This is a genomic window from Alteromonas sp. CyTr2, assembly GCF_947311905.1.
In the GTDB taxonomy this organism is placed as follows: Bacteria; Pseudomonadota; Gammaproteobacteria; order Enterobacterales; family Alteromonadaceae; genus Alteromonas; species Alteromonas macleodii.
Genome location: NZ_CAMZMZ010000018.1, coordinates 1 through 57671, shown reverse-complemented (window position 1 = coordinate 57671; position 57671 = coordinate 1). Strand labels below are relative to the sequence as shown.

General features: G+C 45.3%; 54 protein-coding genes and 2 tRNA genes (1 of these 56 running past the window's edge). 36 read left to right on the top strand and 20 right to left on the bottom strand.

Annotated elements, in window-relative coordinates; genetic code table 11:
- The 10 genes from QME20_RS11265 to QME20_RS11220 form a co-directional block, all read right to left on the bottom strand.
- Nucleotides 1-283: the 5' portion of an ABC transporter ATP-binding protein gene (locus tag QME20_RS11265; RefSeq protein ID WP_281715944.1), read on the bottom strand. It extends 440 nt beyond the left edge of the window; only the first 283 of its 723 coding nucleotides appear in the window; it begins with the start codon at nucleotides 281-283; its stop codon lies off the left edge, out of view.
- A gap of 345 nt (nucleotides 284-628) precedes the next feature.
- Nucleotides 629-1330 carry a VC0807 family protein gene (locus QME20_RS11260; RefSeq protein ID WP_014950200.1) on the bottom strand — a complete coding sequence of 234 codons (702 nt, stop codon included), beginning with the start codon at nucleotides 1328-1330 and terminating at the stop codon, nucleotides 629-631.
- A gap of 46 nt (nucleotides 1331-1376) precedes the next feature.
- Nucleotides 1377-1916 carry a rhomboid family intramembrane serine protease gene (locus QME20_RS11255; protein WP_014950199.1) on the bottom strand — a complete coding sequence of 180 codons (540 nt, stop codon included), beginning with the start codon at nucleotides 1914-1916 and terminating at the stop codon, nucleotides 1377-1379.
- A gap of 19 nt (nucleotides 1917-1935) precedes the next feature.
- Nucleotides 1936-3102 carry a glutathionylspermidine synthase family protein gene (locus QME20_RS11250; RefSeq protein WP_156078626.1) on the bottom strand — a complete coding sequence of 389 codons (1167 nt, stop codon included), beginning with the start codon at nucleotides 3100-3102 and terminating at the stop codon, nucleotides 1936-1938.
- 2 nt (nucleotides 3103-3104) lie between these two features.
- Entirely contained in the window at nucleotides 3105-3773 is a 669-nt protein-coding gene (locus tag QME20_RS11245) for a DUF1190 family protein (protein WP_014977050.1), read from the bottom strand.
- 10 nt (nucleotides 3774-3783) lie between these two features.
- On the bottom strand, nucleotides 3784-4200 hold the full coding sequence (locus QME20_RS11240; RefSeq protein WP_014950196.1) for a DUF350 domain-containing protein: 417 nt from the start codon (nucleotides 4198-4200) through the stop codon (nucleotides 3784-3786).
- 16 nt (nucleotides 4201-4216) lie between these two features.
- Complete coding sequence (locus QME20_RS11235) at nucleotides 4217-4861, bottom strand: YjfK family protein (protein WP_014979843.1); 645 nt, start codon at nucleotides 4859-4861, stop codon at nucleotides 4217-4219.
- Between the two features lie 11 nt (nucleotides 4862-4872).
- The gene (locus tag QME20_RS11230; protein ID WP_281715943.1) at nucleotides 4873-5928 is read right to left on the bottom strand and encodes a potassium channel family protein; all 1056 of its coding nucleotides are present in this window, start codon (nucleotides 5926-5928) and stop codon (nucleotides 4873-4875) included.
- 148 nt (nucleotides 5929-6076) lie between these two features.
- On the bottom strand, nucleotides 6077-6757 hold the full coding sequence (locus QME20_RS11225; RefSeq protein ID WP_014950193.1) for a PspA/IM30 family protein: 681 nt from the start codon (nucleotides 6755-6757) through the stop codon (nucleotides 6077-6079).
- Nucleotides 6758-6780: 23 nt separating this feature from the next.
- Nucleotides 6781-7170 carry a DUF2170 family protein gene (locus QME20_RS11220; RefSeq protein ID WP_014950192.1) on the bottom strand — a complete coding sequence of 130 codons (390 nt, stop codon included), beginning with the start codon at nucleotides 7168-7170 and terminating at the stop codon, nucleotides 6781-6783.
- Nucleotides 7171-7438: 268 nt separating this feature from the next.
- Between QME20_RS11220 and QME20_RS11215 the strand changes: the two genes are divergently transcribed.
- The 6 genes from QME20_RS11215 to secF all read left to right on the top strand — a co-directional run bounded on the left by QME20_RS11215 (nucleotide 7439) and on the right by secF (nucleotide 13691).
- Nucleotides 7439-7714: a DUF6471 domain-containing protein gene (locus QME20_RS11215; protein ID WP_014950191.1), complete on the top strand. Its 276-nt coding sequence runs from the start codon at nucleotides 7439-7441 to the stop codon at nucleotides 7712-7714.
- A gap of 434 nt (nucleotides 7715-8148) precedes the next feature.
- Entirely contained in the window at nucleotides 8149-9195 is a 1047-nt protein-coding gene (gene queA / locus QME20_RS11210) for a tRNA preQ1(34) S-adenosylmethionine ribosyltransferase-isomerase QueA (RefSeq protein WP_281715942.1), read from the top strand.
- 172 nt (nucleotides 9196-9367) lie between these two features.
- Entirely contained in the window at nucleotides 9368-10480 is a 1113-nt protein-coding gene (tgt, locus tag QME20_RS11205; RefSeq protein ID WP_014950189.1) for a tRNA guanosine(34) transglycosylase Tgt, read from the top strand.
- Nucleotides 10481-10504: 24 nt separating this feature from the next.
- Nucleotides 10505-10840, top strand: a complete 336-nt coding sequence (gene yajC / locus QME20_RS11200) for a preprotein translocase subunit YajC (protein WP_014999069.1) — start codon at nucleotides 10505-10507, stop codon at nucleotides 10838-10840.
- A gap of 55 nt (nucleotides 10841-10895) precedes the next feature.
- Nucleotides 10896-12740: a protein translocase subunit SecD gene (secD, locus tag QME20_RS11195; protein WP_281715941.1), complete on the top strand. Its 1845-nt coding sequence runs from the start codon at nucleotides 10896-10898 to the stop codon at nucleotides 12738-12740.
- A gap of 9 nt (nucleotides 12741-12749) precedes the next feature.
- Nucleotides 12750-13691, top strand: a complete 942-nt coding sequence (gene secF, locus QME20_RS11190; protein ID WP_281715940.1) for a protein translocase subunit SecF — start codon at nucleotides 12750-12752, stop codon at nucleotides 13689-13691.
- Between the two features lie 74 nt (nucleotides 13692-13765).
- Here the strand turns inward: secF and QME20_RS11185 are convergent, their stop codons facing one another.
- On the bottom strand, nucleotides 13766-14662 hold the full coding sequence (locus QME20_RS11185) for a LytTR family DNA-binding domain-containing protein (protein ID WP_049588008.1): 897 nt from the start codon (nucleotides 14660-14662) through the stop codon (nucleotides 13766-13768).
- Between the two features lie 109 nt (nucleotides 14663-14771).
- Between QME20_RS11185 and QME20_RS11180 the strand changes: the two genes are divergently transcribed.
- Nucleotides 14772-16085: an acyltransferase family protein gene (locus tag QME20_RS11180; protein WP_281715939.1), complete on the top strand. Its 1314-nt coding sequence runs from the start codon at nucleotides 14772-14774 to the stop codon at nucleotides 16083-16085.
- Nucleotides 16086-16258: 173 nt separating this feature from the next.
- On the opposite strand, the gene suhB is transcribed toward QME20_RS11180, so the two are convergent.
- Complete coding sequence (suhB, locus tag QME20_RS11175; protein WP_014950183.1) at nucleotides 16259-17035, bottom strand: inositol-1-monophosphatase; 777 nt, start codon at nucleotides 17033-17035, stop codon at nucleotides 16259-16261.
- Nucleotides 17036-17290: 255 nt separating this feature from the next.
- On the opposite strand from suhB, the gene trmJ reads away from it, so the two are divergent.
- From trmJ to QME20_RS11060, 23 genes are all read left to right on the top strand, one after another.
- Entirely contained in the window at nucleotides 17291-18055 is a 765-nt protein-coding gene (gene trmJ / locus QME20_RS11170; protein WP_014950182.1) for a tRNA (cytosine(32)/uridine(32)-2'-O)-methyltransferase TrmJ, read from the top strand.
- A 5-nt stretch (nucleotides 18056-18060) separates the two neighbouring features.
- Nucleotides 18061-18885, top strand: coding sequence for a serine O-acetyltransferase (cysE, locus tag QME20_RS11165; protein ID WP_187446146.1), 825 nt, complete (start codon nucleotides 18061-18063; stop codon nucleotides 18883-18885).
- Between the two features lie 168 nt (nucleotides 18886-19053).
- Nucleotides 19054-20508, top strand: coding sequence for an NAD(P)/FAD-dependent oxidoreductase (locus tag QME20_RS11160; RefSeq protein WP_075177053.1), 1455 nt, complete (start codon nucleotides 19054-19056; stop codon nucleotides 20506-20508).
- Nucleotides 20509-20557: 49 nt separating this feature from the next.
- Nucleotides 20558-21469, top strand: coding sequence for an alpha/beta hydrolase (locus QME20_RS11155; RefSeq protein WP_281715938.1), 912 nt, complete (start codon nucleotides 20558-20560; stop codon nucleotides 21467-21469).
- Between the two features lie 257 nt (nucleotides 21470-21726).
- Nucleotides 21727-22212 carry a Fe-S cluster assembly transcriptional regulator IscR gene (gene iscR / locus QME20_RS11150; RefSeq protein ID WP_014950178.1) on the top strand — a complete coding sequence of 162 codons (486 nt, stop codon included), beginning with the start codon at nucleotides 21727-21729 and terminating at the stop codon, nucleotides 22210-22212.
- Nucleotides 22213-22230: 18 nt separating this feature from the next.
- Nucleotides 22231-23397: an IscS subfamily cysteine desulfurase gene (locus QME20_RS11145; protein WP_281715937.1), complete on the top strand. Its 1167-nt coding sequence runs from the start codon at nucleotides 22231-22233 to the stop codon at nucleotides 23395-23397.
- Nucleotides 23398-23891: 494 nt separating this feature from the next.
- The gene (sufB, locus tag QME20_RS11140; protein ID WP_014979832.1) at nucleotides 23892-25328 is read left to right on the top strand and encodes a Fe-S cluster assembly protein SufB; all 1437 of its coding nucleotides are present in this window, start codon (nucleotides 23892-23894) and stop codon (nucleotides 25326-25328) included.
- Between the two features lie 3 nt (nucleotides 25329-25331).
- Nucleotides 25332-26093 (top strand): Fe-S cluster assembly ATPase SufC, encoded by a 762-nt coding sequence (gene sufC, locus QME20_RS11135; RefSeq protein ID WP_014979831.1) that lies wholly within the window; start codon nucleotides 25332-25334, stop codon nucleotides 26091-26093.
- Nucleotides 26090-27346, top strand: coding sequence for a Fe-S cluster assembly protein SufD (gene sufD / locus QME20_RS11130; protein WP_014979830.1), 1257 nt, complete (start codon nucleotides 26090-26092; stop codon nucleotides 27344-27346). Before sufC ends, sufD begins: the two co-directional genes overlap by 4 nt.
- On the top strand, nucleotides 27343-28560 hold the full coding sequence (locus QME20_RS11125) for a cysteine desulfurase (protein WP_131138144.1): 1218 nt from the start codon (nucleotides 27343-27345) through the stop codon (nucleotides 28558-28560). Before sufD ends, QME20_RS11125 begins: the two co-directional genes overlap by 4 nt.
- Nucleotides 28561-28569: 9 nt before the next feature.
- Nucleotides 28570-28926 carry an iron-sulfur cluster assembly accessory protein gene (locus QME20_RS11120; RefSeq protein WP_014950172.1) on the top strand — a complete coding sequence of 119 codons (357 nt, stop codon included), beginning with the start codon at nucleotides 28570-28572 and terminating at the stop codon, nucleotides 28924-28926.
- Nucleotides 28927-28976: 50 nt separating this feature from the next.
- Nucleotides 28977-29510, top strand: a complete 534-nt coding sequence (gene sufT / locus QME20_RS11115) for a putative Fe-S cluster assembly protein SufT (RefSeq protein ID WP_014977033.1) — start codon at nucleotides 28977-28979, stop codon at nucleotides 29508-29510.
- 59 nt (nucleotides 29511-29569) lie between these two features.
- Nucleotides 29570-29980, top strand: coding sequence for a SufE family protein (locus QME20_RS11110; protein WP_014950170.1), 411 nt, complete (start codon nucleotides 29570-29572; stop codon nucleotides 29978-29980).
- A 271-nt stretch (nucleotides 29981-30251) separates the two neighbouring features.
- The gene (ndk, locus tag QME20_RS11105; protein ID WP_012519000.1) at nucleotides 30252-30683 is read left to right on the top strand and encodes a nucleoside-diphosphate kinase; all 432 of its coding nucleotides are present in this window, start codon (nucleotides 30252-30254) and stop codon (nucleotides 30681-30683) included.
- A gap of 314 nt (nucleotides 30684-30997) precedes the next feature.
- Entirely contained in the window at nucleotides 30998-32116 is a 1119-nt protein-coding gene (locus tag QME20_RS11100) for a bifunctional tRNA (adenosine(37)-C2)-methyltransferase TrmG/ribosomal RNA large subunit methyltransferase RlmN (protein WP_014977032.1), read from the top strand.
- 24 nt (nucleotides 32117-32140) lie between these two features.
- Nucleotides 32141-33331, top strand: coding sequence for a type IV pilus biogenesis/stability protein PilW (gene pilW, locus QME20_RS11095; RefSeq protein ID WP_281715936.1), 1191 nt, complete (start codon nucleotides 32141-32143; stop codon nucleotides 33329-33331).
- Nucleotides 33332-33337: 6 nt separating this feature from the next.
- Nucleotides 33338-34375: a RodZ domain-containing protein gene (locus QME20_RS11090; RefSeq protein WP_281715935.1), complete on the top strand. Its 1038-nt coding sequence runs from the start codon at nucleotides 33338-33340 to the stop codon at nucleotides 34373-34375.
- 8 nt (nucleotides 34376-34383) lie between these two features.
- Nucleotides 34384-35502, top strand: a complete 1119-nt coding sequence (gene ispG, locus QME20_RS11085) for a flavodoxin-dependent (E)-4-hydroxy-3-methylbut-2-enyl-diphosphate synthase (protein WP_014950167.1) — start codon at nucleotides 34384-34386, stop codon at nucleotides 35500-35502.
- A gap of 82 nt (nucleotides 35503-35584) precedes the next feature.
- The gene (hisS, locus tag QME20_RS11080) at nucleotides 35585-36868 is read left to right on the top strand and encodes a histidine--tRNA ligase (protein WP_075177060.1); all 1284 of its coding nucleotides are present in this window, start codon (nucleotides 35585-35587) and stop codon (nucleotides 36866-36868) included.
- 12 nt (nucleotides 36869-36880) lie between these two features.
- The gene (locus tag QME20_RS11075) at nucleotides 36881-37501 is read left to right on the top strand and encodes a tetratricopeptide repeat protein (RefSeq protein ID WP_281715957.1); all 621 of its coding nucleotides are present in this window, start codon (nucleotides 36881-36883) and stop codon (nucleotides 37499-37501) included.
- Between the two features lie 44 nt (nucleotides 37502-37545).
- A complete protein-coding gene (gene bamB, locus QME20_RS11070; protein WP_014950164.1) occupies nucleotides 37546-38805 on the top strand; it encodes an outer membrane protein assembly factor BamB in 1260 nt (419 codons plus the stop codon).
- A 289-nt stretch (nucleotides 38806-39094) separates the two neighbouring features.
- On the top strand, nucleotides 39095-40540 hold the full coding sequence (gene der, locus QME20_RS11065; protein ID WP_014979823.1) for a ribosome biogenesis GTPase Der: 1446 nt from the start codon (nucleotides 39095-39097) through the stop codon (nucleotides 40538-40540).
- A gap of 419 nt (nucleotides 40541-40959) precedes the next feature.
- A complete protein-coding gene (locus QME20_RS11060; protein WP_014950162.1) occupies nucleotides 40960-41685 on the top strand; it encodes a choice-of-anchor E domain-containing protein in 726 nt (241 codons plus the stop codon).
- A gap of 299 nt (nucleotides 41686-41984) precedes the next feature.
- Here QME20_RS11060 and QME20_RS11055 read toward each other — a convergent pair whose 3' ends face one another.
- Together QME20_RS11055 and xseA are read right to left on the bottom strand one after the other, a co-directional pair.
- Nucleotides 41985-43142, bottom strand: a complete 1158-nt coding sequence (locus tag QME20_RS11055; protein WP_049588931.1) for a hypothetical protein — start codon at nucleotides 43140-43142, stop codon at nucleotides 41985-41987.
- Nucleotides 43143-43157: 15 nt separating this feature from the next.
- Nucleotides 43158-44510, bottom strand: a complete 1353-nt coding sequence (gene xseA / locus QME20_RS11050) for an exodeoxyribonuclease VII large subunit (protein ID WP_049588930.1) — start codon at nucleotides 44508-44510, stop codon at nucleotides 43158-43160.
- A 100-nt stretch (nucleotides 44511-44610) separates the two neighbouring features.
- Here xseA and guaB point away from each other — a divergent pair, with 100 nt between their 5' ends.
- The 4 genes from guaB (at nucleotide 44611) to QME20_RS11030 (ending at nucleotide 50575) form a co-directional block, all read left to right on the top strand.
- Nucleotides 44611-46080, top strand: a complete 1470-nt coding sequence (gene guaB / locus QME20_RS11045; RefSeq protein WP_014950158.1) for an IMP dehydrogenase — start codon at nucleotides 44611-44613, stop codon at nucleotides 46078-46080.
- 70 nt (nucleotides 46081-46150) lie between these two features.
- Nucleotides 46151-47728, top strand: a complete 1578-nt coding sequence (gene guaA, locus QME20_RS11040; protein WP_281715934.1) for a glutamine-hydrolyzing GMP synthase — start codon at nucleotides 46151-46153, stop codon at nucleotides 47726-47728.
- Nucleotides 47729-47940: 212 nt separating this feature from the next.
- Complete coding sequence (locus QME20_RS11035) at nucleotides 47941-49563, top strand: methyl-accepting chemotaxis protein (protein ID WP_281715933.1); 1623 nt, start codon at nucleotides 47941-47943, stop codon at nucleotides 49561-49563.
- A 109-nt stretch (nucleotides 49564-49672) separates the two neighbouring features.
- Complete coding sequence (locus QME20_RS11030) at nucleotides 49673-50575, top strand: histone deacetylase (protein WP_014979818.1); 903 nt, start codon at nucleotides 49673-49675, stop codon at nucleotides 50573-50575.
- An 82-nt stretch (nucleotides 50576-50657) separates the two neighbouring features.
- On the opposite strand, the gene QME20_RS11025 is transcribed toward QME20_RS11030, so the two are convergent.
- The 6 genes from QME20_RS11025 to folD all read right to left on the bottom strand — a co-directional run bounded on the left by QME20_RS11025 (nucleotide 50658) and on the right by folD (nucleotide 56988).
- The gene (locus tag QME20_RS11025) at nucleotides 50658-51674 is read right to left on the bottom strand and encodes a phospholipase A (RefSeq protein ID WP_281715932.1); all 1017 of its coding nucleotides are present in this window, start codon (nucleotides 51672-51674) and stop codon (nucleotides 50658-50660) included.
- 35 nt (nucleotides 51675-51709) lie between these two features.
- Nucleotides 51710-52552 carry an MBL fold metallo-hydrolase gene (locus QME20_RS11020; protein WP_014950153.1) on the bottom strand — a complete coding sequence of 281 codons (843 nt, stop codon included), beginning with the start codon at nucleotides 52550-52552 and terminating at the stop codon, nucleotides 51710-51712.
- Between the two features lie 37 nt (nucleotides 52553-52589).
- Nucleotides 52590-54308: a proline--tRNA ligase gene (locus QME20_RS11015; RefSeq protein ID WP_281715931.1), complete on the bottom strand. Its 1719-nt coding sequence runs from the start codon at nucleotides 54306-54308 to the stop codon at nucleotides 52590-52592.
- Nucleotides 54309-54490: 182 nt separating this feature from the next.
- Nucleotides 54491-55210, bottom strand: a complete 720-nt coding sequence (gene tsaA, locus QME20_RS11010) for a tRNA (N6-threonylcarbamoyladenosine(37)-N6)-methyltransferase TrmO (RefSeq protein WP_281715930.1) — start codon at nucleotides 55208-55210, stop codon at nucleotides 54491-54493.
- A 238-nt stretch (nucleotides 55211-55448) separates the two neighbouring features.
- Complete coding sequence (locus QME20_RS11005) at nucleotides 55449-56027, bottom strand: DUF1415 domain-containing protein (RefSeq protein WP_281715929.1); 579 nt, start codon at nucleotides 56025-56027, stop codon at nucleotides 55449-55451.
- 106 nt (nucleotides 56028-56133) lie between these two features.
- Nucleotides 56134-56988, bottom strand: coding sequence for a bifunctional methylenetetrahydrofolate dehydrogenase/methenyltetrahydrofolate cyclohydrolase FolD (gene folD / locus QME20_RS11000; protein WP_014950149.1), 855 nt, complete (start codon nucleotides 56986-56988; stop codon nucleotides 56134-56136).
- A 345-nt stretch (nucleotides 56989-57333) separates the two neighbouring features.
- On the opposite strand from folD, the gene QME20_RS10995 reads away from it, so the two are divergent.
- Nucleotides 57334-57410: transfer RNA gene (locus QME20_RS10995), tRNA-Pro, on the top strand.
- 24 nt (nucleotides 57411-57434) lie between these two features.
- Nucleotides 57435-57511: transfer RNA gene (locus QME20_RS10990), tRNA-Arg, on the top strand.
- Nucleotides 57512-57671: the final 160 nt, after the last annotated feature.

Below are 57671 nucleotides of genomic sequence, written 5' to 3'. Positions count from 1 at the left end.
GAAACACAATACCTAAATGCTGTTTGCGAAAATTGTCGATATCCCTCGCTTTAAATGTGTTATCGAGTTTACTATTGCTGGCAATCGACAATCCATTTACCGCAATATCTCCACCGTCGGGCGTCTCAAACCCAGCAATAAGCGACAGCAAGGTAGATTTACCGCAGCCAGAAGCCCCCTGAATACTCACCGATTCACCTGCCTTTACAGTAAGGTTAAGGTTGTTGATGAGCGGAGCCCCTGTCTGTGAAAAAGATTTCTTTAAGTCTTTTATTGTCAGCATAGTTTGCCGTTTTTTTTTGTGAGCCGCTTTCTTGTGAACACGAAGTAGCGAGAATGCACGCAATACGCAATTCGCAGCGATTATGGCGTAATGCTAGAGGTGCTATGCGCGCTTTCAATTAGCGCCTACATGTTCTAATAGAACGGGGTATTTTTATATTTAAGAGTATACGTAATACCCACGCTTTTTGGTTAAAAGCGGTGCGGAAATTTGATGGGCTCATACTCTTATGCGTCTAAGGGATTGCTTTGGTGGCTTAGAATAATAGATATGTAACAGCCTTAATTGTGGGGAAGGGCATGTTAAATACAAAAAGGGGCGTTAAGCCCCTTATCGATTATCTTTTTACTGATTAATAAAGTTATCGAGTTCTTCGCCAGTAATTTTTTTGATTTGAGCAAACAAATACCAGAGCGCTGCAATAAGCAAAATCATGCTCGGGATCACAATAACTGGGTAGCTAAGCGCAGTCATTCGGCCAAGTTCTTCAGTGTATGCCGTAGTGCCCGGCTCACTGACCAATATCATTTTTGCCAAGATATAATTTAGTGCAGAAGAGAGGAAAAACGAACTCGCTACGATGTAAGAGCTAACCGCGACTTTCTTTTTAAACTCGCTCTGTTTTCCTTTCGCATCAAGAACTTGGTTTAGGTGTGGCCAGTTTATGATCTGGTCATTCAAAATTAGCATTTTGACCAAGGGTTTATTAGAGTATTGGGTTACCAGTACAGCAATACCGATAATGCCTGGGATAGCGGCTTCTTTTATCGCAATATACTCGGCAGGCAGTTTAAGTAAGCTAAACCCGCCGGTAAGTAGTACGCTGATAATGCCTAAAATGGAAAAGCCGTTGACCTTTCCCGACTCTTTTAAATCCCATAGGCCATAACCAATAGGAAAGCTGAGTGCCGCCACAATGCTCCACGCAGGGCCTAGGTAATCTTCCGAACTTGCATAGCTCATTAGCACCACAGGAATAACAATGTTAAACGCGAGGTTGCCGAAAAAGCCTTGGTTTTTTTGTGTAGGTTCTTGTACTGCTGACATATCTAATTACAACGTCTTATCTTGAGGCTAATTATACGTAAACTAATTAGCGTGCCCAGTGCCATGCGGCAAATAAGCCGCCAATAAAGCCAAACAGATGATATTCAAAGGAAATAAATTTGGATGTGGGAAGCACACCAACCAGCATTCCTCCGTATAGCGCTGCAACTACTAGTGAAATAAGCAAATACCGCACTTTGTTACTTCTAAACCCTGCTAGCACGAGGAAGCCGAAGTAGCCATATACCATGCCGCTCGCGCCAATATGCGTAGCGCTTCTACCGAACAGCCACACGCCCAATCCACCTATAAGCAGTGCGCTCAGCGTAGCGATAAGAAACGTGCGTTTTCCCCACTGCATAGTAAGCCACATGAACAGCAAAAGAGGCACCAAGTTAGCCATCAAATGCGTGGGTGTACCGTGAAGGAAAGGGGCTGTGAATATATATGGCAAGGTTGAAAGTGTACGAGGCACTACACCAAACTGATTAAGTGCATTGCCGGTAAGTAAGTTTGCTACTTCTATTACGATTAACAATGCACCTAGCGTCAGTAGAACGCGAATTTGGAAAGAAAGCGGCTTCATCGAACGCCCCTAAAGTAGATTACAAAATAATATGAGGAAGGTAGCGAGAGAGATCTTGGGTAATAGCAGATGCATCTTCTCTTACTGAAATACCTGCTGGCATGTCATCTACCAACCAACTACCTATGAGTGTATGGTTACCTTCAAAAACGGGTAAAGGTTCAAATGCTTGAACAATATAGCCTTCTTCGCCGTAAGGACCATCGCTAAGCCTATTCTCAATTCCACCTTCAATGATTGAAACATTCGCGCCTTCCCTTGAAAATAGAGGCTTTTTAATCCACTTTCCTGATAGTGTGTTTGTTTTTATTTCATCTGAAAAATAAGCGGGAAGCAGGTTAGGGTGGCCTTCAAATTTCTTCCAAAGCTGAGGAAGCAAGGCTTTATTGGAAATTATCGATTTCCATGGGGGCTCTATCCAATTAACTTGGGCATCTTCTAACACATCGCCAAACTCTTCGCGCAGCATAAACTCCCAAGGATAAAGCTTGAAGCAGTCTGTAATTGGCGCGTCTTGAAGATCGGTAAAAACGCCCGTGTCCGCTAACCCAATGTCTTCAATAAAAACGAAGTCAGCTAAAAGCCCGGCCTCTGTAGCGCAGTCTTGAAGGTACTGCACTGTTCCGCGGTCTTCTACGGTATCTTTACAACACGCCATGTGCAGTTGATTAATGTTGTAGTGCAATGCTATTTCGCGAAAGCGATGAACTAGTTTTTCTTGCAAGCTATTGAACTGATCAGCGTGCAGGGCGAGTTTGCCGGCATCCACATTTTGTGAAAGCCACAGCCACTGCCAAAAGCCAGATTCATACAAGCTGGTGGGCGTATCTGCATTGTTTTCTAGTAGCTTAGCTGGCCCTTTGCCGCTGTAGACAAGGTCAAGGCGTGAATACAAACTGGGGGCTCTTTCCTGCCAGCTGTTTCTTACTAAGTCCCAATGTTGCTCTGGGATTCGAAAACGAGTAAGTAATTCCTCACTATTAACCACATCTTCGGTCACTGCCAAGCACATTTGATGTAGCTCGGCTGTGGGGTCTTCAATATCGTTTTCAATTTGCGCTAGTGTGAATTGGTAGTAGGCACTTTCATCCCAATAAGGCTCGCCATACATGGTGTGGAAATGAAAACCAAACTCGTTAGCCAACTGCTGCCAGCCCTTGCGAGGCTGGCAAGGCATTCTAAACATAGTTATCCGCCCCAGCCGCCTTTACGGCTGCTGCTACCCCAAGACGATTTTGCACGAACGCTGCTACCAAACCCGCCACGTTTCATTGTGCGGTTCACGGTAGGCTTAGGCTTATAAACGTCTTTGTTTACGCGATATTTTCTTTTGCGAATGTCGCCGTCGAACACATAGCCGTCTGCCGTTATCCAGCGTGAGCGAAACGGTGAATTATATGAATAGGAAGTATATAAGGGCTGTGAGTAATAGCGATTTGGCGATAGCAGAGAGCTCACCATGTAGCCTGCCATGAACGGCATGAAAAAGCTGCCGCTACTATTATTCACATATTGGCACTGGTTAGGGCCAAATTCATGTTCGCAGTCGTACTCAGAGCTAAAGCGCGGACTGGTGCGCATGGCCTCGTCGACCGCTGTCTGGTAGGCAGCTTCACAACGCTCTACTGCATCAGGAAAATCCTGTTTACAGTCTTCTAGCGAGGTGTAAATGGTGGCGTCTTCTTTTTCGCCGCCACAACCACTTAAAATAACGCTGGCCACACCCAATGCTAAAGGCTTCACGCTAAAACCTTTGCGCATGCGACCAAGGTCAATATGTTTGGTGCGTTTTAAAGCGGGCTTCTCACCTTGCACGCTATCAACAACATCAAGCTGAGTGTTTCGTTTATCAGTCATCGCTGCCCCCTTAATAGGTCATGCAAGCGGCATTGAGTAAGCCTACGGCAATAGACATGCTGGCAAGCATAACACCCGCAGAAACTTCGTTATTGTTTATGCGCTCAGCGATTTTCGGCATAAAGCTGAAACGCAAAATGGCAAACGCTAGGGATTGTGCAATCACAGCAACAAGCGCCCAAATAGCAAAATCTACTACAGCAACCGAGTTTGAAGCTGCGCTGCCAAGGGCGATAGCAAAACCGATTATAGCACCACCAAAGCCGATGGCAGCGGCAACGTTTTTCTCTTCTTTTACCAGCTTCCATTCATCGTGAGGTGTGACCAAGGCGTACACCAATTTGAAGATAAACAAAAAAACAATCGACAAGCCGAAGTAAAGCGCAAAGTTATCCAGGCCAGCCAAAGATTGCATGATCGTATCCATAGTTATTCCCTTTTTATTAACCGTTTATAGTGATATCTGCAGGTTCAACATCAAACCCCGTTGAAATCACCAAACATCTATCTAAATTATTGCCTACTTGTTTCTCTTCACCCACAACAAGCAGGGTTTCAACTCTGTCATTACTGATTGGGCGTTCATACAGCATCATAAACTGATCAGTAGTACTCACATCACCATCTTCTTCATAGGTAGTTTCAGTGACGGCAACAGGCGGTGACTCATCGCCCACTGCCCCCCACACGCGGGTATAGACCTTACCGTCAAGCTCATAGGTGGGCTGGCTGATAACGTTTTTCAAGCATTCGTTCCACTGAGCAGTATTACCAATGGTTTTCGTTTCATAAAAGTGCCACAGCTTAACATCGGTAATATGATTCTCAGACAAGCCGCCGTCGGTGACCACTTGTAAAAATCCATCGTCGTCGGTGTAAAAGCGAAGCAGAGTGCCACCTGTATCTAAGGGCGCTTCACCTACCGCTTGAATTAATTGAGAACGGGCTGCACCTTCAATAGTGAGCTCCGGTTCTAATAGCGAAAGTTTCAAGTTATCTAACTCGAAAGAGCCACCTAAATAAAGCCCCATTATTTCTGGCGACTTAGGTTTTTTAGGTTCTGATTTTTTAAATAGTTTACTAAACATGTTTACGCCTCTTAATCAGCGTCTAGAGAAGACCAGTTAATTGCATTAATGCGGCGCTCAGCAATATAAAACAAGGTGTCTCCCGGGTTTAATGTAACGTCCAACGGTGGGTTTACCACCATTTCTTTCACAAGACCATTTGGCGCATAACCAATAAAGATGGCATCGTGTTTACGTTTCAAATTAATAAATAACTTAGCAACAGAAATGGCGTGGCTACTTTCTGGGATTTTTACTGAAAATTGCGCTTGGCCCTCTTCAATACTCAGCAAGTCGTGATGAAGCATACTAGAACCAGGATCAAAAGCGGCTTTAACTAACATTTCTATTGCCACGCTGGGTGTACACTCCACTTTAGGGCAGTGATCCTGAAGTAAGCTGACTAGGCTATCATCATCAAAATAAGCCACCTGATGTGCATTAGGGTTACGCTTAGTACAATACAGCGCGGTAGTCATGGTGACATCGTCTTGTGGGTTATCGATAAGAATAGTTCGGGCGGTGGACACGCAAGCGCGATCCATATCTTCGTCTTTGTTAAACGAATCTACCTTCACGAACTCAATCACGCCAGGCATGGGATTAGTGATATCGGCTTTCACGCACAGCACAATATCGGGGCGCTCTGGCATGGCATCGCGTTCTTGAAGTATTAAATCAAGCAGCAGCATAGTACGCTGCTCATTCCACCCAATTACTAAGATATGTTCATCTAGCATCAAGCTGTTCATACCCAACAATCCTTTCTTCCACGTTAATGAAACCCAAGCTGCAATCCGACCAATTACCATGGCGAAGATACTCAAACCAAGCGGTATGACGTAAAGCGCTACAACCAGTTTTCCCGCTGGCGTGACGGGAGATAAATCACCATAGCCCACAGTAGAGGCGGTGACCGCCAGCCAGTAAACAAAGTCGGCGTTGGTAATTAAATCGTGCTCGTCTGCAGCGTAAAGTAGCCAATAGCTTGTTACTGCGTAAAAGGCGGTGGCACCGACAATAGTGTACCAGCGTGATTCTGCAAAATATTGCAGCATGATTTTTCGCAGTTTTATCCATGGAGACATAAAAGAAACAGCCCTTGTTATGCGTGCCCTTACTCTGCCTTGAAGTACTTGATTTGTCTAGGTTAGCGCTTTACTTAACGGTAATTTACGCAGGAAATTATTGTAACAAGAATTAAAAATGGGAGCGCGTAGCTCCCATTTTTCTAACTTACTTGCCTAGAATTCGCGCTAGCTCGTCATCTGCCGAGGTTTTACCCCCTTTAATGCCCGCTTCGGCTAAGCGTTTTTCTAGATCGCTACTCGATTCATTGTTTGCTAACTCTTCTGCAGCTTGTAGCTCAGCATTGCGCATCTTTTGCTTATCTTGAATACGTGACAGTGACTCTGTCGCCGTTTTCATTTTGCTATTCGCGCCCATATGGCGTGAAGAAACCGCTACTTGTGCCTTTTGAACGCTTTCAGTGGCTTTTACCATATCCACTTGCTGCTCTAAGCGACGTAAATTCGCTTTCGCCTGTTGGATATTTTGTGCCAGCTGCTTTTCTGACTGCTGGAACTGATCAAGATATGTTTGTTCTTGGTCTCGTTCTTCTTTAAGTTCAGACACTTTTTGAGCACAGTCTAGCGCGAGTTGGCGGTCGCTATCGATGGCCTTGCGCGCGTGAGCTTCGTATTCCGCAATTGACGAATTGAAGCTATCCACTTTTTGCTGAGAAAGTTTACACTTTGCCAAGATTTGGGTACGTGCATGATCTGACTTACGCAATTCTTCTTTGGCTTCTCTAATTTCTTGTTCCAGAATTCGAATAGCCTGACTGTCGACGACAGATTGAGCAGCTTCGGTTGCACCACCTTTTACTGCAGTTACTAATTTTTTCCACACTGACATTCGCTTCTCCTTAGAAGTAAATTTTAGTTAAGGTGTGTTTCGTAGGCATCTAAGAAAGATGCAACATTCTGAAACAGGGTTTCCACTTCAATAACGATACTTTCGGCTTTTGACTGGGCACTTAGCGCACCAAAGGCAGTGTAGTACTCTTCACCACCAATGTTTGAAATGCCTACCGTGGTCAAAGGGAACACCATATGAGTAGACAATATTTCATGATCTAGCGCTGGCTTATCTTTTACTTCCGACGCTGCAAACAAAAGACTCTCTACTAAGATCTGCTCTCCGCTGATAGCAAGCCAGGCATCTATGCCGTCTTGATTAGCAATAAGTAAGCAGTTTTCCTCACGTGTTACCACAAAGTCATCATGCTCTTTAAATAAGGCTTCGATGCTTTCCAGTTCCCAGCTCATACCTTTCTCCTTTAATTATTGAAGCGATAGTTGTGAAAATGAATGTCGTGTACGTGGTGTGTTATACAACTGCACTTTATTAAAAACAGGTACTTTGCTGTATTAACCACCGAAGTTACTGTAACGACTATTTTCATCTTCGCCAATATCTAGACTTGCAGTGTAGACCTGTTGTGCCATAATCGTCAACATTAAATACATGCTATAAGTGTAAAAAAGTGTGTTTTTGTAAAATATACATCACATTTGTGTGGTTTTTGGAGGCTGTGTGAACACGGGGAATACGCAAGGTGCTAAAAATGCGTGGCGGCAAACGGTAGCAAGAGTCGTGAAATCTGAGATGTCTGTGCGCGGCGTAAAATATCAAGCGTTAAGCCAAAGGCTGGAAGAGATTGGCGTGGAGCAAAGCGCAGACAACCTTAGAAATAAGGTGAATAAAGGTATTATGGGCGCCGATTTACTTTTGCAGATTTTGTACGTGTTGAAGGCGCGTCCATTAGATGCGGCGCTTTTAGAGGAAATCTTAACTGATCTTCAGCAATAAACAGCGTAAAATACCGCCGGTTATAAGATATCGATATTCAACTAACCTGTCATGCAAAAGAATCAAAGCTTCGCAATAACGTTGCGATGAGTGAAGGTAGGCAGGGAAAATAAGCAGATAAAAAAATACCCAGCAAGTGCTGGGTACGAATGATAAGGAATGTTTATGGGAGAACATCATCACTATCTGCAGGTATCTTAACCGTTTAAGGAGTTAAGTGCTATTTAATAAATTGAATTGTACGTATATTGTTCAGTATAAAGTTACTTTATAATATACGTTAATTTTTAATTTGTTGATAATAAACATTTTTAGTTTTTATTTTGACTTTAGCTTAATTTGTAAATCTATTTTTATTAGCCTTTAGTTTTAACTTAAATGACACTTAATATTCTACTTTTGTCTAACTTTTATGCCGTAATTTAGCCGTATTTATGAAACTATCAGATTTTAGCTTCGAGCTACCCGAAAAACTTATCGCCAAATACCCAACTCAGCAACGTACAGCGAGTCGCTTGTTACATTTAGATGGGAAGACTGGCAATGTAGCGCACACGATGTTCGCTGACATGCTGAAATTTGTAGAGCCAGGTGACCTCTTGGTGTTCAACAATACGCGGGTTATTCCTGCACGTTTACTGGGCAAAAAGGAAACGGGTGGTCAGGTTGAGGTGCTGATCGAGCGCATCACATCAGACAATACAGCGTTAGCGCATGTTCGCGCGAGCAAGGCGCCTAAGCCCGGATCTAAGCTGATTCTTGAAGAAAAAGTGAATGTTACGGTGACAGGGCGAGACGATGCGCTATTTATTTTACAGTTTGACCACGATGAGACCGTATTAACGCTGCTGGAAGCCCATGGGCATATGCCGCTTCCTCCCTATATTGACCGCCCGGACGAAAACTCAGACAAAGAGCGCTATCAAACCGTATACAATCAAAAACCCGGTGCTGTTGCAGCACCAACTGCAGGGCTTCATTTTGACGACGCTATTTTAGAAGCGCTTAAAGAGAAGGGTGTGAACTTGGCTTTTGTAACTTTGCACGTTGGCGCGGGTACGTTCCAGCCTGTGCGCGTTGATAATATTCAAGAGCACAAAATGCACGCAGAGTTCGCCGAAGTACCGCAAGACGTTGTTGACGCTGTTCTAACCACAAAGGGCAACGGTAAACGTGTTATTGCAGTGGGTACAACCTCTGTACGCTCTTTGGAGTCAGCGGCAAAGGCAAGTGCAGAGCGCGGTGACGAGGAAGTTATTGCGCCATTTAACGAAGATACTGAGATTTTTATCTACCCTGGTTTTGAGTTTAAAGTGGTAGACGCAATGTTCACAAATTTTCACCTTCCAGAGTCCACGCTAATGATGTTAATTAGCGCATTTGCGGGCAAAGAAAATGTCATGAAGGCGTATCAAGAAGCGATAGAGAAGGAATATCGTTTCTTTAGCTACGGTGATTCTATGTTTATTGAACGCGCCTAAGCACATTCGTCCAAGGACATTAGGCGTTTAAATCGGTGTTTTGCAGGCCTTTCTAGCTTAGTTACAGATAAACATAGATACGGGGCATGATCTCAGCCGAATTACTGGTATAATCGCCGCCAATTTATTTTATACCCAGCGCAAAAGCGCACCAAAGTGGGAATGCTTTCACATGCAATTTGAGTTGTTAAAAACCGAAGGCCGAGCACGACGCGGTCGTTTGGTGTTTGAACGCGGTGTTGTTGAAACCCCAGCGTTCATGCCCGTAGGTACATACGGTACTGTTAAGGGAATGACCCCTGAAGAATTAAAAGACAGCGGTGCACACATCTGTCTTGGAAACACGTTTCACCTGATGCTTCGTCCTGGTACAGGCATTATTCGCCAGCATGGCGACCTACATGACTTCATGAATTGGGACAAGCCAATCCTTACGGATTCGGGCGGCTTCCAAGTGTTTAGCTTGGGTGATTTGCGTAAAATTACCGAAGAAGGTGTAACATTCCGCTCTCCGATAAACGGCGAAAAGATCTTACTTACGCCTGAAAAATCGATGGAAGTTCAGCGCGATTTGGGCTCTGACATCGTGATGATTTTTGATGAGTGCACGCCGTACCCCGCTACTGAACAAGAAGCGCGCGTTTCAATGGAAATGTCGCTACGTTGGGCCAAACGTAGTAAAGAAGCCCATGGCGATAACCCAGCGGCACTGTTTGGTATCATTCAAGGCGGTATGTACGAAGGTCTGCGCGACGTTTCACTTGCTGGCCTTGAAGCTATCGGCTTCGACGGTTACGCCATTGGTGGTCTTTCAGTAGGTGAGCCGAAAGAAGATATGATCCGCATTATCGATCATACCGCGCCTAAAATCCCAGAAGATAAACCTCGCTATTTAATGGGCGTGGGTAAACCTGAAGATTTGGTAGAGTCTGTGCGTCGCGGCATCGATATGTTTGACTGTGTAATGCCCACGCGTAACGCGCGAAACGGTCACCTGTTTGTGACTGAAGGCGTAGTGAAGATTCGCAATGCGAAACACAGAAACGACACCTCGCCATTAGATGAGAATTGTGATTGCTACACTTGTAAAAACTATTCTCGCTCTTATCTACATCATTTGGACAAGTGTAACGAAATCTTGGGTGCGCGCTTAAACACCATCCATAACCTTCGCTACTATCAGCGTGTGATGCAGGGTCTTCGCGATGCGATTGACGCAGGTACGCTTGATGAGTTTGTACAAGAATTTTATGAACAAAAAGGGTTGCCGGTTCCGGCACTATAACAACGATAATATTTGGGGAATTTTATGAGCCTATTTATCTCTAACGCTTACGCACAGTCTGCTGGTGCGCCGCAAGGTGGCGGCATGGAAATGATCATCATGCTAGCTGTATTTGGTTTAATCTTTTACTTCTTGCTTTACCGTCCACAGGCTAAGCGTGTAAAAGAGCATAAAAACCTAGTATCGTCACTTAGCAAAGGCGATGAGGTGTTAACACAAGGTGGTTTGGTAGGAAAAATCACTAAAGTGTCAGAAGAAAAAGACTTCATTGAAGTTGCACTTAACGATTCAAACAACATCGTTGTTCAGAAGTCTTCAGTAACTGCTGTGCTGCCTAAAGGCACGATGAAGTCACTGTAAGTAACAAAAGCCGGGGCCGGGACGCTTCCCGGTACTGGCACGAAAGGATTATCCAGTGCTAAACAAAAACTCTATTTGGAAAGTACTGAGTGCACTTATTGTGGTTGCAATGTGTGCACTTTATGCGCTTCCTAACATTTACGGTGAAGATCACGCCGTACAAATCTCAGCAGGCCGCGACGCTGTGGTAACTGACGCCACTGTGGAACAAGTAAAAGCCGCGCTAAGTGAAAAGAATATCTCTCCAAAACGTGTTGAGTTTGAGAACGAACAAATATTAGTTCGCGTTTCGGATTCTGACACCCAGCTTATTACGCGCGAAACGCTTGAAAAGGCGCTTGGTGATGACTACTACGTGGCTATGAACCTTGCCCCTGACACGCCAGAGTGGCTTGAAGGCCTAGGTGGCGCGCCAATGAAGCTAGGTCTTGACCTTCGCGGTGGTGTTCACTTCTTGATGGAAGTGGATATGACCGAAGTGATTGCTAAGTCGCTAGAAGACGCAGAGGGTGGTTTCCGTACATCACTGCGTGAAGAAGGCATTCGTTATCGCGGTGTAAAACAAGTTGACGATCATATCGACATTACGTTCCGTGATGAAGATGCGCTAGACAAGGCAGAGTTCTTTTTGCGCAACCAAAGTCGCGACCTTACCTTTAACCAGGTGGACGACTTAACACTTCGCGCTATTTTTGCTGAAAGCAAGCTTCAAGAAATTCGTGACAACGCGGTTAAGCAAAACATTACCATTATTCGCAACCGTGTAAACCAACTTGGTGTGGCTGAGCCGCTTGTACAAAAGCAAGGTGCTGATCGCATCGTTGTGCAGCTTCCAGGTATTCAAGATACCGCCCGTGCGAAAGAGATTCTTAATGCAACAGCAACACTAGAATTTCGCATGGTGGACCAGAAGAACGATATCCGTGATGCATTGAACGGCCGCGTTCCTCCTGGCTCTCAAGTGATTGAAGATCAGCAAGGCATTCCTCAGCTGCTTGAAAAGCGTATTATGCTTACCGGTAGCCATATTATTGATGCGAATAGCGGTGTTGATGAGTACGGACTTCCGAACGTAAACATCTCGCTTGATTCTGAAGGCGGTAATAAGATGTCTCGCTCAACCCGTGGGAACATTGGTAAACCAATGGCTACGGTGTTTATCGAATACAAGTCAACTGGCGAACGTAACAAAGACGGCAAGCTAGTGTTTGAAAAACACGAGCAAGTTATCTCGGTTGCGACTATTCGTGCGCAGCTGGGTAGCAAGTTCCAAATCACAGGTCTTGATTCACCGAAAGAAGCCCGTGACTTAGCGTTGCTACTTCGCGCAGGTGCACTGATTGCGCCAATTCAAATTGTTGAAGAGCGTACGGTTGGACCAAGCTTGGGTAAAGAAAACATTGAGCTGGGCATGCAGGCTATTATGTATGGTCTGGCAGCGGTACTTGTTTTCATGTTGATTTACTACAAAGCGTTTGGTGTGGTAGCGAATATCGCACTGATTACAAACCTGGTTATGATTGTAGGCATTATTTCGATGATCCCTGGTGCAACGCTTACGCTACCGGGTATGGCAGGTATTGTACTGACCGTTGGTATGGCGGTAGATGCAAACGTTCTTATCTTTGAGCGTATACGAGAAGAAATACGCGACGGCCGCAGCCCACAGCATGCCATTCATCAGGGTTACGATAGTGCTTTTTCTACCATTCTAGATGCTAACATTACCACCTTCATTGCAGGCTTAATCCTGTTTGCCGTGGGCACAGGCCCAATTAAAGGCTTCTCGATTACACTGATGATTGGTATAGCAACCTCGATGTTTACCGCAATCCTAGTAACGCGCGTTATTGTTAACGCAGTATGGGGCGGTCGACGCGTAGAGAAATTGGCGATTTAAGGAAGTAACATGCAATTATTAAAACTATCCGATACCGTCAATTTTATGCGCCTTCGCATTCCTGCGATGGTGTTATCAACGGTACTCATTTTAGGTTCGTTCGTGTCGCTAGGCGTTAATAGCCTTAACTGGGGGCTAGACTTCACTGGCGGTACGCTAATTGAAGTTGGCTATGAGGACGCTGCTAACTTAGAAGGCATTCGCGCCCAGCTAAACGAAGCGAATTTTGAAGATGCCATAGTACAAAACTTTGGTAGCAGCCAAGACGTACTTATCCGCATTGCTCCTCGTGAGGGCGTTAAAGCCGTGACTATTGGTGAGCAGGTGCTAGCTGCGCTTCGCGCTGACGGTACTGCGGTTGATATGCGTCGTATTGAATTCGTAGGTCCTAACGTAGGTGAAGAGCTTACCGAGCAGGGCGGCCTTGCAATGTTGGTGGCACTGCTTTGTATTTTAGTTTACGTAGCAATGCGATTTGAATGGCGATTTGCGTTGGGGTCAGTATCGGCACTAGCTCACGACGTTATTCTTACATTAGGTTTATTTTCAGTGCTTCAAATTGAATTTGACCTGACTGTCCTTGCAGCGGTACTAGCGGTAATTGGTTATTCACTTAATGATACCATTGTTGTGTCTGACCGTATTCGCGAAAACTTCCGCAAAATCCGTAAAGGTGAGCCTGTTGAGATCATTAACATCTCGCTAACGCAAACCCTAAACCGTACTATCATCACCTCATTAACCACGGTGTTGGTATTGGTTGCATTATTCTACAAGGGTGGTGCACTTATTCACGGATTTGCAACAGCATTGCTGTTTGGTGTAGTGGTAGGTACTTACTCATCGGTGTATATCGCAAGTTCAGTGGCACTTGCATTGGGTATTAGTAAAGAAGACCTAATGCCACCACAAGTGGAAAAGGAAGGCGCAGATTTAGATCCTATGCCTTAGTTTTACACGCTTGAAACGTACAAAAACCGCATCTACGATGCGGTTTTTTTATGCTTTATCAAAAGTGGAATTTACTATTGATTGGGGGCTAATGCTTGTTTCAGATCATCTTTATATCGCCTGGAAAGCGCTACTGATTGACCGTTATTGAGCATTATTGTTCCATCCCCTGTTTCTTCATAACTTATAGACACAATGGCAGGTATTCGCACTGCGTGCGACCGGTGCACTCGCATAAAGCCTTGATGCGCTCCTTCTTCACAAAACCGGCCAAGGGTATAACGCAAGGGGTAAACGCCCACGTGAGTATGAAGGTTAATGTAATTTCCTGAGGCTTCTACTCGCTGTATGTCAGTGACTTGAACCAAAAACTCCTTATTGAGCTTTTTCACCAATAAATAGTCAGGTAAGGTGCTGGCCACGTTGTCATTCGTTATCTGTGATGTGTCGCGTGCAATAGGTGATGCTTCACCAATTAAGCGTTGATAGCCAAACCGTGCAATATAGTAAAAAGTAATCAGAGTAATATAGCCCCATACATCCTTTCGATATTCGTAGATGAACTCATTGAGCCATATCCCAAAGTCATAATTGCGTTCAGAGAATAAATAGACGAGCTTTCGAAATGCTACCATTAATGATACATGGGCTACCGAAAATAAACTGGCAAAGGCAAAATGCCACCCAAGCCATGTCGCTCCCACTTTTACCTTCTGATCGAGTATACGTATAGCGATAATTAATGGGATGACGAGCAAAGCGGTGCTCAAAGCACTCGAGTATTCCCAAACGTACGGCTCCCAAAGTGCTACGCTGTTATTGTCGCTTCGAGAAAATTCAGTCCAACTAGACGCAGCATTGATTGAATTGTTTATAAACAAATAGGCTGTAAGCAAAACAAATGCAGCGTATTTATGTTTTGATTCAGAATCCCTAAGAAACTGACTCCATTTTTCATCCCAGTTATTCACCGCTTAACCCTTTTTCCCTTAATTCTCGTCACTTAGGCGTTTGCTGTCGGACGTCTATCGCATTAGATGCAACACGTTAGTTAAACACTATTGAATAGGAGTGAGGACATTGACGCAAGCATATGTTGATCAGGAAGCAACGTTTGTTAACAGAACTTCAAAGGGGGAGGCGAGAGAGAAGGCCGTGGTCGAGAGTCCTGTCACTCAGCGCTATTTCGAGTTGGATGCACTGCGTGTCATCGCGTTTGGTGTACTCATTTTTTATCACATCGGAATGTATTACGTTTTAGAGTGGGGCTGGCATATAAAAAGCGACGTGCAATTTCCACTACTACAAGATGTGATGATATTGACCAACCAATGGCGTATGTCTTTATTATTTTTGATCTCTGCCATGGTATTTACCGTCGTGCTGCGCCGCGCTTATGGCCAAACGACCTCTCGCTGGCGTGTATCTCTTTCACTACTGGGGAAGAGGGCGTTGCGGATATTAATTCCTCTTGTATTCGGTATGTTTGTTATCGTCGCGCCACAAGTTTATGCAGAGTGGACAGTCAGCGGAGCACTAGCCATGCCGTTTAGCGAGTTCTACGTTGCTTACATCAATCCAAATACTGACTTGTTTATCGACAAACAATCGGTAATTGGCTTACTGACATGGAATCACCTTTGGTTTTTACCTTACCTTTTTGTGTATAGCGCTTTCATATTGCTGTTTTTCCCGCTTATCAGATTTGTGGAAGTAAGGGCGTTGAGAGTACTCGATAGCTTGGCGCTGTTTAGCGTGTTAGTGGTTACGTTCATGACTGCCATATGGCTGGAGCTACGAGTAGCATATCCCACGTCTCACGACTTGCTTAATGATTGGTATAGTCATGCAAAGTACTTTTTTGTGATGCTGGTAGGTATTGTGATTGTGCTTAGACCCGCATTGTATGCTGCAATTATGAGGTCCCGTTACGTAAGCTTAACCATTGCGATAGTACTTTACAGCGTCATAATTTTAGACCGTCACGACTTGCTAGGCCCTACAGGGCAGTTAATGGAGTCGTCGCCTGGGTTTCGTGTTTTGGTTGGTGTAATCGTTGTACTTAATCACTGGGCATGGTTGGCAGCAATATTAGGGTTCGGTCGAAAATATTTGTCTAACCCGAGTAAGGTGGTGAGCTATTTGAACAAAGGCGTATTGCCTTACTATATGGTGCATCAAACGATAATTGTGGTGGCGGCATTCTTTTTGAGCTCCCGTGTATCGTCGACACTCGGAGAATTTATTTTAATAACGCTAATAATCGTTGTGGGGTGCGCACTGACATACGAAGTCGCCAAGCGCTTTTTAATACTTAGATTTTTGTTTGGCCTAAAGTTAAACACCAGTCCGCATAGCTCATTAGCCACTCTGCGAGAGGTAAAGTGTTCGTAATCGCGGTGTGTTACCGCAGGTATAACGAAACCAATAAGTGAGAAAAAGAAAAAGGCGCTATGTCACGTCATTCGTGTCATAGCGCCTTTACTGTTTAACTGTGCTTGGTTTATCGGCTCAGTTTATGTGCTTACGAGCGATTTATTTAAGCTGCTTCTTATTTAAGATGCTTCTTACTTAAGATGCTTAACTAGGCCTTGAACCACCTTCACGCTACCAGCAACAATTTCGCCTTTGTGAAGCGGGTCGTTTCCGCCTTTAAAGTCTGTTACCAATCCGCCAGCTTCACGAACAATAAGCTCACCTGCTGCGATATCCCAAGATTTAATGCCTCGCTCCCAGTAACCGTCGTGGCGGCCAGCTGCAACGTAAGCAAGGTCTAGCGCTGCACTACCTGCGCGGCGAATGTCGCCCACTTCGTGGAAAATTTTGTTAAGGCTTAGTGCATACTCGCCAAATTGAGATTTGTTCTTAAACGGTAAGCCAGTAGCAATAATGGTTTCAGAAAGGTCACGAGGCTTAGAAGCACGAATACGATAACCGTTAAGCTGCGCGCCTTGACCACGGCTCGCGGTGAATAGTTCGCTGCGAATTGGGTCGAAAACAACCGCTTGATCTAAGCGACCTTTGTGAAGAAGTGCAATTGAAACGGCAAAGTGAGGAATGCCTTTTACAAAGTTAGTGGTGCCATCTAGTGGATCGATGATCCACTGATAGTCAGTTTCTGTGCCCAAAACTTCACCCGATTCTTCACCTAGGAAGCAATGGTTCGGGTAAGACTGCTGAATTTTGGCAATAATTGCTTGTTCTGCTTCTTTATCAACTTGAGTAACGAAGTCGTTTAAGCCTTTTGACTCTGTTGCTACTTCATTATGTTTTTCAAAACCACGAACAATAACTGTTCCAGCCGCACGCGCAGCGCGCACCGCAATATTCAGCATAGGATGCATAGATAAACCACCAATTGTAAAAGACCAATGAAACAAACTAACTGTACAAAAAATAGCTAGTTGTTTTCGAAAACGGGCGGAGTCTACCAGAATCTATGCGCGATGCAAATGAAATCCCAGCACAATAGCGTGAATAGCCATCTATACTGCCGCTGTGTTAAACTTCACGCTATTAAGGTCTGTAAGATAGTACGCCAAAAGCGCGTATCATCGAATTAAAGACGCTATCCAAATAAGTACGTAGGTATTACACGCATGCTCGAGAATATTCGCATTATTTTAGTTAACACGTCTCACACGGGAAACATCGGCTCGACAGCAAGAGCTATGAAAACCATGGGGCTGAGCAGCTTATATCTTGTCGACCCGGTAAATGAGCCAGACGGTCAAGCCAGTGCATTGGCGGCAGGGGCTGGTGATGTGCTTGCTAACGCGAAAATTGTAAGCACGCTGGAAGAGGCAGTTAAAGACTGTGGCTTAGTAGTAGGGACGTCTGCACGCTCTCGCACTCATTCATGGCCTATGTTAGGCCCGCGCGACTGTGGCGAAAAGCTGGTCCAAGAAGTAGAAAAGTACCCGGTAGCCTTGGTGTTTGGGCGTGAGAACAGTGGTTTAACTAATGAAGAGCTGCAGCAGTGTCACTTCCATATGTGTATTCCAGCCAACCCTGAATATAGCTCACTTAATTTAGCAGCAGCAGTGCAAACCCTTTGTTATGAGATTCGCATGGCCTATCTAAATCGCGAAACATATCCAAGTGTTGAGGAAGAATATCCACTGAATGACGATTTAGAGCGTTTTTATACGCATTTGGAAACCACGCTGGAAGGCACGTCGTTCATTCGCAAAAGTCACCCGGGTGTGGTTATGACTAAGCTGCGTCGCTTGTTTAACCGAGCACGCCCTGAGTCTCAAGAGCTTAATATACTACGCGGTATATTGGCGTCTATTGATAAATCGGTGAAGAATGCTAACTCAGGCGATGCAGACCCTGCACCAGCGATAGAAGAAAAAGAGTAAACACTATGTTCGCCCGTATAAAAGATGATATTCAAGGTGTATTTCATCGCGACCCAGCGGCCAGAAACACCTTTGAAGTGCTAACCAACTACCCTGGCCTTCATGCAGTGTGGCTGCATCGCATTAGTCACAAACTATGGAAGGCTGAATGGAAATGGTTGGCACGCAGTTTATCAACCTTTAGCCGTTGGCTTACGGGGATTGAAATTCACCCTGGTGCCACGTTAGGACGACGGGTATTTATCGACCACGGTATGGGAGTGGTCATTGGTGAAACAGCAGAAATTGGCGATGATGTCACCCTTTACCACGGCGTTACTCTTGGAGGCACTAGCTGGAGAGCCGGTAAGCGCCACCCAACCCTTAAAAAAGGCGCTGTAGTTGGGGCTGGTGCCAAAGTGTTGGGGCCTATTATTATAGGTGAAAACGCTAAAGTAGGGTCTAACTCTGTGGTCGTAAAAGATATTCCTGATGGCGCTACGGCGGTGGGGATCCCGGGTCGTATCATTATCTCGAAGCAAAAAGAGATGAATGCGTCGGTAAACCCCGAGCGAGATAAAATTGCCCAGAAATATGGTTTTGATGCCTATGCTGTCGCGCCAGATAACCCTGATCCTGTGGCCAATGCGATGGGCATAATGCTAGAGCATATGCACCAAATGGACACCAAAGTGGAAGAGATGTGCAAGGTCATTCAGTCGCTAGGTGGCGATGTGTGTACCGATAATTTACACAATATTAGCGCTGAAGATTTCGCAGAAACGGGTTTCGACCTAAAGGAAACCCAAGAGCGAGAGAAGGCTCATTCTTCTTTCGACCCCGCTATTTAACTCTAATTCCGCATACTATTTTCGGGTGCTAAGGCCGAGAACCTTCACCCTTATATAGTAAAAATTCACAAAGGCTTGTTTTTACAAAACATTAACAAGCACATTGACTCATGCATAACTCCAACATACATTGAGATGGAAGGTTGATTATCACTTTTCAGGGACGTTATGCAAGAAACAGCGCCATTACTCGACGTACTAATTGTTGGAGCCGGAATTTCGGGTATCGGCTGCGCCTACCACATTCAAAAAAAATGTCCTGACCTTTCATATTCTATTATAGAAGCCCGCGGTGATTTGGGCGGCACATGGGATTTATTCAAATACCCGGGAATACGCTCAGATTCTGATTTATTCACCTTTGGCTACGAATTCAAACCTTGGAAAGAGAAAAAGGCCATTGCTGATGGTCGTTCAATAAAGGCTTACGTAGAAGAAACCGCGGCTGAAAACGGTATTAAAGAGCACATACGTTTTTTAACTCGTGTGGTAGATATAGATTGGCAAAGCGATAAACACTATTGGCGGGTTACGTTAAAGTCAGAAGAGAGTGGGCAGCATGAGCACATTGCCGCCAGATGGATATTTAACGCTTCGGGTTATTATCGATACGATAAAGGTTATGCACCACATTTCAAAGGGCAATCACAATTTAACGGCCAGATTGTACATCCTCAGCATTGGCCTGAAGATCTGGAATACAAAAACAAACGCGTCGTGGTAATCGGAAGCGGTGCAACGGCGGTAACGCTGGTTCCCGCACTAGCGAAAAGCGCATCGCACGTGACTATGCTGCAAAGAACGCCATCCTACGTATTGCCTGTGCCCGTAGATGACCCAATCGCAAAACATTTACGCGCGTGGTTTAGCGAGGATACAGCGTTTAAAGCTGCGCGTTGGTTTAACATAGCGAAACAGCGTTGGGTGTACGCATTTTGTCAGCGCTTTCCGCATCGTGCGCGCAAAATAATACGCAGTCTTAATGCAAAAATGTTACCCGAAGGGTATCCAGTAGATATACACTTTAACCCACCTTACAATCCTTGGGAGCAGCGACTGTGTGCAGTTCCGGGTGGAGATTTATTCGAGTCAATTTCGAAAGGTAAGGCGTCGGTTGCAACAGATACTATAGATACGTTTACTGAAACGGGAATTAAACTTGATTCGGGCCAGCATATTGAAGCAGATATTATAGTAACAGCCACTGGATTAAACCTTCTGCCTTTAGGAGGGATAGTGCCAAAAATTGATGGTGAAGCTATTTCGCTTCCAGAATGTGTTACGTATAAAGGTATGTTACTCAGTGGTGTGCCTAATTTTGCTATTGCGGTGGGCTATACAGCTTCATCGTGGACACTAAAAATTGGCCTTCTATGTGAACATTTCACGCGATTGCTCAATCATATGGAAGAGCACGGCTTTACACAGTGTACACCTGTAGCAGACCCAAATATGGAAACACAACCGTTGCTAAACTTTGGCGCTGGCTACATCCAACGCTCTTTAGAACAGTTGCCACGTCAGGGCATGCAGTTTCCATGGTCTATGTCGTTCAATTATGCACAAGACGTGAAAATTTTTCGGAAAGGCCGTGTAGACGATCCAGCGCTTAAGTTTGAATAGAAATTTTAATAGACGCACACTTACTTTTATTAAATCACGAGAGCTTTAAATGAGTTTAGCCCAGCATCATGAGCAATATGTAACGCTTAAAAGCGGTGATAGGTTTTGCTATGCCGAACATGGTGTCGGAAATGCCGATACCATTGTACTTATTGTGGGTTTAGGTCTTCAGTTGATTTATTGGCCAAACGCGCTTATTGAGCGTTTAGTTGCCAGTGGATTTCGCGTTATTTGCTTTGACAATCGTGATGCAGGAAGGTCAGTACGCAGCGACACACCGCATCCCAGCCTATTACAGCAGTTAAGAGGAAGGTCGCCGAAAGGTGCATATGGACTGGAGTGTATGGCAGATGACACCGCGCAGCTTTTAGAGGCGCTAAACATTGAAAGTGCACACATCGCAGGAATGTCTATGGGAGGGATGATTGCACAGACCCTTGCAAGTCTGCATCCTGAAAAAGTGACATCTATGACGTCTATTTTCTCGACGACAGGAAATCGCCGCGTAGGGCAACCCTCTTATTCAACGCTATGGCGAATGGCAAGAGCTAAAGCGCCAATGAACGAAAAAGACGCAGTTAAAAACTACCAAGCAATGATGACGCACATTGGCGATGTAGCTGCAAACGGAGCCGTAAATCAATGGCATCAGTACGCGCGTTTGGCATGGCAGCGCAATGGTGGCAAAAGTGATGCAAAAGCGATGTTCCGGCAAATCGGTGCTATTATGAAATCTGGGGACCGAACGCCAATGCTTCAAAATGTCAAAGCTCCAACATTAGTGATACACGGAGATGTTGATCACATGGTGCATCCCAGTGGCGGTGTTGCAACAGCCAGAGCTATATCAGGTGCTAAACATCAAGTATTGCGCGGGTTGCGCCATCAAATAGATACCGTTCAATCACATCGGATAGCAGACAGTATTCTTGCTCATATTCACTTAAATGCAAACAAATAGCGTTTATGGTCGACGTTATCATTCATTTGCAGAATAAACGATTTCTTAGCATTTAGCGTAGAAGTAACCACGCAAATTTGGCACCTACAAGCGTCTATTAGTGCTTATTTGGATCGGGCTAAAATGAAACGAAAGCCTTGATGTACAAAAGCGATTACTCGAATCAATAATACCTGACTAGTTTACTAGGTCTTATACTTGACCATTTTAGTCGGGTATGTGAAAATTCCCGCACTATAAAACGGCGGGAGAATCCAATGAAACTCACTTCGAAAGGGCGCTATGCGGTTACCGCAATGCTTGATGTCGCTTTGCATTCAAAGCGTGGTCCAGTGCCTCTTGCCGACATTTCAGAACGACAAGAAATTTCTTTATCTTACCTTGAACAGCTTTTTTCTCGATTGCGTAAAGAGCAATTAGTAGACAGTGTTCGCGGGCCTGGCGGCGGCTATTTGTTAGGCCGTGAAGCAAGCAAAATTGCGATAGGCGAAGTCATTCGCGCCGTCGACGAGTCCATTGATGCGACACGTTGCCAAGGACAAGCAGACTGTCAAGGCGGCGATCGCTGCCTAACGCACAGCTTGTGGCAAGACCTAAGTGATCGCATTGCGGCGTTTTTGAATTCAATTACGTTGGGCGAGTTAATGGCAAAGCGTGATGTGCAAGAGGTAGCCGACCGTCAAGACGGTAATGCATCACTTCGTCATATCACCAAAGATATCGAAGTTAGTATTCAACTTTAAATTGGTATTGAGTAACGCATGGCTTTATCAACACCCATTTATTTAGATTACGCAGCAACAACACCGGTAGACCCGAATGTTGCCGAGGCAATGGCAAAATGCCTAACCCTGGATGGCAACTTTGGTAACCCAGCTTCTCGTAGCTATCGCTTCGGCTGGATGGCAGAAGAAGCGGTTGATGTTGCTAGAAATCAAATCAGCGACGCGCTTAATTGCGACCCTAGAGAAATTGTTTTTACTTCGGGGGCCACTGAATCGAACAATCTTGCTATAAAAGGCGTCGCCCAAGGTTATGCCAATAAAGGCAAACATATCATTACCGTTAATACCGAACACAAAGCGGTGTTAGATACCTGTGAGTACTTACAAAGCCAAGGCTTTGAGGTTACGTATCTTGAAGTACAGCCGAACGGGTTAATTGATTTATATGCGCTTGAAAATGCGTTGCGCGACGACACTATTTTGGTGTCGGTGATGCATGTGAACAACGAACTTGGGGTTATCCAAGACATTCAAGCTATTGGCCAGCTTTGTCGTGACAAAGGTGTTCTTTTTCATGTTGATGGTGCGCAAAGTGTGGGCAAAATTGCCATTGATTTAGCTGAGCTTCCGGTAGATTTGCTGTCTATTTCGGCGCATAAGATATACGGCCCGAAAGGTATGGGGGCGCTCTATGTGCGTCGCCGTCCCAAAATCAATCTGGTGGCACAAATTCATGGCGGTGGCCACGAACGCGGCATGCGGTCGGGTACATTAGCCACCCATCAAATTGTTGGAATGGGTGAAGCCATCGCGCTAGCCTCCTCAAAAATGGAAGAGGACAGTGCGCGCATATTAGCGCTGCGTGAATCGCTTTGGAAGGGCCTTCAACAGCTCGACGATATCTATTTAAACGGCCACGCAACACAGCGTATCCCGGGCATTCTAAATGTAAGTTTTGCGAGTATAGACGGCGAAAGCTTGATGATGGGCTTAAATGACATTGCCGTATCTTCAGGGTCGGCATGTACGTCAGCGAGTTTAGAGCCTTCGTATGTGTTAAAAGCGATTGGCCGCAGCAACGAATTGGCGCATGCAGGGATTAGATTCAGCGTGGGGCGCTTTACGACCCAAGAAGACATCGATTACGTAATACAAAAAGTAGTGGATGTAACTACAAGACTACGCCAAGCGGTTTCAGCATAAACGCCTATACCGTCGTCTAGCTAGGCGACTGGCTGAACGCGCAGAACAGAGAGATTAAGCCATAGTGCTTTATTCATAGCTCAACGTAGTGGCCGAATAAGCATTGTAACAGTGGTTTGAGCGCGCGTTTTTGTATTAGGCAAAGCGTAGGTTGTGTTAGTGCATTCCTTTTATTTTCGTGAATGTGGAAGAAAATTAATGCGCGTTTGAAGGAAATTGACCTTTAAGCAGCGTTTAAAACGCGTAAGTGGCCATAAATTAATGGCTGAATATTTGAGTGAAATAGTCGGGTATTATATACTACGGCACCAAAATTTTAGGCTGTCCGCAATGTAACTGGCAGTTTCGACAATGCTGTTTGGGAATTACCCAAATAAATTAAGTTGTTGAAGTTGAAAGTCTATATAAATTACCAAGACCGTGGGGTGATTTATTTGCCAGTTAAGTAGAAAGGTTAGTGGCAGCAAATGCAGGCAAACAAGTGAGATCCCAACATGAGTGAACAGATCGAACAGGCGTTAGAAAGAAAGTACGATGCGGGTTTCTATTCAGAAATCGAATCGGAAACGTTTGAGAGCGGCCTGGACGAGTCGGTTATCCGCCGCATATCAGCAATGAAAAATGAGCCTGAATGGATGCTTGAATGGCGTTTGAAGTCTTATCATGCATGGCTGGAAATGGAAGAGCCAGATTGGGCGCATGTCGACTATCCGAAAATCGATTATCAGGCCATTTCTTATTACTCGGCACCAAAGAGTATGAAAGACAAGCCGAAGTCGCTAGATGAAGTTGACCCTGAACTACTTCGTACCTATGAGAAGCTAGGTATTCCTCTGCACGAGCAGGAAATGCTGGCGGGCGTTGCGGTAGATGCGGTATTTGACTCGGTATCGGTTGTTACTACGTTTCGCGATAAGCTTGAAGAAGCGGGCGTGATCTTTTGCCCAATTTCTGAAGCGCTTCAGAAGTATCCAGACCTTGTAAAGAAATACATTGGTTCGGTAGTACCGCGCACAGATAACTACTTTGCTGCGCTTAACAGCGCTGTATTTACTGACGGTTCATTCGTTTATATTCCAAAAGGCACACGTTGCCCAATGGAGCTTTCTACTTATTTCCGTATTAACGAAATGAACACCGGTCAGTTCGAGCGTACCTTGATTGTTGCTGATGAAGGCAGCTATGTAAGCTACCTTGAAGGTTGTACCGCTCCACAGCGTGATGAAAACCAGCTGCATGCGGCAGTGGTTGAGCTAGTGGCAATGGATGACGCGCAAATCAAATACTCGACGGTACAAAACTGGTACCCGGGCGACGAGAACGGTAAAGGCGGTATCTACAACTTCGTGACAAAACGTGGTGTAGCGCATACCAATGCCAAAATCTCGTGGACGCAGGTTGAAACGGGCTCTGCGGTTACGTGGAAGTACCCAAGCTGCGTACTTAAAGGCGATAACAGTGTAGGTGAATTCTACTCAGTAGCGCTAACGCGCGGTCGTCAGCAGGCTGATACCGGTACTAAGATGATCCATGTGGGTAAAAACACCAAATCGACCATCATCTCTAAAGGTATCTCAGCGGGTAACAGTAATAACGCCTATCGCGGGCTGGTTCAAATGGGCCCTCGCGCAGACGGAGCACGTAACTTCACCGAGTGTGACTCGCTACTTATCGGTGACAAATGTGGCGCGCACACATTCCCGTATATCGAAAGCCGCAACCCTTCAGCGATTGTTGAGCACGAAGCAACAACGTCGAAGGTGAGCGACGAACAATTATTCCTGTGTCAGCAACGTGGCTTAGACACAGAAAAAGCCGTTTCTATGATTGTTAACGGTTTCTGTAAAGAAGTATTCAAAGAGCTGCCAATGGAATTTGCCGTAGAAGCCGGCAAGCTGCTCGAAATTAGTCTTGAAGGTTCAGTGGGGTAATCAATGCTTAGTATCAAGAATTTACATGCCAGCGTGGAAGAGAAAAACATCATTAAAGGTCTTAACCTTGAAGTTAAACCTGGTGAAGTACACGCTATCATGGGCCCCAACGGTGCCGGTAAAAGTACACTAGGCTACGTCCTATCTGGTCGTGATGGTTACGAAGTAAGCGAAGGCGAAGCCACGCTTAACGGTAAAGACCTATTAGAGCTTGAAGTAGAAGAACGTGCCCGCGAAGGCCTTTTCCTTGCGTTCCAGTACCCAGTTGAAATTCCTGGCGTAAGCAATATGGAATTCATGAAAGAGTCAGTTAACGCTATGCGCGAACAGCGCGGCGAAGCGCCTTTAACGGCGGCTGAGTTTTTAAAGAAAGCAAAAGAAGCGTGCAAGCAGGTACAGCTTCCATTGGATTTCTTGAAGCGCGGTGTAAACGAAGGTTTCTCTGGTGGTGAGAAGAAGCGTAACGAAATCATGCAAATGATTTTGCTAGAGCCAAAACTTTGTATTCTTGATGAATCAGACTCTGGCCTTGACGTTGACGCACTTCAGGTTGTTGCCGATGGCGTTAACAGCCAGCGCGACGGTGAGCGTAGCTTCATTGTTGTTACCCACTACCAGCGTCTTCTAGACTACATCAAGCCTGACTTTGTTCACATTCTTGCCGATGGCAAAATCGTGAAAAGCGGTGACGCGTCACTAGCGCTAGAAGTAGAGAAGAGCGGATACGCATTCCTAGGTAAAGCGTACGAGGAGGCTGAAGCATGAGTCAATGGCTAGAACAGGTCATTGATGCGGCGCAAATCTCCGATTACCTAGCGCCCGTGCGTCAGCAGGCCTTAGAAAAGTTAAAAGCCGATGGTTGGCCAGCCCGTAGAAACGAAAGCTGGCGTTTTACGCCGCTAACACCCGTTGAAAAGCGTGAAGCTAAGCAAGCGGTTCAGGCAGACAGTTTACCGGTACCCGCTATCGATAACCTAAATGCTGTCGACCTTGTATTTGTAGACGGTGTCTTGGTCACGCAGGTTAACACGCTAGATGTGCCAGCGGGCATGAGCATCACGTCGCTTAATAATGATGATACTGCCACGCAGCAAGCGATCAGCAGTGTATACGGTCAAGTTAAGCCAACCCGTCATATGTTTGGCCTAGTTAACGATGCGCTGTGCCAACACGGTATATTTATTAATGTTGAAGCAGGCGCGAAAATCGACACGCCAGTGCGCATCGTGAACATGGCGTCGCAAAATGTTGATGCTCATACGCGTGTGGTGGTGAAGGTCGCTGAAGGCGCAAGCGCTACGGTTATCGAGCAAGGTTTTGGCGATACTGAAAGTTTAACCACAGCGTTTGCTGAATATGACCTTGCTGATGATGCACATCTAGAACACTATCGTTTTGCTATGTTTACTGGCAAAGCTAAGCAATTAGGCGGCAGCCACTTCAAACTTCATAACCGCACCACGCTTAACAGCACCATGGTGGGCTATGGAAGTGAGCTTTCCCGTTTAGATGTAGACATCCATCACGCCGGCGAATTTGCCAATGCGAAAATGAATGCCATTTATCTTCTGGCGGAAGGCGAGTTATTTGACCTTCACTCCACCATTGAGCACGCGATGCCTAATGGCACAACAGAAGAAAACGCGCGTGGGATTGTAGGCGATAAAGCACGTGCTGTGTTTAATGGTCGCATTCATATTCATCGTGACGCGCAAAAGACCTTGGCTGAACTTAATAACCGCAACTTGTTGCTATCTCGCCGTGGCGTTATCAACACCAAGCCTGAGCTTGAAATTTATGCTGATGACGTAAAATGTGCTCACGGTGCAACGGTTGCTGAAATTGAAGAAGAAGCCTTGTATTACATGCTTACTCGCGGCGTTTCTCGCAGTAAAGCACTGGTAATGCTCAACTTTGGCTTCATTCAAGAGCTTATAAATGACGTGCCCAATGCAGCAGTCCGTGAATGGCTAGCACCAATTTTAAGTGAGCGCTTCGCCCAAATGGAGGTGAAATGAGCTTAGACGTTGCAGCACTTCGTGCCCAGTTTCCTATTTTATCTAAAACGGTAGACGGCAAGCCGCTGGTCTACCTAGATAATGCGGCAACAACACAAAAACCTCAGGCCGTTATCGACGCCTTAGTAGATTTTTACACGGGGACGAATGCAAACGTGCACCGCGGTGCGCACCATTTATCGGATGAAGCCACGCGCCGTTACGAAAATGCACGTACCAGCGTTGCAAAGTTCATTAACGCGAAAGCGCGTGAAGAAGTTATTTGGACGTCGGGCACCACAGAAGCCATCAATATAGTCGCCAATGGTCTTGGGCAGCTACTAAGCGAAGGTGACGAAGTGATGGTGACTGAGCTTGAGCACCACGCAAACTTGGTTACTTGGCAACAAGCGTGTCGCCGTTCTGGTGCAACGCTAAATGTTGTACCTATTTTCGACAGCGGAGAGTTAGACGTAGACGCTTTCGATAGACTGCTGTCTGAAAACACAAAGCTAGTGGCGTTTCCTCACGTATCGAACGCACTAGGTACGGTGAACCCAATTAAACTGCTTACTGAAAAAGCGAAAGAGGTAGGTGCATGGGTGCTGGTTGATGGCGCACAGGGCATTGCTCACGGCGGTGTTGACGTACAAGACATTGGCTGTGATTTTTATGCGTTTTCAGGCCACAAGCTATTCGGCCCAACGGGCATTGGCTGTCTGTGGGGCAAAAAAGAGGTGCTAGAAACCTGGCCTGTTTGGCAGGTAGGCGGCGAGATGATCAAAGACGTGACTTACCATGAAGCCACATGGGGTGCGTTGCCAAATCGCTTAGAAGCCGGTACGCCAAACATCGCAGGTGCCATTGGTATGGGCGCTGCAGTAGATTGGTTTAGTGCCCTTGATGTCAATGCTTTGCATGAACATGAACAAAAGTTGCTGGCCTATGCTACCGAGCAGGCCGAAGCGTTTGACGGTATGCGGATAATCGGTACAGCACCTAACAAGGTAGGCGTGCTGAGCTTTCTACTGGAAGGTGCGCACCCGGCGGACGTGGGCTTCATTCTCGATAGACAAGGCGTTGCGATCCGCACCGGTGACAACTGTGCACAGCCGCTAATGAAGCGCTTCGGTATACCGGGTACTGCCCGTGCGTCGTTCTCAATTTACAATACGCTTGAAGAAGTAGACAGCCTATTTGCTGCGCTTAAAAAAGCAAAAATGATGTTGGCCTAAGGAGGCATTATGAGTGTTGAAACTTTCGTACCTAGTACAAAACTCATTTCGCTGACTGACAGTGCCGTTAAGCATTTCGAAAGTAAGCTTAAAGACAAGCCTGGTCAGTTAATTCGTTTATCGACAAAAGTAAGCGGCTGTACAGGTTACGCCTACGTGCTTGATTTCGCAGATAGCGCGCAAGCCGATGACGAAATTGTTGAAATTTCGCCACTACTTAACGTAGCCGTGGCTGCAGATGCCACCGACCTACTGCGTAATACAGAAATTGATTACGTTACAGAAGGTGTGAACGGCGTCATTAAATACAACAACCCGAACGTGGTTGATGAGTGCGGATGCGGTGAAAGCTTTAACGTAGGCTAAGTGTCACGTCAAAGGCCATCAGTGGTAGAACAAAGAGTACTAAGTAGTTTATGAAGCAAAAAATGGTGACCACCGAGCGCGATTGTAAAGCGCGCTTAGTTCCTGCGGGCAATCCTACCGTGATCCCTGAAGGCGAGTTTGTGAATATCACCCAAGAGCTCGGTGGTAACTATACGGTAACGTGGCGTGGCAACATGTACCGCATCGATGGTACTGATGCAGGTGCTATTGGCCGAAAAGCGATGACATTGAGCTTTGACGCGCCAGAAGATGGCAATATTAGCGAGCAGCAAGTGTGGGACGCGTTAGAAACTATCTTTGACCCTGAGATCCCTATCAATCTCGTATCTCTTGGTCTTATCTACAAAGTGGAAATTGATCAAGATACTAGCAGCGTCAATATTGATATGACCCTGACCGCACCAGGCTGTGGTATGGGCCCAGTATTGGTTGGTGATGTTGAATACCGCGTTGCCATGGTTCCCCATGTTAAAAACGTCAATGTAGAGCTTGTATTCGACCCTGCGTGGTCCCGTGATATGATGAGTGAAGAAGCACAGCTTGAAGCAGGCCTGTTCTTCTAGTCATCCACGCAGTGAAATTTAATCACACAACTTTTCAAACAAATTAAGCGGAAATAGCAATGCAACTACCTAGCAGTGACGAAATTATTGATGATTTAGCGTTCTTCGACGATTGGGAACAGCGTTATCAGTACATCATTGATTTAGGGAAATCTATTCCGGGCTTGCCTGAAGATGCTAAAACCCCCGAGCGTTTGGTCAAAGGGTGTCAGAGCAGCGTTTGGCTGGTGGAGTCTTACGACGGCAATAAAATAAACTTTGACGTAGACAGCGATGCAGTTATCGTTCAAGGGCTGCTTGCGTTAGTACTTGCCGCTTATAATGACAAAACGCCAACAGATATTTTAGCGTTTGATATCGACGGCTATTTTGAAGCACTAGATCTAGAGCGTCATATCACGCCAACCCGCGGTAATGGCTTACGCGCCATTGTGGGTAAAATTCAAGAATTAGCAAAGGCCAACGCTTAATTTTTTAAGCGTTGGTTTCTTTAAGCCGTTTTAGGGTTTCATAGTAAAGGCAGTGGGGCAGGTGAGTCCTCGATAATTAGTTCTGTGCAAAATAATCTGTACGCTGTCATCATATTGTCATCGCCAACAGGCTAACCTTTCTCTACATTTGCGCATAAAAACAGTACTTTATATCTGATTTGATAAAGGCTCTGGTCAAGCTGCTATTTATTGCCTATAATTCGCGGCCAAAATTTTAAAGATACACACACTATTTGTTTGGAGAGAGAACATGGCTCTTGAGCGTACTTTTTCGATTATCAAGCCTGATGCGGTAGCTAAAAACGTAATCGGTGCAATTTACAACCGTTTCGAATCTGCAGGTCTTCGCATCGTGGCATCTAAGATGATCCACATGAGCAAAGAGCAAGCAGAAGGCTTCTATGCAGAACACAAAGAGCGTCCTTTCTTCGGCGCACTTGTAGACTTCATGACGTCTGGTCCTGTTATGGTTCAAGTACTAGAAGGCGAAAACGCAGTTCTAGCTAACCGTGAAATCATGGGCGCAACTAACCCAGCTGATGCAGCTGCAGGTACACTACGTTCAGACTACGCTGCGTCAATCGACGAAAACGCAGTTCACGGTTCTGACGCACCTGAGTCAGCAGCACGTGAAATTGCTTACTTCTTCTCTGAAGAAGAAATCTGCCCACGTACTCGCTAAGATTACGTAGGTAGAATTAACGGGGCTATAAGCCCCGTTTTTTGTTTCTGAGCGTCTGAGCACGCTTTATGCTGCTTTGCTCGGCGCTTATTTAGGCAAGCTAAACCACGCTTCTCGCGCATCGCCAAACTTATCGTTTCTCTGCGTTAAATCGGCTTTTTCTCAAATCTCATCTGTGGTAAAATCCGCGCAAATTTTAATCAGCGTTTTTCTTTTTCTTAAATGTCGTTCAAGACATAGTCGAATCGCTGGTTTTTACACCGTATTCAGCAGTAAGAGGGGCATCCCTCGAAGGTAAAAGGGTCATCTTATTCATGGCAAAAACTAACTTATTAAACTTAAATCGCGAAGGCTTGCGCAATTTCTTCAAAGAAATGGGCGAGAAACCGTTTCGTGCCGATCAGGTGATGAAATGGATTTACCAGCACGGTATTAGCGATTTCGAGGAAATGAGTAACCTCAATAAAAACCTTCGCGCGATGCTCATTGAAAATTGCGAAATTAAAGCGCCTGAAATTGCATACTTTCAAGAAGCGAGCGACGGCACTATTAAGTTTGCACTTACCCTTGAAGGTGGTCAGGAAGTTGAATCTGTTTGGATCCCAGAAACTGACCGTGCAACGCTTTGCGTGTCATCACAGGTAGGTTGCGCGCTAGAGTGTACTTTCTGTTCAACCGCGCAGCAGGGGTTTAACCGTAACCTAAGTGTAAGTGAAATTATTGGTCAGGTATGGCGTGTAGCTACTTTCCTTGGTCTTTCAAAAGACTCAAGCAAACGCCCTATCACTAACGTAGTAATGATGGGCATGGGTGAACCACTGCTTAACCTTAAAAACGTTGTACCAGCCATGGATATTATGCTGGATGATTTCGGTTTCGGCCTGTCTAAACGCCGCGTTACGCTAAGTACATCGGGTGTAGTACCTGCGCTAGATATGTTGGGCGACCAAATAGACGTAGCGTTAGCTATTTCATTACACGCACCCACCGATGAGTTGCGCAACGAGATCGTGCCTATCAATAAGAAGTACAATATCGAAGCCTTCTTAGCAGGCGTACGTCGTTATCTGGCCAAATCTAAAGCGAACCAAGGCCGTGTGACGGTAGAATACGTTATGCTTTCAAACATCAATGACAGCACTGAACAAGCGCACCAGTTGGCAAAGGTATTGAAAGACACTCCTAGTAAAATAAACTTAATACCATTTAACCCTTACCCAGGTTCGCCTTATACATGTTCAAGCAATTCGCGTATTGATAGATTCGCAAAAGTGCTTATGGAATATGGGTTTACAACCGTTGTGCGTAAAACGCGAGGTGATGATATCGACGCAGCATGCGGTCAATTAGTGGGTGATGTGGTAGACAGAACGAAAAGAATGTTAAAAAAACAGGTGAAGGGCGAAGCAATTTCAGTAAAAATGGCCCAATAATCATTAAGATATTAGGGTAAGACTATGGTTGCGGGATTGCGAACGTCACTTAAAATTGGCTTTTTAAGCGCGATTATTTTCACTTCTGGCTGTGTCAGTAATAGCCAGTCAGGGTTGTATGGCGGTAACTTCGATCACGAAGAAGCTGCCAAAACACGCATGTCCCTTGGCCTTACCTACCTTCAAAATAACAACTACACACAGGCAAAAAAGAACCTCGATAAAGCGCTTGAGTTTAATCCACGCTCTGCAGACGTTCAGTTCGCTATGGCATATTACTATCAGCTGGTGGGCGATAACCTTCGAGCGGAAGAGTACTATGAAACTGCTATCGACCTTGCGCCTAACAATGGCGATATTGCCAACAGTTATGGCGCGTTTAAGTGCCAAAACGGCGAATACGAAAAAGCCAAAGCGTATTTCTTTGATGCTATAAATAACAGGCTTTACGCTAACGCAGCGCAAACCTACGAGAACTTGGCTTTGTGCGCGCAAAGTCAAGGTAAGCTAGATGAAGCGATCGGCTATTTTCAAGACGCATTAAAACATCAGCCTGCCCGGGGCAAAAGCCTGTTCTTACTCAGTGAACTTTACACGGTTTCAGAACAATGGGAACTGGCTGAATCTACGTTACGAAAATACGAACGTGTTGCCAAAGTTACGCCAGATTCATTGTGGTTAGCTTATGAAATAGCCAAAGGGAAAGGGGACCTAGAGACTGCAAAGGGGTATGGCGAAATGATGATGTCATTGTTCCCTGAAAGTGAGCTTACTAAACGTTACTTAGTGCAACGTGAAAGTATGCAAAACAGAGTGGTTAAAACCGTCAAATCTACACAGCCAAACGATTCTGAAACAGAAATAAGCGAAAACCAAACAAATACCGACGGGCTTGCACAAACATCATCAAACGATAAAGAAATTGAAAAGAGCGTCGTCCAAGACAACGACGCTCAGCGTCAATCTCAGAGCAATAACACCGACAACGCTCCTACAGCGACAGCTAACACACCAGAAAAAGCACAAAATACTGAATTATCTGTGCAAAGTCATAAATTCCATGTAGTAAAAGAAGGTGAAAACTTATATCGTATTTCTTTATTGCACAATATCAAAATGGCAACACTGCAAGAGTGGAATAACCTTGAAAATACTGGCGCTATTATTGCTGGTCAGACGCTTTGGTTAGTACCACCGAGTATGCAGGAGGAATAAGGTTTAATGGTGTCGGAAGAAAAAGCGAATCAAGAAGTTACTTCGCAACAACAAGAAAACACGCCAAGTCCAGGGGCAATGCTAAAAGCGCGCCGTGAAACGCTAGGTTTGTCTCAACAAGATATTGCTGATAAATTATTTTTGAAAGCTAAACAAATCAATGATTTAGAGAATGATGTCATTGATGAAAAGTCTTCGGTGACTTTTACAAAAGGATACGTGAGAAATTATGCCAAGCAATTAGGCATGAATTCTCAAGAAGTTATTGAGGCATTCGAACGCTTCCACAATCAAACATCTGTACCATCTTCCGATAGATTACAGAGCTTTTCAAAGCGTGTCGCAAAACAGACACACGATGACAGGTGGATGATGGTAACTTATGTTATTTTACTTCTTATCATTGCCGCCGTTGTCGTGTGGTGGTATCAACAGCCTAGTGACGACACGGTAGCTGAACTGCCACTTAGTGAGGCTGTTAAGCGGGAAGCCGCTAATACGCCAGTTCCATCGGCCGGCACAGATACCGACAGTGTAACTACTGACGCCTCGTCGTCGCAGGGTGATACTGCTGGAAACAATCAGCTAGACACGGGCGTGAGCAATAGTTCAAACTCAGAAACCAGCGGTGCGTTCAGCGACCAAAATAGCGGTTTTAACCAAGACGGTAGCTTGAATGATGGTGCAATCTCAGCACCCGATACAGAGGTGAATGATAGCAATAACCTAACCGCTCTGGTTGATTCTGCGAATAGTAACGAACCCCAACCCAACCTTAATGTGAATAGTCAGTCTGATGCAGCGCCAATTGCTATGGTTTTCACTTTCGACGATGACTGTTGGGTTAATATAAAAGACGCGTCTGGAGAAGCTATTGCCTATGGGGTAAAGCTAAAAGGACGAGTTATGGAAATTCAAGGCGTTCCTCCTGTTGAAGTTACGCTCGGTGCACCGGATAATGTGCGCATATCAGTTAACGGCGAGTCTGTTGATATTTCTTCATACCAAAACGGTAAAACAGCTCGCTTCGCACTTCCTTTATAGGTAATTAGATGTTTGCAGAAAGCCCTATTAAGCGCAGAAAGTCTACGCGTATTAATGTAGGTAACGTCCCTATTGGTGATGGCGCTCCCATTGCTGTTCAATCTATGACGAATACGCGGACCACAGATGTGGCAGCGACCGTCGATCAAATAAACCGTATTGTTGCAGTGGGTGGCGAGATCGTTCGAGTATCTGTGCCCACGATGGAAGCGGCTGAAGCATTTAAAGAAATTAAAAAGCAGGTGAGTGTGCCACTCGTTGCAGACATTCATTTTGACTACCGTATCGCACTTAAGGTTGCTGAATACGGCGTAGATTGTCTGCGCATTAACCCAGGTAACATAGGTAATATGGAGCGTGTGCGCTCTGTGGTCGATTGTGCAAAAGACAAAAATATTCCTATCCGCATTGGTGTGAACGGTGGCTCGCTAGAAAAAGACTTACAAGAGAAGTACGGTGAGCCAACGCCAGAAGCGCTGGTTGAATCCGCAATGCGTCATGTGGATATTCTCGACAAGCTTAACTTTGATCAATTCAAAGTCAGCGTTAAAGCGTCAGATGTTTTCTTAGCTGTTGGCGCCTATCGTTTATTGGCACAAAAAATAGACCAGCCGCTTCACTTAGGTATTACCGAAGCCGGTGGTCAGCGCGCCGGCGCCGTGAAGAGTGCAGTTGGCTTAGGTATGCTATTGGCTGAAGGTATTGGTGATACACTTCGTGTTTCGTTAGCGGCCGATCCAGTGGAAGAAATTAAAGTAGGCTTCGATATATTAAAGTCACTGAGAATTCGTTCTCGCGGTATAAACTTTATTGCTTGCCCGAGTTGTTCACGACAAGAGTTCGATGTAATCGGCACAGTGAATGCTCTTGAGCAGCGATTGGAAGATATTCTTACGCCAATGGATGTCTCTATCATCGGTTGCGTGGTTAACGGCCCAGGCGAAGCAGAAGTGTCTGATTTGGGCCTCACTGGCGCACGTAACATGAGTGGCTTATACGAAGACGGTAAGCGCGTTAAAGAACGTCTTCCCAACGACGATCTAGTGGATAAGCTTGAAGCTAAGATTCGCGCCAAAGCATCGCGTATGAGTGAACAAAATAAAATTCAGGTCTCGGTTAAAGACTGAGACATTTTTTGTTCATTGTTGTTTATTCCCAAAGCCCCTATAATGCGGGGCTTTTCACTATTTAGCAGTATGAGAATTTCACGTGGCTAAGACTATTCAGGCAATTCGAGGCATGAATGACTGCCTACCGGAGATTTCCGGTACATGGCAGAAGGTAGAATCTGTACTTCGTCAGGTTGTGGCGAGTTATGGTTACCAGGAAATACGTACTCCCATCGTTGAAAGCACCGACTTGTTCAAGCGCTCTATCGGTGAAGTTACCGATATCGTTGAAAAAGAAATGTATACCTTCGAAGATAGAAATGGCGACAGCTTAACGCTGCGTCCAGAAGGTACGGCAAGTTGCGTGCGCGCAGGAAACGAGCACGGCTTATTGTACAACCAGCAGCAACGCCTGTGGTACATGGGGCCAATGTTCCGTCATGAACGTCCACAAAAAGGGCGTTATCGCCAGTTCCATCAGTTCGGTGTAGAGACCTACGGTATGGACGGCCCTGACATCGACTTAGAAGTTATTCTTCTTAGTGCACGCTTTTGGAAAGCTTTTGGTATTGAGCAGCACGTAAAACTTCAAATCAATACCTTAGGTTCAAACGAAGCTCGCGCTGCATATCGCGATACGCTGGTTGAATTCTTAAAACAGCGTGCAGACCAGCTCGACGAAGATTCACTGCGTCGACTTGAAACGAATCCACTTCGCGTACTCGATTCAAAGAACCCTGATGTTCAAGCTGCGATTGCCGATGCGCCAGCGCTAATCGATCATCTTGATGAAGAATCTAAAGTACATTTTGAAACCTTGTGTTCGCGCTTAACGCAAGCAGGCATTGAGTTTGAAATAAATCCTCGACTAGTGCGCGGATTAGATTACTACAACCGTACTGTGTTTGAGTGGGTGACAGATAGCTTGGGAGCCCAAGGTACAGTGTGTGCTGGAGGCCGTTACGATGGCTTGGTAGAGCAACTCGGGGGCAAAGCAACGCCTGCGGTTGGTTTTGCTATGGGCATTGAACGTTTGGTACTGTTGCTAACCACGTTAACCGAAGAAGGTCAGGACTCGAGCTTCGCAGATGTTTACGTAACGGCGATGGGCGAAGAGGCACAGTCATACGCTATTGAGGTAGCAGAGCATCTTCGAAATACGCTTCCTAATACACGCATAATGATGCACTGTGGCGGCGGCAACTTTAAAAAACAACTAAAGCGTGCAGATAAAACAGGTGCACGTTTAGCGCTGCTTTTAGGTAATGACGAAATGCAGTCTCGCGAAGTAGGTGTTAAACCACTGCGCGATGGTCAAGAACAAGTTACAGTCAGCTTCGATACCTTATCTGATAAGGTTGCAGAGATGCTGAGCGCAAAATAAAAAGAGGACATGATGGAACAGTTCGCAACAGAAGAACAACAAGTAGAAGCGATTAAACGTTTTTGGAAAGAGCACGGTACTGCAATTATTGTCGGTGCAGCGCTTGGTCTAGGTGGCCTTTGGGGCTGGAGAGCGTATTCAGAAGCGCAAATTGAAACTAAAGAAGCGGCATCGGTTGCCTATCAAAATGCCGTAGAAACATTCGGTACAGAAGGCAGCGACGCAAAAGTTAACGCTTTTATCGAAGAGAACAAAGACAGTGGTTATGCGAGCATTGCCAGCCTTCTTGCTGCTAAGCAAGCGGTAGATGCCGGTGATTTAGACGCTGCAGCTTCTCACCTAAATAGCGTAGTAACCTTTGCCGAAAATGATGAATTGAAAGTGCTTGCCTCACTTCGTTTGTCGCGTGTTCAAATTGAAATGAACCAGCTGGACGCGGCGTTGTCTACGCTTAGCAATGTAACAAATGACGCATTTTCAGCAGAAGTTTCTGAATTAAAAGGCGATGTGTATCAAAAACAAGGCAAGTTTGATGATGCTCGCTTAGCTTATTCAAATGCGTTAGAAAAAAATGCCAACAATCCGCTTTTACAAATGAAGTTAGATAACCTATCGGTATCTGCTGCGCAATAAGCGAAAGCCTTAGGGCTGGTATAAATAATAAAGAGGTACGCAATTTGTTTCACAACACGTGTGGCCGTAAAGGTCGATTTGCTCGCACGATAGGTATGGCACTCGCGGTGTCTATCACAATGTCTGGCTGCTCAACTATTTCAGACTGGTTTGCAGATGACGAAGAATTAGAGATTCGTCGTTTAAAGCCTATTGAGGCTAAATTCACACCTAAATTAGTGTGGGATCGCGATATTGGTGATGGCGTTAATCATTACTTCTCTCGTCTTCGCCCTGTTTATGCCTATGACAAGCTTTACGCTGCCGATCGCCATGGCGCCGTTGTCGCGATGGACCCTGAGTCGGGTAAAGTGTTGTGGGAGAAAGATTTCGCACAGTTTCGCTCTGAGGGCATGCTAAGCTCAGTCACTAATTTGTGGCGTAGCGGTGAGACTGCACGTATTGGTGGTATCGCCGTAGCAGACAGACACGTATTCATTGGTACAGAAAACGGCTATGTAGCTGCAATGGATGCAGAAACCGGAGAGTTGGTTTGGGATGCGTCTGTTCCCGGTGAGATTTTAGCGGCTCCGGCTGCTGATGAAGGCATCTTAGTGGTTAACACGGGTGCTGGTAGCTTATTTGGTTTCAATACCCGCACTGGTGAACAGTTGTGGAGACACGAAGGTGATACTCCTCCGCTAACACTACGTGGTATTTCTGGCCCAATCGCATCTAACGGTGGTGCTATCATCGGCACACCTACAGGTAAAATTCAGGTTAACCTTATCGAAACAGGTGTACTTGCGTGGGAAACGGTAATTGCAACGCCTTCTGGTGCAACAGAGTTAGAGCGTATTGTTGATATCGACACAACGCCTGTTTTATTTGGCGGCACGGTTTACACGGTTTCTTACAACGGAACATTAGCTGCTGTAGAGTTACGTTCAGGACGTGTAATTTGGAAACGTGAATATGCATCGTTTCGCAATTTGAATATCGACGGCAATAAAATTTTTGTTGTAGACAACAACTCTAACGTTTATGCCCTTGATAGACGAAACGGCGTAGAGCTTTGGTCTCAAGGTTCACTTAAGCATCGCTCATTAACGGCTGCTACTCCAGTAGGCGACCATGTGGTTGTTGGTGATAACTGGGGCTTTCTACACTGGATTGAACAAGAAACAGGTGAAGTTGTTGCACGCCTAGATGTTGGCGGCGATGACGAAGATGATTCAATCTATGCTGCGCCGTTGAAGGTTGATGATAAGATTATAGCGGTAACACGTAATGGCGTAATAGCGTCGGTGCAAGTTCCAAAGTAACAGGAACGTTTCGCTAATATTTAAACAGAAAAGGTGCTTAAAGCGCCTTTTTTTATACCCCGCGGTTTTTTCGGGCCTAAACTTGGCCATTATCAATGGGTAGACGGTTTCTCTTCGTGTTATTGAACGCCATTGGTATTAGGTAGTGAACAAGGTATAATGCGCCCATTCTCAAAAGCCTCATAGTAATCACCTCTCGTTAGAGAATACAGCTCCCGAACGTTAGTTGTAATAGATGGTGTATGCGGCTTGTGCTTTTTTAGCTTTCATGACCCCTAGGATCTGATAAATGTTACCCGTTGTTGCTTTGGTTGGCCGCCCTAATGTTGGTAAGTCAACCTTGTTTAATCGCCTTACAAATACCCGTGATGCACTAGTTGCTGACTATCCGGGGCTAACTCGCGACCGTAAATACGGCCAAGCGAAATTTGAAAAGCGCCAGTTCATAGTAGTGGATACCGGCGGTATTACGGGCGATGAAGAGGGGATTGATGCTGAAATGGCACAACAGTCTTTGTTAGCTATAGAAGAGGCTGATGTCGTATTGTTTTTGGTTGACGCCAGAGCAGGTATGCTGCCAGCCGACCAAGGTATTGCTGATCATCTTCGACGCATAAACAAAAAAGTGTTTGTTGTGGCGAACAAGGTTGATGGAATTGACGGCGATAGCGAAAGTGCGGAATTTTATTCCTTAGGCTTAGGTGATATTAAGCAAATTGCTGCGGCGCACGGTCGCGGTGTTAGCCAATTGCTGCAGGACGCCTTAAAGCCACTTGAATCTGATTTCCCGGACATGGAAATTGTCGATGAGGAGCCTGAAGAAGAAGAGGATGCTGAAACGCAGCGTCAACGCCTTCAAGAGTTACCTATCAAACTTGCTATCGTAGGTAAGCCCAACGTGGGTAAGTCGACACTGACAAACCGCATTTTAGGTGAAGAGCGCGTGGTGGTATTCGACATGCCAGGCACCACCCGTGACAGCGTGTACATTCCAATGGAAAGAGATGAGCGTGAATATATCCTAATCGATACCGCGGGCGTGAGAAAGCGTAAGAAAATTAGTGAAGCCGTAGAGAAGTTCTCTATTGTTAAAACTCTTCAGGCAATTGAAGAAGCTAACGTAGTGCTATTGGTTATTGATGCCAGAGAAGGTATTACCGACCAAGATCTTAGCCTATTAGGCTTTGTGCTTAATTCAGGTCGTTCATTAGTAGTTGCCGTGAACAAATGGGACGGATTAAGTACTGACGTGAAAGACGACATAAAGCGCGAGATGGACCGTCGTTTAGGCTTTATCGACTTCGCTCGAATTCATTTTATTTCTGCGCTTCATGGTTCGGGTGTTGGTAATTTATTTGAGTCTGTACAAGAAGCGTATATGAGCGCGACCAAGCGTATTAACACCGCGCTGCTTACACAAATTATGGAAATGGCTCAGGATGACCATCAGCCTCCGCTGGTGCGTGGTCGCCGAGTTAAAATGAAGTATGCTCACGCAGGTGGTTACAACCCACCGGTTATTGTTATTCACGGTAATCAAGTGGATGACTTACCAAGCTCTTATAAACGTTTCTTGATGAATTATTTCAGAAAAGCGCTAGAAATTATGGGCACGCCTATCAAGATAGAATTCAGAGAAGGCAACAACCCGTTTGAAGGTAAGAAGGCTAATTTGACCTTGGCGCAGCAGCGCAAGCGCCGTCGAATGATGTCTTATTACAAAGATAAAAAGTAGCCTTGTTAAGTACATCGCTGCGCTTATTAGCGTAGTGATGTACAAGTTCGCTATTAAAAAAAGTATTAATGTCTCTTTCTTACCACGCTAGTTTTTGCCGCGTTAACAGACCCAAGTATCTATAGCGTTATCAGTGTACTGCATGCATTGCATCAGCCTACCTAAGTTTCAACCCTCCTTTGCTGATTTTACTAAAGCATCAGCCGTGCCAAACTATATTCTGTCGGTCATAATTACAACTAAAGTGTAATATTTTCTATCAGTGAATAATTTTTAGCTTTCATTATATAACCTTAAATTTTGTTAACCCATGCTACATGCGGTATTGCACATAAATTAATCTATGGTTTCTTTCTTGCAGTCACAGGGAGCCCCTTCGACCGTCGGGGTAATTCTAACTATATGAGCAGGATGAATTTATGAATAAGCGAATTATTGCCGCTGCCATCATCGCAGCGACTACAATGCCAATAAAAGCAGCAATTATTACGCAAGAAGTATCCTTTGGTGAACAAGGAAGTCCTTTCGACGTGGCAGAAGTATCGCCGCTATCGGAAAGTGTGTTTATTGACGCATTTGATCAAACACTGGGTACACTGAACGCTGTAAATATAACGGTCTATGGACAGATAGACAGCGAAGGAAGATCCGTTAATGGAAGCTCTGAAGCAGGTCGCACTGACGTAGATATCTTTCTAGCGTCGAACTGGCAAGTATCCAGTAGCGTAGCTGATACGTTTGTATTTGAACAAGCAAATTTCGTTAATCCGCTTGTCTCTGCACAAAGCTCACCAGAGGGGACATTCACAATGATTCCAGGTGAAGATTCTGCCGAATTTGAGTTTGATGTGACAACAGGCGAACGGTCGGGGATGCTAGCAAACGTAGACTTGTCGGCCTTTCTAGCCGGAACTCCAATCGAATTTTTGTTTTCAACGGATGCGAGAACGAACGTATTTAATCAAGTAGACGGGGGAACGGGTAGCTTTACAAATGAATTCTCAACGGGTTCTTGGGGTAAAGTGTTCGTAGAGTTCGATTACGCCCCGACAGCCACTAGTGTTTCTGAGCCAGCGGCATTTAGCTTATTTGGCGCGGGGCTTTTGTTCTTATTATCAAACAGAAGAAAAGTAATCAAAAAATGAGTGTAACGTCTATCGATTATTACAATTTCGACCGTTTATAATCCAGACAAAGGAAGAATGATGTCAGTGGAAAAATTACACTCAGCGAAGCAGCCGCTTCAAAAAGACCAAGTTTACAATTGGTTTGATAGGTATAAACCGAGAGAACAGGCGAAAGTTCACATTTTAAGCAGTGACGTGAAACGTAAGTCAATTAATCCTGTAATGCGGTTTATTGAAAAATAAAAACAGCAACGGTTCGCTCTTACCCATTGGCCAAAGTTTAGCAACTAGTGATACAACTAATCTTTTCTATGGTATCAATTGGCGCTTTCTAAAAGCAGAGAGCGAACCTTTTTCATCATTTCAGACTCTTGCGGAACTTCTACGTTAACAATCAATTGATTAACAATATTGTCTGAAAAGTCAGGAGGAAAAGTCGTAGACACTTTTACGATTTTATCTTGTAGCTTAAAGACATAGGTTGTCGCGTAAATTGTTGGTGATGTTTCAGATGCCGCGCTCAGCCCCAATCTCCATCCTCTTAATGCGCTGTTAACCTCGTAGCGTGAGGCTGGACTGATTTGAGACAACGTTAACTGCTGTAAATCGGCTGTAGCACTAGCTCTTTGCAGATCACTTTCTAGTTGCTTAGGAAGTAGCTCGTTTTCATCTGAAGAAAGCTGATCTAAAAAGGGATATACGGTGACATCAACGAGCGCATCTTCAAACTCAGGGTGTATATAGCGAGTAATTGCACCGTTAAACGGGTCTGGATATAACTGAGTATCTAATTTAGTGAAGTCGCCAATGGCGTTTGGTACCTGTAATCCACCCTTATAGTCGCTAGCTTCTAGCGCATCGAACAAAAACTGGCTGGTAAATAATCCAGAATGTTTGGCATGTTGAATCCAGCGGGCAATCAACGATTGCGCTTCTTCTTCGGCTAAAGCGGTTTCCGTTTTCACATCTGTGTTTTCTGCGGCACTCGCATCAAATGAAGATGAGTCAATTTCTATCCCTCGCCATTGTAAAGTGAATTCTGCAAATTGTTTTGCGTGCTGTCGATGCATGCCAGGAGCTGCGCCAACGTTAGCAATCAATAGTTCGTAGTCGTTTCCTTCGCCATAAGGGAACAAATGACTGAACTCTCCTGATTCGCTTAGGAGTTTAATAAAGCTGTCGGGCGAAATAGCATCTTCAAAACACAAATTAGTGGATTGAGAAGCATTAGCTTCGCTTAATGCTCGCTGGGCTCCACAAGCCCTGAGTAACGTCTCGCTCGGGTAGGTAGAAAAAACAGAGACAGGTTGATTGACCATAGAAGCAAAGGTGAAGTCAGGCACTAGTAACAGAACAAAAACGCACAAAGGTGTCAAAATTTTTGGTACAGCGAACCGCTGTGACTTTAGGCTCCAAAATGCACAGGCCCGCTGGTAAATACTGGAAAAGGAAAACGCGTTTACATGAACGGGCATAATACTTAAGGCTACCTATTGCCGCTGAATGTGTGTCACTGTACTGGTTATTTCTCCGTCAGTCACCCGAGATTTTATCTCATCACCTACATTTACTTTATTCACGCTATTAATGGCTGCTTTGTCGGACAAAGTAATGCTGTAACCACGGGCGAGCGTTGAAAGAGGACTTACGGATTGTAAGAGGCTAACTTTACCACCAAGTTCATTTTTTTTGCTTCTAATGAGTGTATTCATGCTTGATAAGAGCTTGGTGCTAGCGTAATTCAGTTTGTCTTTTGCACGCGCCACGTTTGCTGATGGCGATTGTTTGTTTAGCCTGTAATCAAGACCTTGTAATCGCTTCTCTGCTTGTGCCAAGTCGTTTTGCATCTTATGCGCTAAACGAAGTTGTAGTCTGTCTAACGTTTGCCACTGCGATTGGATGCGGCTTTGTGGATGCAACGCATTTAGCCGTTGTTTCTTTAAAACAAGCTGTTGTTTACTCGTTTGAAGGTACTGATGTATTGCCCTTGCTAAGCGTTGTTTTTGCTGACTTAGCGTTTGGTAAAGAGCGGCAGAATCCTGACTTAAGATTTCGGCAGCAGCAGATGGGGTAGGGGCGCGAACATCAGCGACGAAGTCACTAATGGTGAAGTCTACCTCATGGCCTACGGCGCTAACGATGGGAAGGGCACTTGCAGCGACTTCTCTTGCTAAGCTTTCATCATTAAAACACCACAAGTCTTCTAATGAACCGCCGCCTCGCGTAAGTAACAGCACATCCACTTCTGCGCGGTGGTTAGCCGTTCTCAACGCATTAATTAACTGTAAAGGTGCGGTTTCACCCTGAACCATCGACGGATAAACAATGATTTCGGTTTGTGGGCTGCGTCGTTTTAATACACTTAATACATCGTGAAGCGCTGCACCGCTTGATGAAGTTATTACGCCGATGCGATTAATACGTTCAGGTAGCGCACGCTTGTTAGCAGTATCGAACAAGCCTTCATTGTTGAGTTTGAACTTTAGGGCTTCGAACGCTTGCTTAAGCGCACCTTCGCCATCGCTTTCCATGTGTTCGACAACCAGTTGATAGTCGCCGCGTGCTTCGTAAAGGCCAACCGACGCTCGCACTAAAATTTTGTCGCCTTCTTTAGGGCGAATGCGAACATTGCGGTTTGATCCCTTGAACATGGCTGCGCGAACTTGGGCTTTGTTGTCTTTGAGCGTGAAGTACCAATGCCCTGATGCGGCTGCCACAAAGTTGGATATTTCGGCAGATAGCCAAATAAGGCCAATTTCGCCTTCCAGTACGGTTCTGGCTAAGCGATTTAGCTTGGTAACTGTTAAAATTTGTCGAGACGTAGATGGCGAATTTGTAAACATAAAAAAAATCACTGGGTTTAATACATTTAGAGTTTACCTGAAAACTAAAAAACACTACAATTGCGCCGCAATTAACCCTCAACTGAATAGGTGTTGTTGCATGCTACGTATCATCCAAGAAGCCCTGACGTTCGACGATGTGTTGCTGGTTCCCGGCCACTCGACCGTCCTCCCTCACACAGCCAACTTACAAACACGCCTTACGCGTGGCGTAACGTTAAATATTCCAATGGTGTCTGCTGCCATGGACACGGTTTCTGAAGCCCGTCTAGCTATTGCGCTAGCCCAAGAGGGTGGTATTGGTTTCATTCATAAAAACATGAAGCCCGAAGAGCAAGCCAAACACGTACGTGAAGTTAAGAAATACGAAAGTGGTGTGGTATCTGACCCGGTAACGGTTGAAGAGAATGCGACCATTGGTGAAGTTATCGCGCTTTCTAAGCGTCTTGGTTACTCTGGCTTCCCGGTGACTGACAAAGATAATAACCTAATTGGTATTGTGACAGGCCGCGATCTTCGCTTTGAAAAGCGTTTGAATTTGCCTATTAGAAACGTAATGACCGGTAAGGATGATCTGGTTACCGTTAAAGAAGGTGCAAGCTCTGATGTGGTTTTAGATCTTATGCACGAACACCGCATTGAGAAAATTCTTGTCGTCGACGACGCGTTTAAGCTTACAGGCCTGATCACTGTTAAAGACTTCCAGAAAGCAGAAAACAAGCCTAACGCATGTAAAGACTCGCTTGGTCGCCTACGTGTTGGTGCTGCGGTAAGCGTTGGACCAGGTACTGACGAACGTATTGCACTACTTGTAGATGCAGGCGTTGACGTTCTACTTATCGATACCTCTCACGGTCACTCGCAAGGCGTTATTGATCGCGTGAAAAAGGTACGTGCAGACTATCCAGACGTACAAATTATTGCGGGTAACGTTGCGACGGGCGATGGCGCGAAAGCACTTGCCGATGCCGGCGTAGATGCTGTTAAAGTGGGAATTGGCCCTGGTTCAATTTGTACTACCCGTATCGTAACCGGTTGCGGTGTGCCTCAAATTACTGCGGTATCAGATGCAGTAGAAGCGCTTAAAGATACTGACATTCCAGTAATCGCTGACGGCGGTATTCGTTTTTCGGGTGACATTGCTAAGGCGTTGGCTGCTGGCGCAAGCTGCGTAATGGTTGGCAGCATGCTAGCAGGTACTGAAGAAGCGCCAGGCGAAGTAGAACTTTTCCAAGGCCGTTATTACAAGTCATATCGCGGTATGGGTTCACTAGGCGCTATGGATCAAAGCCACGGTTCGTCAGACCGTTACTTCCAAGATTCTGATAACGCTGAGAAACTTGTACCAGAAGGTATTGAAGGTCGTGTAGCGTACAAAGGTCCAATTGCTAATATTATCCATCAGCAAATGGGCGGCTTGCGCTCAGCCATGGGCTTAACGGGCTGCGCAACGATTGAAGAGCTCAATACCAAGGCACAATTTGTGCGCGTAACTTCAGCCGGAATGGGCGAGAGCCACGTGCACGATGTAAGCATTACCAAAGAAGCGCCAAATTACCGTTTAGGTTAAGGCGACCGACGACTGCGAGGCTGGTACTACACCAGCCTTTGTTCTTTTATTTAACGGGTAAAAATAAAACATGACCACAAATATCCACGACCAACGCATACTTATTTTGGATTTTGGCTCGCAATACACGCAGTTGATAGCACGTCGTGTTCGCGAAATAGGCGTTTACTGTGAGCTTTGGGCTTGGGATGTGACCGAAGAGCAAATCCGCGAATTTAATCCTCAAGGGATTATTCTGTCAGGTGGCCCAGAGTCAGTAACCGAAGAAGGCTCACCACGCGCGCCGGAGTACGTATTTGAAGCCGGCGTGCCAGTGCTAGGCGTGTGCTATGGCATGCAAACCATGGCACAACAGCTAGGTGGTGGCGTACTGGGTTCAGACAAGCGTGAATTTGGTTATGCGCAAGTAGAAGTGATTAAGCCAAGCCCGCTGCTGGATAAAATTGAAGATGCGATAGGCGATAACGGCGCGGCGCTGCTTGATGTATGGATGAGCCACGGCGATAAAGTGGCAGCTATTCCCGAAGGGTTTGAAACCATCGCGCAAACCGCTTCATGCCCACATGCTGCAATGTATAACGCAGAGAAGCAATTCTATGGCGTGCAGTTCCATCCTGAAGTGACTCACACTCGCCAAGGCATGCGTTTATTAACTCATTTTGTGATGGACATCTGTAAGTGTGAAAAGCTCTGGACAGCTGGCGCAATTATTGACGATGCCATTGAGCGTATAAAAGAGAAGGTGGGCAATGAAGAAGTTATTCTTGGCCTTTCAGGCGGCGTAGATTCTTCAGTAACAGCCATGCTGCTTCACCGCGCGATAGATGACAAACTTACTTGTGTGTTTGTAGACAATGGCCTGCTTCGCTTAAATGAAGCTGATCAGGTAATGGAAATGTTTGGTGACCATTTCGGCCTTAACATTATCCGTGTAGACGCTGAAGAGCGTTTCCTTAATCGCCTAAAAGGCATTGAAGATCCTGAGCTTAAACGTAAAGCTATTGGTAATGAGTTCGTTCGTGTATTTGACGAAGAAGCGGGTAAGCGTGAAAACGCGAAGTGGTTAGCGCAAGGTACTATTTACCCAGACGTTATTGAATCAGCGGGTTCTGCAACGGGTAAAGCGCACGTAATCAAATCGCACCACAACGTGGGTGGTCTTCCAGAAGATATGGAGCTAGGTCTTGTTGAGCCACTGCGTGAACTCTTTAAAGACGAAGTACGCAAAATCGGCCTTGAGCTAGGTTTACCGTACGACATGCTTTACCGTCACCCGTTCCCTGGTCCGGGTCTAGGTGTTCGTGTACTTGGTGAAATTAAGAAAGAATATTGCGACTTACTACGTCGTGCAGACGCTATCTTTATTGAAGAGCTATATGCAGCTGACCTATACCAAAAAGTAAGCCAAGCGTTTACCGTATTCCTTCCAGTGCGCTCAGTTGGCGTAATGGGTGATGCGCGTAAATACGACTGGGTAGTAAGCCTTCGTGCAGTAGAAACCATCGATTTCATGACAGCTCACTGGGCACATTTGCCCTACGACTTCCTAGGTAAAGTGTCGAATCGCATTATCAATGAAATTGACGGCATTAGCCGCGTAGTATACGACATTTCTGGTAAGCCACCTGCTACAATTGAGTGGGAATAAACGGGTGTAAATTTACCGAAATGAAAAGAGAGCCTTCGGGCTCTTTTTTTGTATCTACTTAAAAAAGAGCAAGTTAATAAGCCTGTTACTATAAGGGTGTATATTTTCGCATATATTGGTATGTTGATTCATACCAAATTTGTAACCATACCGTCATAAAAATATCATTTAATGGCGACGTCCTTCTTTATATTTATACTAAAGGTTAAGCCGTGTTCAATTACACAAGCATCAGCCGTTTGGTGATGACGCCTGTTCTCGCCAGCTTTTTAATTCTTGTACTATTAAACGGTGCCTCAATTCTAAAGTCTTTCTCGTTACTTAATTCATTCGATGAGTTAGAAAACACCCTTGTTCAGTCAGAACGAGACGTCAATACCACGCTAAGTACTTTCAAAACTCAAGTGCAAGAGTGGAAGAACGTATTGTTGCGTGGCCACAAAAAAGACGACCGAGAAAAATACTGGGAGCGATTCAAGCAGAGAGAGGCCGGCATCACTCGCCAGTTTGACCTGATGCTATCAAGTAGTGTGATAAGTGAAAGCGTGAAGTCAGATATCAGGCAATTTCAAAAAGCCCATGCAGTCATGGCCGAGAAATACCGTGAAGGATACGACGCATTTATTAACTCAGGGTTTGATCCAAAGGTTGGAGATAGCTTTGTTCGAGGTATTGATAGAGAGCCTGCTAAGCTCCTCTCAGGTATCGCGGCGGAAATTGCAGCCGATTCAGCGAATGCGATTGCTGAACTTAAAGCCAATACGCGCACTATGCTCTGGATAATTCTACTGGCAGCAATTGCGCTTTCTGTGCTTTCTGTTGCTTATGTGATTGCTCGTTTGCGCTCTCAGGTTATTAAACCAACAAAGCAGGTTGCGGCGTGTATATCCAACTTGGCTCATAGCCGTTACGACTACGCGTTAACGTATTCCAGCGATCATGAATTGGGCATGCTGGCAGAATCTGCCAGGGCATTACAAAACAAATTGAAAGATTCGGTTGCGCAGCTTCAACAAGCGGAGACCGAAATGGAGAAGGCGTTTGGCACCCTCGGTAACGTCAGTCAATCCATTATGGAAGGCGCCAATGGACAACGGGATGCGTCGCGCTCGCTTGATAGCAGTACGGATAAACTTAAAGAGATTGTGCAAAATTTAGTGGCAATCACCGACCAAGTCGCTGTGGCGACAAATAACTCAGAAAAGAACGTGGCAAGTTGTTATGCTACGTTTGAAAGCGCCAATGCAGGCTTTAAGCAGCTAGCAAAAACGGTAACCGAATCAAGTAATATCGTGTCAGAACTGCAAAGCCGCAGTACCAATATTCTAAAAGTGGTAAATGTTATTAATGAAATTGCCGATCAGACTAACCTACTGGCTCTAAACGCTGCAATTGAAGCTGCTAGGGCAGGTGAGCATGGCCGTGGTTTTGCTGTGGTAGCCGACGAGGTTCGAGCACTTGCAGCTAAAACACAGCAGTCGACCAAGGAAATTAACGACATTTTAAGTAGTTTTGAAGCTGAAGCAAAAGGCGCCGTTGCGGCGATGTCGTCAGGCAAGCAGCTGTCAGACACAAACGCAGCAGAAGCAGCGACAGCGCTTGAAACACTCAATAACGTGGTGAGGGATATTCAAGAAACCGCCAGTGTAGTTGTGGCGCTTAACGAAGCCGCAGATGAGCAAGAGGCTGTACTTCAGCAGGTGGAAACAATTATCAGTAATGTGGTCACATCATCTGAAAAATATCATAAACTTGCTCAGCGTGATGACATGTCACGCTCAATGAAAAGTATGTCAGAAAATGTTGAAAAGGTGGTGAACAGTTTGACCCGGTAACTGTGCTTTGTCAGTATAAACACGTTAAAAGGGAGTGTTTGAACAATGTTCACGCTCCTTTTCTTTTATCTGTTATAGATGCGCGCGCCCTAAACTAGTATTGATAATAATGACAACACCACTCGTATTTCATCCTATTTATAGCCAGTTAGATCTTCCTGAGCGACACCGATTTCCCATCGAGAAGTACGTAGGTATTCGCGATGAATTGTTAAATCGTGGTGTGGAAGCATCGCGTTTTGTTACTCCATCACCGGTTGATCTTTCTTTTCTCACTGCCTATTACGATCCGGACTATGTTGATGCACTAAGTACTGGCGCATTAGATAAGAAAGCCATGCGCCGCATAGGCTTTCCCTGGTCGCAGCAGCTGATTGAGCGTACCCGTACTGCCGTTGCTGGGACCTGTTTAACAGCCAAGCTAGCGCTAGAGCATGGAAAAGCATTGAATTTAACGGGCGGGTATCATCACGCGTTTGCTGATTTTGGTTCAGGTTTTTGCTTGTTCAACGATTTATATTTGGCAGCGAAAACTATGCAGCAAACCCCGTCCGTTGAAAATGTGCTTATTGTCGATTTAGATGTGCATCAAGGCGATGGCACAGCAAAACTTGCCGAAAACGACCGTGATATTTTTACCTTATCTATTCATGGTGAAAAGAACTTCCCTCACAGAAAGCAGCGTTCCGATATTGATATAGGACTCGATAAGGGCACCGCAGACGATGAGTATCTAACTACGCTAGAACAAGCGCTAACGATGGTAATGAGACAATTTCAGCCCGATGCCATCATCTATGACGCAGGCGTTGATGTGCATGTAAACGACGACCTTGGCCATTTGCATATTTCTACGCAAGGCGTGTACGAAAGAGATACGCAAGTCTTTGCGTTAGCCGAGCGTTTGGGCGTTCCGATTGCTGCGGTAATTGGTGGAGGCTACCAAAGAGATATTGCAGCGCTGGTAGAGGTGCATATTCAGCTTTATCGCGCGGCAGGCGTGATTGATTAGCAAACAGTGATGCCTAAAATGAAAAGAGCACGCCATACAAAAGCGGTTTGGCGTGCCCATCCTGTGTCTACGTGGTTATTTATTACAAAAAGTGCAGCTGAAAACCGATACCAATACGTTCTTGTGAGCGGTTATAGTCGATAAGCGAATCACCATAGCCATTGAAGTATTGAAGCAAGACTTCATAGCGGTCAGAGATAGGGTAGGTGAAGTCTAGCTGGATGCTGCCTCGGTTCTCATCTACGTCGAGGTTATTTCGTAAAAGCGCCAGTACTTTAAACGCGCCAATTTTCCTTCCATAACCAAGTTCCATTCTACCGTAATAGTCTTGTATATCAGGGTTATCGTCGCCGGTTGGATCAAGCGGGTCTGTTTTCTCGTCTTCAGGAATACGGTACCACGTCTTTAGGTAGTAGATATCGTCATCGTCGCTAAAGACAATAGAGGCAAATATACGGTTCCAGCTTCGAGAGCGCAGCCCGCTTTGACCGTTAGACATATGATTGAAACCAACTTGAAAAGTATTAAATTTGTAGCCAAGTACGGAATAATCGGCTGTTTCTTGCCAAAAGACTTCTGGTTCGTAATTGGTCTCGCGAAACGGCTTCGACGCTTCGCTGTTATAAAGCTGCCAGAAAGAGGTTAGCGTAAAGCCAAAGTAAACACCGTCGAATCCTGTATCTTCCAAATAAAGCGGCAGCTTTGCGCTTACCTGAAATTTGGCTTCTTTATTGTCTATGTTCTCGTTTGTTAGTTCTTCACTGGCTACAGAGCTTGGATTGGAAACGTAAGTGATTGGAAGTAGATAGTTTTGTCTATGCTGAGTGATAGCAAACACATTATCCAGTGCTTCTTTATCGCCTTCTAATCGGTTATCCAGTGCACTTTCCGTGATGGTGTCACGCTTGATGATATCGATAACTTCAATACCGCTTTCATCCTGTGACGATTGATTTTCTTCATTTTCAACAGTGCGCTCTTGTTCACTATTTTCTAAAGATGACGCTTGTTCGCTTACCACTTCTTGTGATTGTTGAGCGCACACAGGCGTACAAGCAGCAAATGCTGCTAAAAATACAAAAGGCTTTAACATAGACACCTTTAATTCTCCGTAACGTGGGGTTGTTGTTATGCTTAACTGAAGTCCAGTGCTTGGCCTTCTGAAGATGCAAATACTTGTAGATTAGACTCTGCCACTGTGACGTATACATTACAATGGTTTACAACATCATCTATATCGTCATCAGTCCGTTCTGGATCATGACTATATAAAGCTAATTTTTTTGCGTTACATGCCATTGCTAGTTTCACCGCTTCTTCCGCGACCGAATGACCCCATCCGTTCTTAGCTGGCATGTCAGACAACATGTACTGTGCATCGTGTATTAGCAGATCGGCATTTTGTGCAAATTTTGCGAAATCGATAAAGTCTGTTTCTTTTTTGTAGGGGGGGTAAAGCTCATTATCTGTTATGTAAGCCACCTTTGCGTCATCGGCTTCAATACAATAAGCACTGCCACGACCGGGGTGGTTCATGGCTAAGCGAGTTATGGTTGCGCTTCCTACTGAAAATCGGCTTGTAGACTTGGGAATATCGACAATAGAAATGTTAGCTTTCAGCGCACTTCGGGGGACTGGAAATAACGACCCTTCCATTTGCTTTAAAATTTGATCAGGTTCATCAAGGAGGGTTTGACCCGGGTATATGTTGATTTCGCGTGAAGCCTGATAGATAGGCGCAAAAAAAGGGAAGCCTTGAATATGATCCCAATGGTTGTGGCTCAACAGCAGATTAATGGGTGTATCTTTTTGAATAAGGCGCTCGCCAAGCACGCGAATCCCTGTGCCAGAGTCGAGGATGATATCGGTACCATCCTCAAGCTCAATGTGAACGCATGCAGTATTGCCACCATAGCGGACGTAAGCTGCTCCCGGGGTAGGGATTGACCCTCTTACGCCATAAAATGTTAACCGCATACGCCCTCTTTTCTAATCTAATCGGCGAGATCAGGCGCTAGAGTGCGGCTACAAAGCCCTTTGCTGCACTAATATCTAACAACTGCTTTTCACCAGTACGTCTATTCTTATACTCAACCTGTTGATTATCTAGGTTTCTTTCACCAATAACAATGCTGTGAGGTATGCCAATTAATTCCATATCATTGAACATGACACCCGGACGCTCTTTTCTGTCGTCAAACAACACTTCTACGCCAAGGGCAACAAGCTCTTCATAAAGCGCTTCCGCTGCTTCTTTAATACGATGAGACTTATGCATATTCATTGGTATTAATGCAATTTTAAACGGTGCAATAGGATCTGGCCACTTTATGCCAAATTTATCGTGGTTTTGCTCGATAGCTGCCGCAACAATTCGAGATACGCCTATACCGTAACAACCCATAGTTAAGGTTTGGTGCTTACCTGATTCGCTTAGTACGCCGCAGTTCATGGCCTCTGAATACTTGCTGCCAAGCTGGAAGATATGGCCCACTTCGATGCCGCGTTTAATATCTAGCGTGCCTTTCCCGTCAGGAGATGCATCGCCTGCTACAACGTTGCGAATATCAACGCCAGTAATATCTTCAGACCAGTTTACGTTAATATTTACCTTACCGCCTGCGCCTGCGCCTGTAGTGAAGTCAGCAAGGGCAGCTGCACTAGCGTCAATAAAAGCGGGTACAGGCAGGTTGGTTGCATCAGCAAACAATGGTGACACGCCAAGAATATCTTTTGCTTGTTCAAATGATGCTTCAACAAGCGGGCTTGCAACGCTGGATAACTTCTCTGCTTTTACATCATTAAGCTCATGATCAGCACGAAGTACAAGGGCTACCCATTTATCAGAAACTACTTCTTCGCCTTTACTGTCTACTTCATTAGCGGCTTTCACTACTACGACTTTGACCGCGTTTGTCACTTCGGCTTCTACGCTTTTTAAGATGGCATTGAAATCTTTGCCTTTGGCATCTTTAGTCTCAACTGCAGCGCCCGATGCGACAGCTTTTTCAGGCGCAACAGCTTCAGCCATTTCAACATTGGCAGCGTAATCACTGTCGCTTGAGAAAGCGATATCGTCTTCACCTGATGCGGCAAGTACGTGGAATTCGTGAGAGTGATTACCACCAATAGAGCCAGAGTCGGCAATGACTGCTCTGAAGTCTAAGCCCATACGCGAGAATATATTGCAGTAAGCGTCGTACATTTTTTGATACGTTTCTTCTAAACAGCTGTCTTCTAAGTGGAAGCTGTACGCATCTTTCATGGTAAATTCACGACCACGCATAATGCCGAAACGGGGGCGCACTTCGTCGCGGAATTTAGTCTGAATTTGGTATAGATTGAGCGGAAGCTGCTTGTAGCTGCTAATTTCATTACGCACAAGCGCGGTAACAACTTCTTCGTGCGTTGGGCCTAATACGAAATCACGCTGGTGGCGGTCTTTAATACGAAGTAACTCTGGGCCGTATTCTTCCCATCGTCCAGATTCTTCCCACAGATCTGCGGGCTGAACAACGGGCATTAGCACTTCAATCGCGCCTGCTTTGTTCATTTCTTCACGAACAATATTGGCTACTTTATTAAGTACACGAAGACCAGATGGCAACCACGTGTATAGACCCGAGGCAAGCTTTCTGATCATACCAGCTCTTAGCATAAGCTGGTGGCTGATAACCTCTGCATCTGCAGGTGTTTCTTTCTGCGTGGCAAGCAAATATTGACTAGTGCGCATGTAAAGCAGGTATCCTGTTATAAATGTATTTATGACGGTTAGTGTGATGCTCTTTCGCAAACGGCAATTCGCAAAACAAAACATTGCGAAATGCTTGAACCGAGATAAGGTGTCACACGTTTGGGCGTATTCTAATTAACTGTGAGCTATTTCGCCACAGACTGTTAACACTAATAGTGTAATTATCCTAAATGAATCAGTTCGGTCACCTTAACGGCGGCATCTCTTATTTCGAACCCCACATCAATATCGTATAACGTCACACGGTAGGTTTTCTCGTCATTTTCAATATGCTGTTTATAGGCTGGGCGAGGGTCTTGGGACAGTACCGCAGTCACCAAAGCAGAAAAATCACGGTGCTTTTTCTCTATTTCAGCAAGTATGGGCTTGATTGTATCAGCGAATGAAACGTCGCGATTGGGTATGGGGTTAATGTCATCAAGATTATCGCTGGCGCTAGGAACACTATCAGCGTACGCGATATAGGGCTTGATATCGGCAAGTGGTGTGCCGTCGACTAAATCTACTCCTTCAACCACTAACTGTGTCTGTCCGTTACTGCTAACCACACCTTTGTTTTTCACCACAGACATGCCAATCCCATTAGGTCGGTGGGTACTGCGACTTGCCAATACGCCCATAGTTGCATTACCACCTAGACGAGGGGCTTTTACCGTATTTTTCCAACCGCGTTCAATATTCTGGTGAAAGATAAAAAGCAGCCAAAGGTGACTGTAATTCTCTATCCCTTTAAGCATATTGATATCGTTAAAGCCTTCTTCGAAGGTAATAACACCTTGGGCTTTAGCCAAGTTGGGCTGTCGTGGGATAGCAAACTTTTGCTTGAAAGGCGTAGCGACGGTCGCTATCGCCTCTAGAGAAAATGAATTGTGGGTATTCACGTTTTAGCCTTAACGAAGTCAAAAATGTGTAACGTTGTCATATTACTCACATAATTTGCAGGTAAAGTGACGTTTCAAGTGAAAACTTGAGCCAAATAAACATTCTGCTTGTTATAAGGCGCAGCTTATTTGGGTTCCCTGGAGTAATCCAATACTTTGGGCCTGCTCGCATCACGAGCTTATTCTTTTTTTAGTGGGTGTTTTTAACATTGCACAAAAAAGGTAAGCTTCACGTGTTTTATCGAGCGGGCTTATCTTTTTTAAGCGTGTCTAACACACCCTCAAAATAAGGGCACCCAAGCGTCCGTGCCTTTTTAATGTTATGGCTGAATATCTTTTCGGCATCTTCTTCTTTCTTCATGTAGCGTGTGATATCAGTTTCACGAATCAAATGCAAAAGCGGGTAGGGTGAACGATTGGTATAGTTTTCAGCATCGTCTATGTCGCTACCGTCGAATACATAATTGGGGTGGAAGCTGGCAAGTTGGTAAGTGCCGCTGTATCCCCAGTCGTGCAACATATTATCGCTGATAGCCAATACATCGAGATATTCGTTGAAATCAGCAAGGGTTGAATGCGTGAGTGCAATTAGCGTCGTAGCGGTGGTGTCGTTCTCTTCTAAATGCCGCAACTCATCGTATAGCGATTGAACGACATTTCCCGCATCGCCCTCAATTACCACACACCGAATTTGGTGAGGTGTTCTTACATAGCGCGCAAAGGGACAAAAGTTGTGCTTTATCACAATGTCGTCAACCCATTTAAGCGTTGCATCAATTACGTGCTGTTCCCATAGAGGAGATGTTGGTTCTGCCATAAAAAGGTGTAGGTCAGTTTGAGTCTGTGTTCAACGTGAGGGGAGTATAAAACAAAAAGGCAGAAATTTAATTTCTGCCTAACATTTTGGTTGAACTATTTGTGCTTTAAGAATGATATTTTACGTAAGCTTCCAGCGTATTCTCTATCAAACTGGCTACTGTCATCGGCCCAACTCCGCCTGGAACGGGGGTTATCCAGCCTGCGCGCTCTTTCGCTTTTTCGAAATCAACATCGCCAACAAGTGAACCATCATTAACGCGATTAATACCTACATCAATGACAATCGCGCCCTGCTTTACCCAGTCACCAGGAATAAAGTTCGGTTTACCTACTGCGACTACCAGTAGGTCTGCACGTTGAACGTGACTTTTAAGGTCCTGAGTAAACTTGTGACAGGTAGTAACGGTGCAGCCTGCTAAAAGCAGTTCCAGGCTCATAGGGCGCCCCACAATATTCGACGCACCTACAATGACCGCGTCCAAGCCTTTTACAGGGCGCTTGGTTGACTCTATCATGGTCATGATGCCTTTTGGCGTGCAGGGACGTAGTGCAGGAATACGCTGTGCAAGGCGGCCAATATTGTATGGATGAAATCCGTCGACATCTTTATGAGGGTGAATACGTTCAAGTACCTTTTCTGCATTTAACCCTGCAGGTAAAGGAAGCTGTACCAGAATTCCGTCTATCTCTTTATCTTCGTTTAGCTCGTCCACTAAATTTAGCAAGGTCTCTTCTGTAGTATCAGAAGGAAGGTCGAAAGAGCGAGAAACGAACCCCACTTCTTCGCACGCTTTACGTTTATTGGAAACATAAACTTGAGAAGCTGCATCACTGCCAACAAGGACAACGGCTAGGCCTGGTTGTCTTTTACCTGCTTGCGTAAGCGATTCAACATAGGAGGTTACGTGTTGGCGAACTTGTTTGGCAATTAGTTTGCCGTCAATAAGATGGGCGGTCATAGTCTTGTACGATTCTTATATGGTTGGGTGGTCAACAAGTGCCCTATATTGTTTCATAAAATAGGACTAATACTCTAGTAGTTATTACTCGGCAATTATTCGCCACAAATGTTCAACGTAAACGACCGTTAATGGAAAGCCTGATGCTTACCCTTCAAAAAAGCCCAAACCTAGGCTAAAGACAGGAAAATACAAGGGTGATTGTTCAAAAAAACGTGAGAATGGATGCTTTGTGAGCGGTTGATGATTTAATTTAAAAAAGTGTTTGACGAGGTGGGGGGATGTCAGTAATATTCGCACCCCGTAACGGCACAGAGGCTAACGCTTCAAGGTCGGTACGACAGTCGGTGAGTGGCGCAGCTTGGTAGCGCACTTGTTTTGGGTACAAGGGGTCGCAGGTTCAAATCCTGTCTCACCGACCACTTTTTGCAGCGAAGATTCGCCAAGCGCCCGTAGCTCAGCTGGATAGAGCAACGGCCTTCTAAGCCGTGGGTCGCAGGTTCGAATCCTGCCGGGCGCGCCATGCGAGTCAGGTAGGTCCTGATAGCAAGGCTGAATTTTTGTATTTACACTGCTAAAATAAAGCGTGTAAATTGCAAACACACCCTATGGTGGGCGTAGCTCAGTTGGTAGAGCCCCGGATTGTGATTCCGGTTGTCGTGGGTTCAAGTCCCATCGTCCAC

Coding starts and splice junctions, on each gene's coding strand:
- cysE (WP_187446146.1), top strand. CDS start 18,061: ATGTTCGCCCGTATAAAAGATGATATTCAAGGTGTATTTCATCGCGAC.
- guaB (WP_014950158.1), top strand. CDS start 44,611: ATGCTACGTATCATCCAAGAAGCCCTGACGTTCGACGATGTGTTGCTG.
- folD (WP_014950149.1), bottom strand. CDS start 56,988: ATGACCGCCCATCTTATTGACGGCAAACTAATTGCCAAACAAGTTCGC.
- QME20_RS11125 (WP_131138144.1), top strand. CDS start 27,343: ATGAGCTTAGACGTTGCAGCACTTCGTGCCCAGTTTCCTATTTTATCT.
- QME20_RS11155 (WP_281715938.1), top strand. CDS start 20,558: ATGAGTTTAGCCCAGCATCATGAGCAATATGTAACGCTTAAAAGCGGT.
- QME20_RS11220 (WP_014950192.1), bottom strand. CDS start 7,170: ATGAGCTGGGAACTGGAAAGCATCGAAGCCTTATTTAAAGAGCATGAT.
- xseA (WP_049588930.1), bottom strand. CDS start 44,510: ATGTTTACAAATTCGCCATCTACGTCTCGACAAATTTTAACAGTTACC.
- QME20_RS11120 (WP_014950172.1), top strand. CDS start 28,570: ATGAGTGTTGAAACTTTCGTACCTAGTACAAAACTCATTTCGCTGACT.
- sufC (WP_014979831.1), top strand. CDS start 25,332: ATGCTTAGTATCAAGAATTTACATGCCAGCGTGGAAGAGAAAAACATC.
- QME20_RS11245 (WP_014977050.1), bottom strand. CDS start 3,773: ATGACTGATAAACGAAACACTCAGCTTGATGTTGTTGATAGCGTGCAA.
- QME20_RS11005 (WP_281715929.1), bottom strand. CDS start 56,027: ATGGCAGAACCAACATCTCCTCTATGGGAACAGCACGTAATTGATGCA.
- ispG (WP_014950167.1), top strand. CDS start 34,384: ATGTTTGCAGAAAGCCCTATTAAGCGCAGAAAGTCTACGCGTATTAAT.
- suhB (WP_014950183.1), bottom strand. CDS start 17,035: ATGCATCCTATGCTGAATATTGCGGTGCGCGCTGCGCGTGCGGCTGGA.
- secF (WP_281715940.1), top strand. CDS start 12,750: ATGCAATTATTAAAACTATCCGATACCGTCAATTTTATGCGCCTTCGC.
- QME20_RS11110 (WP_014950170.1), top strand. CDS start 29,570: ATGCAACTACCTAGCAGTGACGAAATTATTGATGATTTAGCGTTCTTC.
- trmJ (WP_014950182.1), top strand. CDS start 17,291: ATGCTCGAGAATATTCGCATTATTTTAGTTAACACGTCTCACACGGGA.
- QME20_RS11090 (WP_281715935.1), top strand. CDS start 33,338: ATGGTGTCGGAAGAAAAAGCGAATCAAGAAGTTACTTCGCAACAACAA.
- QME20_RS11075 (WP_281715957.1), top strand. CDS start 36,881: ATGGAACAGTTCGCAACAGAAGAACAACAAGTAGAAGCGATTAAACGT.
- QME20_RS11160 (WP_075177053.1), top strand. CDS start 19,054: ATGCAAGAAACAGCGCCATTACTCGACGTACTAATTGTTGGAGCCGGA.
- QME20_RS11250 (WP_156078626.1), bottom strand. CDS start 3,102: ATGTTTAGAATGCCTTGCCAGCCTCGCAAGGGCTGGCAGCAGTTGGCT.
- queA (WP_281715942.1), top strand. CDS start 8,149: ATGAAACTATCAGATTTTAGCTTCGAGCTACCCGAAAAACTTATCGCC.
- QME20_RS11240 (WP_014950196.1), bottom strand. CDS start 4,200: ATGGATACGATCATGCAATCTTTGGCTGGCCTGGATAACTTTGCGCTT.
- QME20_RS11100 (WP_014977032.1), top strand. CDS start 30,998: ATGGCAAAAACTAACTTATTAAACTTAAATCGCGAAGGCTTGCGCAAT.
- QME20_RS11225 (WP_014950193.1), bottom strand. CDS start 6,757: ATGTCAGTGTGGAAAAAATTAGTAACTGCAGTAAAAGGTGGTGCAACC.
- QME20_RS11020 (WP_014950153.1), bottom strand. CDS start 52,552: ATGCGGTTAACATTTTATGGCGTAAGAGGGTCAATCCCTACCCCGGGA.
- QME20_RS11230 (WP_281715943.1), bottom strand. CDS start 5,928: ATGTCTCCATGGATAAAACTGCGAAAAATCATGCTGCAATATTTTGCA.
- QME20_RS11235 (WP_014979843.1), bottom strand. CDS start 4,861: ATGTTTAGTAAACTATTTAAAAAATCAGAACCTAAAAAACCTAAGTCG.
- ndk (WP_012519000.1), top strand. CDS start 30,252: ATGGCTCTTGAGCGTACTTTTTCGATTATCAAGCCTGATGCGGTAGCT.
- QME20_RS11260 (WP_014950200.1), bottom strand. CDS start 1,330: ATGTCAGCAGTACAAGAACCTACACAAAAAAACCAAGGCTTTTTCGGC.
- sufD (WP_014979830.1), top strand. CDS start 26,090: ATGAGTCAATGGCTAGAACAGGTCATTGATGCGGCGCAAATCTCCGAT.
- QME20_RS11015 (WP_281715931.1), bottom strand. CDS start 54,308: ATGCGCACTAGTCAATATTTGCTTGCCACGCAGAAAGAAACACCTGCA.
- tgt (WP_014950189.1), top strand. CDS start 9,368: ATGCAATTTGAGTTGTTAAAAACCGAAGGCCGAGCACGACGCGGTCGT.
- QME20_RS11255 (WP_014950199.1), bottom strand. CDS start 1,916: ATGAAGCCGCTTTCTTTCCAAATTCGCGTTCTACTGACGCTAGGTGCA.
- yajC (WP_014999069.1), top strand. CDS start 10,505: ATGAGCCTATTTATCTCTAACGCTTACGCACAGTCTGCTGGTGCGCCG.
- sufB (WP_014979832.1), top strand. CDS start 23,892: ATGAGTGAACAGATCGAACAGGCGTTAGAAAGAAAGTACGATGCGGGT.
- QME20_RS11145 (WP_281715937.1), top strand. CDS start 22,231: ATGGCTTTATCAACACCCATTTATTTAGATTACGCAGCAACAACACCG.
- guaA (WP_281715934.1), top strand. CDS start 46,151: ATGACCACAAATATCCACGACCAACGCATACTTATTTTGGATTTTGGC.
- pilW (WP_281715936.1), top strand. CDS start 32,141: ATGGTTGCGGGATTGCGAACGTCACTTAAAATTGGCTTTTTAAGCGCG.
- iscR (WP_014950178.1), top strand. CDS start 21,727: ATGAAACTCACTTCGAAAGGGCGCTATGCGGTTACCGCAATGCTTGAT.
- der (WP_014979823.1), top strand. CDS start 39,095: ATGTTACCCGTTGTTGCTTTGGTTGGCCGCCCTAATGTTGGTAAGTCA.
- QME20_RS11030 (WP_014979818.1), top strand. CDS start 49,673: ATGACAACACCACTCGTATTTCATCCTATTTATAGCCAGTTAGATCTT.
- sufT (WP_014977033.1), top strand. CDS start 28,977: ATGAAGCAAAAAATGGTGACCACCGAGCGCGATTGTAAAGCGCGCTTA.
- QME20_RS11055 (WP_049588931.1), bottom strand. CDS start 43,142: ATGCCCGTTCATGTAAACGCGTTTTCCTTTTCCAGTATTTACCAGCGG.
- QME20_RS11060 (WP_014950162.1), top strand. CDS start 40,960: ATGAATAAGCGAATTATTGCCGCTGCCATCATCGCAGCGACTACAATG.